The following is a 57,671-nucleotide window of genomic DNA, read 5'->3' as shown; positions in this document are numbered from 1 at the left end:
TTTTGAAAATCCTTGACTGTCATTTCTGGAGTCATATAGTTGTAGTCTTCTCGTCTAGTATAGACTTGAGCGACTGTTTTGATATCTGTCTTAATACGAACATTCGAAAGCGCCTGGTTAATCATAGTCGCCACAGTAAATGTGTCGTAAGTAGTGACCATGACTGGAAATTGCTTCAAACGAGAAAGCTCTTTTACCCTATCAGAAACCTGAAAGCCTCCGGTTACCAGAATAGCATTATTGTGTTCTAGGGCTAATAACTGGATATCTTCCCGGTCTCCCACAATGAGAAGGTCGCCTTTTGTTAGATAACGGGTGATATTCTCAATGGTCATGGCTCCAATATAAAACTTACTGAAGACACGTTCCAAACCTTCATGACCCGAAATCACCTCAGACTCTGTAATCTCTGCAATCTCCGCAAAGGTCAGTTTGTCAAGGCGTACCTGGACTTTCTTTTCAATTCGAACTGTTCCACTTCGAGGACGCGTTTCAACCAGTCCGCGATTTTCAGCTTCTTTAATGGCTCGGTAAGCAGTGCCATCAGAAACCTGCAAGTGGTTAGAAATACTACGCACACTAACTCGTTTACCGATGGGTAAAGCCTCTAGATAATCCAGAATTTCTTGATGTTTACTCACAGTTCTCCTCCTTCTCAAAGCGGAGATAATCTCGCATAGTACGGGTGTATCGGTCTGCTCCTTTGAAACGAGACACCAGTTTAAAACCAGATTTTTCTGCCACACGAATCGATGCCTTATTTTCCAAATGAGCAATAAGGATAATGCGTTCCATTCCCATAGCTGTCAAAGCCAAATCTGACAGACAAGTAACTGCCTCAGTCATTAGACCTCTACCCCAATAAGAAGCATTCAAAAAATAACCGAGCTCTGCAGTCCTTTTCTGGACATCTATCTTTTCAAAACGAATGACCCCAACTAACTTATTAGACTCTCGATCTACAATTGCCCAAATACCCAAAGGCTCCTTCATGAAATAATGAACCAAGAGGCAATCTGTTTCATACTGCGTTTGGGTAGCAGGAAAGAAAAATTGTAGATTCTCTGGATTTGACACAATCTCATGTAAGTCAAAACGATCTAAAAAGACGAGTGGTCTAAAAGAAAGGCGCTCCGACTCAAAAAAGGCAAAAGCACCCAGACTAGTCCAAATATCCATGATAGTATTATAACACAGTTTTAGAAATGGAAAAAGGTTCAACCACTAGCGGTTGAACCTTAGACTTAATCTTCAATCAAACGAATATCTGCACCAAGATCAGAAAGTTTCTCAATGATATTTGAATACCCTCGAAGGATAAATTCAATATTTGTTATTTCAGTCTGACCATCTGCCATAAGTCCTGCAGTAACGAGTGCAGCACCCGCACGCAAATCACTGGCTTTCACAGGTGCACCAGAGAGTTGCGTTGGACCATTATAGATAATCTGACCACCAAGTACTTGAATATCAGCACCCATACGAGCTAGTTCAGGAACGTGATTTACACGCTTCTCATAGATAGTATCAATGATTTTTCCTCGGCCACTCGCTTTCAGCAGCAATGGTGTCATTGGTTGTTGTAAATCCGTCGCAAAACCAGGATAAGGTGATGTCTTAATGTCAACAGGTTTTAAATCACCCTGTTCTTCCACAAAGATTGCATCCTCTTCAACGGTCATGCGAACACCCATTGCTTCAAGCTTAGCAATAAAACTTTCAAGGTGTTCATAAAGAACATTTTTAATTTTAATTCCCTTACCAATAGCTGCTGCCATAGCAATGTAGGATCCCGCTTCAATACGGTCTGGAATAACCTGATGGCGAGTCCCATGTAGGCTCTCTACACCATCAATCGTGATGACTTCTGTACCAGCGCCACGTACACGCGCACCCATATTGTTGAGAAGCGTTGCCACATCAATAATTTCAGGTTCACGAGCAGCATTTTCAATAACAGTACGACCGTCAGCCTTAGCCGCTGCCAACATGGTATTGATAGTCGCCCCCACACTAACCGTATCCATATAGATGTGAGCACCCTTGATGCGTTGACCAGCATCCGTAGCAATACGCATAGCTTTCTCTTCATAGAAAATGCTAGCACCCATAGCTTCAAAGGCCTTTAGGTGAAGGTCAATAGGACGTGGTCCTAAATCACAGCCCCCAGGCAAACCTACTGTAGCTTGACCATAACGCCCAAGCAAACTACCATAGAAATAATAAGAAGCACGAAGGCTGTTAATCTTGCCAAATGGCATTGGCATATCTTTAACGCCTCGAGGGTCGATTTCAAGTGTTTCGCCATCACGCTTAACAGAACCACCCATTACTTCAATAATCTCAATTAGATTATCGACGTCGCTGATTGCTGGTACCCCGTCAAGAGTAACCACTCCATCAGATAAAATGATGGCTGGAATCAAAGCAACAACTGAATTTTTAGCTCCTGATACTGTAACTTCTCCTTGAAGTTTCTTACCACCATTGATGATAATTTTACGCATACTGTTCAATCTTTCTTATACTGGAATATTAGCCTTTACATTCTACCATAGATTGAGGTGCATGACAAATTAAGAAATCCAACAATTATCGGACAGTTTCACTAGTTAGTTTGGACCACCCCTTAAACCGAATAGCACCGTCCTGGTCTGTGCGTAAAACTTTAATATGACGTTCTTTGAAACGCTCTAATGTTTCAACATTTGGATGCTTATAACGATTATTTTCACCAGCTGAAACAAGAGCAAGTGATGGTTCTAACTGATCCAAAAATGCTTCTGATGAAGAGCCTTTAGAGCCGTGATGTCCCGCTTTGAGGACACTTACTTTTAAATTTGGATAGCTGGTCATCAATTCTTCCTCTCCTTCTTTTTCCAAATCACCAGTAAACAGAAAACTGGTCCCAAATAACTTTCCATAGAGAACAAGTGAATCATTGTTACCACCATCACCAACTTTATTGGGATAAAGAACCTGTAGCTTACTTCCCATCATAGGCAGTTTATCGCCAGCCTTTAAAGTGCGAACGGGACGTTTAAGAAATCGAAGACGTTTGACAAAACTAGGTTTAGTCAAAGCCCCCTGACTGACACAAATTTCCTTAATCTTAAACCGTTTAGCCACTTCCTCCAAATCACCAATATGGTCTGCATCCGTATGAGTCAGGACCAGATGGTCAATTTGAGACACTCCCCTTGCCTGTAGATAGGGAATCAAGGTTTTCTCCGCATTACTCGTCTGACTTCCCTCTTGCCATTTTTCCTTGGAGCCGAAAGTCACCTTGCCCCCTACATCTATCAGGATAGTCTCACCTTTCATACTCCTTAAAAAAATACTGTCTCCTTGACCAACGTCAACCACTGTTACCTCATTGATCATAGGATGTTTGACCCAGACCATCAAAAGACTAAAAATCATCAAGAGGCATACTCTAAACTGAGGCTTTTTCCAAAAATCAAAGAGCAAAACCAATACAACTATCATCAAGGTGAACTGAAACAAGCTAGGTTTTCCTAAAATCAATGGCTGGCCTCCCCAAGATTGTACCCAAGTCAAAAAGGACTCCATCCATTCAAAAAGTAGGTTAAATTGAGAAAAGATTACCAGTCTTGAAAGTGTAAAAAACACTGTTAAGGCAGGCAAGAGAAAGCTATCAAAAACTAGAGAGAAGATTGCCGTCAGAATCAAACTCAATGGTTGAAAAGTTCCAAAATAGTAGGTCAAAAAAGGCAAAATCCCAAGACTCAATACCAAACTCATATAGATTGACTTTTTAAAGGACGGCATCTCCTCAAAATCAAATAAACACAACAAGAAGGCATAAGAACAACTTAAAACACCTCCTACCGTTAAAAGAAAATGAGGCAAAACTAGAAATAATAGAAGCAACGTTATGCCCATATTGTTAAGTTTTTTAATGCCACACTCAGCCAACAGGCTTTGAATCAAAGAACGTAAGACCGAAGCCGTCCAACCAGTCATTAAGCCATAGAAAATCGAAAAAGGCAATAAGATAGCAAGGAGATAATTTTTGGGAAGACCCAAACGAAGAAGCCCATAGCGAAACCAGCCAAGAAAAAAGCCAACCTGCATACCCGAAAGCGCAAATAGATGAATAATCCCCAAACTGGTGTAGAGTTGACTCTGCTCATCAAACTCCTTATCCAAATATCCAAAGAGCAGTCCTGTCATATAGTGTCTCATCGGATTAGGAAAATGCGTCTGAATATGAACTAAAGCCCTCCTCCTTAGTTGATGGAAAAAAGCTATCGGAGATATAGATTTTGGGCTTACGACATGATCCAGACGCTCAATCTGAGCAATCCTATAGATGCCCTGACTAGCTAGATAAGACTGATAATTAAAGCCTTGAAAATTACGTTGACCAGTTACCGAGGACAACTTTATTTTTCCTTTTAAAACAAGCGTTTGACTAGTAGTCTTAAAAAAATGCTGCTCCTTCTCAGATTTTAACCGGTAAAAGACCTGATAGGTTTGACCATTTGACTTGCCGATTGCTGATAATTGCTCACCATTAACTGAGAGCGTATCTGCAACCAGTGTCACCTGACGAATTTCAGCAGGAGCTTGCTTATCTTGCATGGTGGCTCTATGGTATAAAAATAAAAAGTAGACCAAAAAGAAAGCACCTACAAATCCCACCAACTTTAGAGCTGCTCTATTCTTCCAATGATGCTTCAAAAAACAGACCATCAGAAAGACAAAAGTCCCAATAGCATAGAAATTAGATACAAAAATAGTAAAATAAAGAGCAGCTATTAAAAGCGCTAGGGAAAAGAGATTGATTGGAGCTTTTTTAAGCCACATAGATGGACTCTCTGATTTTATCTAAAGTCTTATCTCCGATTCCTGAGACATTTTTCAAATCATCCACAGATTGAAAGCCACCATGACTTTCACGATAAGCGATAATATCCTCTGCCCTCTTAGCTCCAATTCCAGAAATAGTTTGTAACTCCTCTGAGGTTGCTGTATTTAAGTTAATTTTGCCATCCTTAGATAAAGCCTGCCCTCCTTTCTCAGAGACCTGACCAGTACCTGATTGACCAAGGACAGAAACATTTTCATCTTTATTGGCTACATAAATAACCTCTTCATCTGATAAGCTTGCCGCTAAATTAACACTCTTAGCATCCGCATCCTCTGTCATTCCTCCAGCTTCCTGAATGGCATCTGTCACCCTAGCGCTTGCTTTTAACGTATAGACACCTGGCTTGACCACAGCCCCTTTAACATCTACCGTTACTTTTGACTTATCTTTTTCACTTCTTTCAGTTTGTGACTGAGAAGACGCTTCCGTAAGTGATTTTGAGCTTTGTTTAGATGAGGAGGTAGACAAGGTGGTCACATCTGTATAAGACGTCTCTGCCTCCATGCTGTTTCCTGCACCACAAGTCATCCATAGAAAGAAGCAGAAAATCACCATCAGCACACCAATGATACTCACAAATAGACGATTATCCTTAACATAGGCTAGAATCTTTTCCTTCACGCTATTCTCCTTAATTGATATATTTTCTTTCTTATTCGTAAAAAACTTGAAAAATATATCAAAAAGAAAAAAACTCCATCAGATCTATGTCTGACAGAGTTATTAGCTTATTTCTGTGTTTCTTTGGCACGGTGTTTTTCAGGATTCCAAACAAAGCTAGCTACATATGAGAAAGCCATCGTCAAAATCACTGCAATGATAGCCACAAGACCAAGAGGTACACGATAAATATAAGTCAATGGATTTGGTTTCTTACCTGTTTGATAGCTCAAAGCTTCCTCATCAAGGCGATCAAATTCAGACTGGATACGACGAGCAACCTCTTGAATATTCTCGTCATTCAAACGCTTCAAATCTGAAATATCGATAGGATTACCATAGTTCATATCCACACGTTCACCTGTCAAGAGCCCCTTGAGTTCACGAGGTCCTTGATAGACAACTGGCATAATCTTAACCTTAGCCATCTTAGCGATAACCGCAACCCCACCTTTAACATCAGAAGAATGACGACTACCACTTGGGAACATAATCAAACTACGATTACTCTTCTTAAGCATATTGACAGGATACTTGATAGCCTCCTGACCAGGATTTTCACGGTCAATCGGGAAGGCACCACACATACGTATCCACCAACCAAAGATACGATTCTTGAAAAGTTCTTTCTTAGCCATGAAAATAAACTGCTTAGGACGAGCTGAGAAAGCCATATAAACAGGGTCCCACCAAGTTCGGTGTGGAGCCACCAAGATATAGTTCTCGTCCTTACTCAATAACTTGTCACGATTATGATAATGGGTATTGCCATTAATAATCCAAAGAAGGAAGACAACAAGCCCTCGTAAATAAGCGTAAAACACGTTTTTACCTCTTTTTCTACAATTTTTTAACTATTATACCAAAAAAAGGAGCGCTTTTTCATCAAATTTCTTTGTAAAACAATTGAAAATGTTGTGGCACTTTCTAATAGTTTAAGCTATAATGTAACTATGAAAAGAAGTATCGAGATTAAAGGTAAAAACAGGAAGGCACTTAATCTATTGAAAAGAAGTATCGAAATTAAAAGTAAAAACAGGAAGGCACTTAATCTATGCCTCATTATTGCTAACTTGGCCGTACTGGCTATTCTAGGCCTTGTCTTGTCACAACGTCACAGCTCTAAAGCTGAACAAGTAGCTCAGACTGAAAAAACCGAACAAGTAGCTAACGAAGTAGATTCTTCTTCAGAACAAGCTAACGAAGTAGATTCTTCTTCAGAACAAGCTAAAGAAGTCGATAAAACACAACTCAAAAAAGGTAGTAACCATAGCATTGAAGCCTCTGATTATGCCTACGACGTTACTGCTGTTAATAACACTATCCGAGGTGTCTCTCAAGATGTTGACGATAAGGTTGTCTTTTTAACCTTCGATGACGGGATTGATCCTACATTGACACCAAAAGTCATGGATATCTTGAAAGAATACGGTGTTCATGCCACATTCTTCCACATTGGGAATACTATTAGTCAAGAAAATGCGGACATCCTCAAACGCCAAATTACAGAAGGACACGCTATTGCTAACCATAGCCTTAGCCACAACTTTAACCTACTTTATCCTGGGCGTGTTCCAAATCAAAGTCAAATTATTTCTGAAGTTAACCAAACCAACGCCAATTTCCAAGCCATCCTAGGTAAGGACTTCAAAACAAGAGTTTTCCGTTATCCTGGTGGTCATATGTCATGGCAAGGATTGGAGGCAACTGACCAAGCTCTCGCCAATCAGGGTATCCAGTGGATTGATTGGAACATGCTTAGTGGGGATGCGGAACCACTCTCTGTTCGTCCAACCACATCTGAAAGCATGATGGCTTATATGGATGGTTCACAGAAATATTTCCCTGAAACTACCGTTAAAGTTGTATTAATGCACGATACAGCTGGTAAGGAGCTGACTGTTCAGACCCTTCCACAAATTATCGAATATTTCAAAAATCAAGGATATACCTTCGGTGTCCTAGAGTAATCACTCGCAACAGTTCCTTTGGGAGCTGTTTTTTGTTACAATTAAAACTATGACAAATCCAATTTTAAAAGATGGAGAACGCATTGATCAACTCTTCTCCACAGATGTAAAAATCATTCAAAATAAGGAAGTCTTCAGCTATTCTATTGACAGCGTCCTCCTCTCTCGGTTCCCAAAAATTCCAAAGAAGGGATTAATCGTCGACCTCTGTTCGGGAAATGGTGCCGTTGGTCTCTTTGCCAGCACACGCACCGAGGCACCGATTACCTTGGTTGAGTTGCAAGAACGCCTGGCTGATATGGCCAAGCGTTCCGTAACTCTTAACCAACTAGAGGACCAGGTGACTGTTGTCAATGACGACCTGAAAAATTTGCTTGACCATGCGCCACGATCTCAGGTGGACCTTATCCTCTGTAACCCTCCCTACTTTAAGGCGACAGAAACGTCTAAGAAAAATCTGTCAGAGCACTACCTCTTGGCTCGTCACGAAATCACGACTAATTTGGAAGAAATTTGCCAGGTCGCTCGTCATGCCCTCAAATCTAATGGACGCATTGCCATGGTGCATCGCCCTGACCGCTTTTTGGATATCATCGACACCATGCGCCAGTATAATCTAGCGCCTAAACGCATTCAGTTTATCTATCCTAAGATGGGACGTGAGGCAAATATGCTCCTGATTGAAGCCATTAAAGATGGATCGACAGATGGACTGAAAATCCTTCCTCCCCTCTTTGTTCACAAAGAAAATGGCGACTATACTGACGACATCTTTGAGATTTACTTTGGAAAAAAGGCTGAGGGTGAGTCCTAAACGATGGCAGAAAAGGAAACCAAGGCCTACATGTATGTGGTCGAGTGTGTCGATGGCACCCTCTATACAGGCTACACCACAGACGTCGAACGCCGCCTCAAAACCCATAACTCAGGCAAAGGCGCCAAGTATACCAGAGCCCGCTTACCAGTTAAACTCCTCTACTCAGAAGCCTTTGACAGCAAACCAGAAGCCATGAGCGCCGAAGCACGCTTTAAGAAAAAAAGCCGAGAAAAAAAACTAGCTTATATCAAAGAACACACGGAAAAATAACCGTGTGTTTTTTGACTTTACTTGAGACTACTTCTACTTTCTCATAATAACTATTTTACACTCATAATGTTTGCGCTTTCATAAAAAAAACACTATAATGTAGATGAAAATAGAAATATAAATTGAAAATTTTATGTTTCTTAATGGCATGTTTTCACGAGCCTTGAAAATACTTACTTATCTTCAATAAACTAGAAAAGAGGAAATAATATGAAAAACAAGATTTCTCACAAATTTCTACTTTCCATAATCACCATGTCTTCATTGGTATTACTTGGAGCATGTTCAACTTCTAGTCAGAAACAGGCTAGCAACACAAAATCAACAGCAGAAAGCAGTAAAGTTAGGAGCTCATCTAGTGAGGTTAAGTCGTCGACAAAAGATAGTAGTAAATCTTCAAGTTCAAGTAAACAAGCGAAAGAACCTTCAAATAACGCATCTTCTTACTCAAACTCATCACAAAATAATAATGATACATCTTCCTCAGTTGCTTCAAACAATAATCAGCCATCGTCACCATCAACCTCACAATCTGCAAGTAACTCACCATCCACTCAAGAACAACCTACCAAAGATAGTGCAACAACTACCCCAATAGATAGTGGTATCTCAATATCTGGTAGCTATCAAACAACTCAACAAACTCCGGTGAAAAATTCACCTAGTACAAATGCACCTGTTGAATTCTATCTTGATGCCGGTTCTAATGTTAACTATGATATGAAAGTTGTTCAAGATGGTCATGAATGGTTGTCTTACATTAGTACTAGTGGTATTAGACGCTATGTCCAAGCTGATAACAATTCAGTAACAACTCCAGTAGATAGTGGTATCTCAGTATCCGGTAGTTATCAAACTGTACAACAAACTCCAGTGAAAAATTCACCTAGTGTAAATGCACCTATTGAATTCTACCTCGATCCTGGCTCTAACGTTAACTATGACATGAAAGTCACAGAAGATGGACACGAATGGTTGTCTTACATTAGTTCAAGTGGCATTAGAAGATATGTTCAGGTGAATTGATTTAAATTTTAGACATTTAGACTACCTTATCATCATTTAAACATTGTGCTAATAACCTAAACATAAAGTTGTTCTGTTTTTTCAAGCGCATTGGTAACTAAAAGGGAGACTTACCGCTGTGAGAAAAGTAGCTGACGTCCGCACTCACCTAAGGAAAGTCTAAAAAAATAGGTTTATGAAAAAACGCTCTAAAAAATAGAGCGTTTTAATTCTTACTTATCACCCTTGTTACGGATAACAAAGCCGTTTTTCTTTTCGCTTGAGGTACGGTGTGGGCGTTTGTTGCCACGATTTTCGAAGTCACGGCTGTTTTTCTTAGACTTGCGTTTGAAGTCACGACGGCCACCGTCTCGATCATCACGGTTACGGTCGCCACGGTATCCACCACGACGGTTGTTATCGCGACCACGGTTACCACGGCCACCTTTACCACCAAAGCCACCACCTGATGGTTTAAATGGCAATGGTTTTTCACGCGCAATTTCCACTTCTGGCATTGTCTCTGGATCTTGAACGGTCAAGCTCAAGATGTAAAGCGCCAATTCTTCAGGTGTGAATTCTTGAGCCAATTTAACCGCATCACCCTTAAACTTGTCAAAGTTAGCACGGATAGCTTCATCCGCAAAGTCACGTTCAATTTTCTTAAGGGCAACTTTCTTCTTAGCTTGGAAGGCTTCTTGAGCTGTTGGTGGCTTGAGGCCTTTCATGCGTTTCTTAGTCAAGTTTTCGATGATTCCCAAGTAACCCATTTCGTTTGGCGCTACAAAAGTAATCGATTGACCTGATTGGCCTGCACGGCCTGTACGTCCAATACGGTGAACGTAGCTTTCTGGGTCTTGTGGAATATCGTAGTTGTAGACGTGAGTAACACCTGAGATGTCAAGACCACGCGCCGCAACGTCTGTTGCAACCAAGATATCGATTTGGTCGTTCTTGAAGTCACGGATAACACGAAGACGTTTGTTTTGGTCAAGGTCACCGTGGATACCTTCTGCACGGAAACCACGAAGTTTCAAACCACGTGTCAACTCGTCCACACGACGTTTGGTACGTCCAAAGACGATTGACAATTCAGGTTGGTCAACATCCATAAGACGAGTCATGGTATCAAACTTCTCTTGTTCCTTCACTCGGATAAAGTATTGGTCAACGTTAACATTGGTCAATTCTTTAGCCTTGATTTTCACATGCTCAGGATCTTTCATGAACTGAACACCAATACGTTTGATGGCATCAGGCATAGTTGCTGAGAAGAGAAGGGTTTGACGTTCCTCTGGTACTCGGCTGATGATCGCTTCAATGTCTTCAAGGAAGCCCATGTTAAGCATTTCATCAGCTTCATCCAAAATCAAAGTCTCGATATTGTTGAGTTTAAGAGCTTTACGTTTGATAAGGTCAAGGAGACGACCTGGTGTCCCTACTACAATGTGGGCACCTGAACGGAGGGCCTTGATTTGTTTCTCAATGCTCGAACCCCCGTAGACTGAGCGAACCTTAACGCCCTTATCACGGCCAAAACGGAAAAGCTCTTCTTGAGATTGCACTGCCAACTCACGTGTTGGGGCAATAACAAGGGCTTGAATTGTATTTTCTTCTGTACGAATTTTATCTAGGGTAGGCAAACCAAAGGCAGCTGTTTTACCAGTACCAGTTTGGGCCTGACCGATGACATCCTTACCTTCAAGAGCCAGTGGAATTGTCAACTCTTGGATAGGTGATGGTTGTTCAAAACCGGCAGCTACAACAGCTGATTGGATGTCTTCTGATAGGTTTAAATCTGTAAATTTCAAAGTATTCTTCTTTCTATTGAAGGTAGTGCGAAGCTACCTTATGAGACTTGGGTGAGCAGATAAAGCATCTGCTTGTATTTTACAGTCGTTAATTTAACAACTCATCTAGTCTATCATATTTAAGGATAAAAAGACAGAGAATAACGTTTTAAAACCGCCTCCAATTTGAGAAGACGGTTTCACTCACTGATTATTTTTTATGAACCAACCAACGCAGATAGCGGGCCAAGACCAAACAAAGAATCACACTACCAACAATGATGAAAATCCAGGCTGGACTGGCAGTCATAAAAGGCAGAGGAACATTCATCCCAAAGAAACCGGTAATAACCGCAAGAACCCCCAAGAGTACCTCGATAATAGTCAAATTACTCAAGTTGTTGTTCAGATTGTTGTTTAGGATATTATTATAAGAACCTGATAATTGCTGTAAGACATTTGAAATAAGATCTGTCATGGCAACCAACTGCCTGGCTTCAATCATGGCATCATCAAACTGCTCTTTTTCGACCTCATTGAGACGACGATAAATGGCATGCCCCTTAATGTGTTCCAAAAGGAGACGGTTTTGTGTAGCTGCAGCCACCAAATAGACCATGCCTGTTTCCAAATCTGAAAGCTCGTAAAGATTCTTACTTGTCGTGGTCTGTCTTAGGCGTCGACTAACTTCATCTTTTTGCTGATCCAAGCGTTCAATAACGGGATAATAGGCATTTGAAATCATCTCAAGTCCTGCAAAGAGCAACTTGTAGATGGACAAATCCTCATGGTTATCCACATAGTCTTGCATCTTGCTTATCACATAAGCATTATCCTCGTTACTAATGGTCACCAAACGCGTATCTTGTACAATAAAGGTCAGAGGAATGGTTTCATAGTATTCCTTGTCCTTTTCAAGTGCCAGAACATTATAGATAAAGGTGATTGTCCCATTCTCACGGTTGTAATCCATGTGGGCTCGTTCATTTTTATCCAAGGCGTACTCTATGGTTTCTTGGTCAATATCATACTTGGTATAAAGGTAGGATTGCTCAGAAATAATGTCTGAGTCAATATTAATCCAGTGACGCTTGTAACCTAGTTCCTTTTCAATAAACATTTTTCGTCCTCATTACTCTAGCACTGCTGCTGCCAAGGCTTGTTGGATTTCAAAGACATTATTATCACTCTTAAATTGAAGCACTTCTGCAGGCTCAAGTGCTGATGAAATCCAAATCTTAAGTTCAGCATCTAGGTCAAAGTGGCCCGAGCTTTCTACAGTGAAACGAGAGATTGAGTGATAAGGGATAGATTTGTAAGATGTCTTCTTCCCTGTAACACCTTGCTTGTCAACTAAAATCAAGCGTTTCTCTGTAAAGACAATCAAGTCACGAACAAGGACATAGGCTAACTCCACTTGTTCACCTGGAATCAAGATGCCTTCCAATTGACGCTCAACCTTATCATTATCTTTCTTAGACGCATTGCCAAGCAATCCTGAAAAAATTCCCATAGTTGTTTCTCCTTTTTTTACTTTAAAGATAGTTCTTGCTTTAACTATACCACATTTTAAGATTTGAGACACTTGCAGAAATTAGTTTCTGGTAGTACAATGAAAGAGTCACAAGAGGAGCAATTGCTGAGAATGACTAGCTTGATTTTTTTCAAGACCTGCCTAAACTCTTACCACCTGATCAGGTTAGGACCTGCGTAGGGATGTGTCTCAAAATAGATTGAAATAGAGGAACTTCTATGACGTCGTTTTGATGTGGCAAAAAATAGCCAATCAAGACGATTGGTATAGGAGGTTTTTTTATGTCGAAAACAAATATTCGACCAATGATTGAGGTTGCACTTTTGACGACCATTGCTTATATTCTCGACTTGGTTACTCAACCCATGTCCATAGGCCCTTGGATTTCCCTTTCCTTTAAAATGGTCCCTATCTTTCTCCTTAGTTTTCGCTGGGGAGTTGGAGCTGGTGCTATGGGCGGTCTCATCTGGGGACTGCTTCAAGTGGTGACAGGACAAGCAGCCGGCGGTTGGCTGACCTTAACACAAGGTTTTCTGGAATATTTTGTTGCCTTTACCCTTATTGGGATTAGTGGTGTGGTCAAACCAGCCCTCGATAAAGCCATTAAACAAGGCCATAAACTTAAGTCTCTCATGTATATCACTGGGGGAATTCTGCTTGGTAGCTTTGCTCGTTACCTCATTCACTTTATAGCCGGTGTCATCTTTTGGGGAAGCTATGCTCCTAAAGGACAAAGCCCTTATCTCTACTCATTCATTGTCAATAGCTCATCTTTCCTAGGAGAAACTTTGGCCAGCCTCATCGTTTTCTTCACCCTGCAACGATTCCTAGGCAGATTACTCAATACGGAAAAATAAAAGAAACCATAGGACAGTCTTATTTGGCAGTCCTATGGTTTTTCTTGTTTTTATGAGATGTTACGACACGAAGTCAGACGAATCGATATTATTCGTCTGACGCAGTTAGTGAGACGGCTAGCTAGACACCTAATAGGGGCTAGCGCCAAAAGATGAACGATTTGCATAAACTAGATAGACATAGTGTTACGACATGAGAAAACGGAAACGATGCTTTTTCCGTTTTCGACTTAGTAAGGGACTTAGCCACGGTCCTATAGGACGTGGCGTAGATTGCTTAGGCTATGAAATAGCCAAGCAATCTTAGTACATTACATCTTCTCTTCCAATGTTACATCTGGATATTTGTCCGCAAACCAACGAAGGGCAAAGTCATTTTCAAAGAGGAAGACTGGTTGGTCAAAGCGGTCTTTGGCCAAGATGTTTCGACTTGATGACATACGTTCATCAAGGTCCTCAGGTTGGATCCAACGCACGGTCTTTTTACCCATTGGTGTCATAACGACTTCGGCATTGTATTCATTTTCCATACGGTGCTTGAAGACTTCAAACTGAAGTTGACCAACGGCACCAAGCATGTATTCACCTGTTTGGTAGTTGGTGTAGAGCTGGATGGCTCCTTCTTGCACCAATTGTTCAATTCCCTTGTGGAAGGACTTCTGTTTCATGACGTTTTTAGCAGAAACTTTCATGAACAACTCTGGCGTAAAGGTTGGTAGTGGCTCAAATTCGAATTTGTTTTTACCTACAGTAAGGGTATCACCAACCTGGTAAGTTCCTGTATCGTAAACCCCTATAATATCTCCAGCTACGGCATTTTCGACATTTTCACGGGACTCGGCCATAAACTGAGTGACGTTAGAGAGCTTAGCTCCTTTACCTGTACGGGTTAGGTTAACGCTCATACCACGCTCAAATTCACCAGACACGATACGAACAAAGGCAATACGGTCACGGTGACGTGGATCCATGTTGGCTTGAATTTTGAAAACAAAACCAGAGAAATCCTTGTTAAGAGGATCAATCTCATCACCATCCACTGTCTTGTGGCCATGTGGTTCTGGCGCGAATTTGAGGAAGGTATCGAGGAAGGTTTGAACCCCAAAGTTTGTAAGGGCAGAACCGAAGAAGACAGGTGTTAATTCACCAGCTAAAATAGCTTCTTCAGAGAATTCATTTCCTGCTTCTGTCAAGAGTTCGATATCTTCTTTAGCTTGCTCATAGAATGGGTTGTTAGCAAATAGAGTATCACCATCTTCAATCTTGGCAAAGCGCTCGTCACCCTTGTAAAGCTCTAAGCGTTCATTATAAAGGTCATAAAGTCCTTCGAAGGCTTTACCCATACCGATAGGCCAGTTCATTGGGTAGCTGGCAATACCAAGCACTTCTTCCAACTCTTCCAAGAGGTCAAGTGGCTCACGTCCATCACGGTCCAATTTGTTCATGAAGGTGAAGACAGGAATACCACGGTGTTTGACAACTTCGAAAAGTTTTTTGGTTTGAGCCTCAATACCTTTGGCTGAGTCAACGACCATGACGGCAGCATCAACCGCCATAAGGGTACGGTAGGTATCTTCTGAGAAGTCCTCGTGTCCTGGGGTATCAAGGATATTGACACGTTTGCCGGCATAATCAAACTGCATCACAGATGAGGTTACTGAGATACCACGTTGTTTCTCAATATCCATCCAGTCTGATTTGGCAAAGTTTCCGGTCTTCTTACCTTTTACGGTACCAGCTTCACGGATTTCACCCCCAAAGTAAAGCAATTGTTCAGTGATTGTTGTTTTACCAGCATCGGGGTGAGAGATGATGGCAAAAGTACGGCGTTTTTTGATTTCGTCTTGAATACTCATAGTTTTCTTTCTTCTTTTTAAATAATCTTTTTGATACTTTTCCTTAGTGGTATGGATGTCAGCAGCCTCCTTAGGAAACGCAAAACTTCCACGTTCCATAGCTACTGACAGCAATAGGTTTTAACCAGATTGAAAAGCAAGATAATTGTAGCTCTTCTTTCAGAAAATTTCTATCTTTTTAGGACTGCATTTGTTGTCAAGGCTTGCGATAATTCTCGCAGGCACAGCTCTTTTATTATATCCAAATTACAGTGTGAAAGCAATTCTGAAAGCGTTTTGTGTTAGAATAAAACAAATAAAATCACAAAGCACGCTATCAACTCTCTGATAGCGTGCTTCTTCATTTATTTAATATTTCTCGTCAAAATATTCCAGACCCTTTTTCATAATTATCATAAGAATAATCAGTGTTACTGAAACGGCAAGGTATTTGATAGGTAGCCAGGCATCTGTGATAAAGGGGGTGTGTCTTAATAAGCCATAATTGCCGCTGACAAAATGATTAACAACTACAAGTCCTAGATTCAATAATAGGGTAAGCGTCACAATCATATTCTTCGAGATAGGGTGAGTCTTATAGGTCCTCAAAAGATAATTAAGGCTGTTGACCAATAAGGCATAATGCCCAATGATAAAAGAAATACTGGAGATATGTGGAAAATTATAAGGATCAAATACTGGATAAATAATAGCACAACAGCCTCCAACCAAGCCCATAAGTGCAAAATAAGTTTTGACCTTACTATCTTTTAGGAGCAGGAGGGCGAGCATGGTCATACGACAATGGTAAAGAGGGAGACTACCGTCTAAAGGGAATCCCTGCCAAATATACCAAATGTAAAGGCTAATCAGTTGAATGGCTTGGAGAGTGATAAAGGTCCAACGCCATATATTATTGTTATGCCAAAGCCAACTCAAGTAACTAAAGAGCACCATCCCCAAGAGCATAAGCAAATAATAGGGCAAAGGTATATGGGGTGGATGAGTTTGGGTCGTTGTCAAAAAATCCTTCATTCTCTTCTCCTGATGAAATTGCTATTTTGGGTATTATATCAAATTTCAGGGTAAATCAAAAACCTGCTTTAGAGAGCAGGTTAGATAACTTAATCCTTAGCTTGGAGTTCTTCTACGACCTTGGCTAGGTTCATTGAGTTAGAACCCTTAAGCAAGATTTGATCGTGCTCGCCTAGGCTTTCTTTGATTTGTTTGACCATAGCGTCAAATTGGTCTTCATCAGCTGTTTTCTTGAAATAATAAACATGACCAAGTGGGAACATTTGACTGGCAAGTTGTGACAATTCTGCAATGTCTTCACCGTAGAAAATCACCGTATCAATAGCATCTGGTGTCAGGCTTAAAATCATCTGTGTATGAAGTTGCACAGACTGTTCACCGAGTTCTTTCATATCAGCTAGGACAGCGATTTTCTTGCCTCCTTCATTCTTCGGAATGGCTGAGAAGGTCTCTAAAATGAGCTTCATGGCTGTTGGATTGGCATTGTAGACGTCAGAAAGAATATCCGCACCATTGGCTGCTTTTTTCCATTCGGTACGGTTTTTTGTGAGTTGCAAGTTAGCAAGAGCTGAGAGGATATTTTCCTCAGTTACACCCAAGTGTTTTGCGATATAGGCAGCAACCATGGCATTTGTGGCATTGTATTTTCCAGTGACTGGCAAGGTAACTTGTCCGTCTAGGAAGTTTGCTGAAAAGGTAAGATGATCCTTGTATTCCGTCAACTCAGAGACTGTAAGCTCTGCACCATCTCCAAAGCGTACCACTTCAAGATTGCTTGGCAAGAAAGGATCTACGATAAGATCACTTGGCACAAGCAAGAGACTACCATCAGGCATACCGTCTTGCATTTGCATTTTACCTTGAGCAATCTTATCACGGCTACCGAAGAATTCCAAGTGAGCCTCTCCGATTAAGGTAACAACGGCTGTTTTTGGCTTAGCCAAGGTTGACAAGAGATGAATATCTCCCATGTGGTCTTGCCCCATCTCAAGGACGATTTTCTCCGTATCATCAGGCATGTGGAGGGCTGTATAAGGAAGACCAATCTCATTGTTGTAATTGCCTTGCGTTTTGTAAGTACGATAGGTCGTTGCCAAAATATCATGAATCATGTCCTTGGTGGTTGTCTTACCGTTAGAACCAGTCACAGCAATAACGTCAACACCAGTCTTTTCAAGATAGTAGGCAGCTAGTTTTTGGAAGGCTTCAAGAGCGTCATCGACTAGGATGTGGGCTTGATCAGCCGGTAATTCTTTTTCTGTGAATGTCGCTAGAGCACCGTTGTCAAAGGCTGTTTGGATAAAATCATGCCCATCACGCGCACCTTTGAGCGGTAAAAAGAGGTCCCCTGCTGTAATCTTACGGCTATCAAACTCAATCTGGTTAATGGCGACATCTTCATAGGCAGTGACATCATTTTTAGCGCCAACAACCTTGGCAATTTCATGGAGTGTCAGTTTCATCTTAAAATCCTCTATTTATATTTTTTTACAGGTCCGACAAAAAACGCTTTCTTGTCTCTGAATACTCTCCAATTATATCACAAATCGGACTAGCTTTTGCTTGGGAGATGAATTTGTTACAATGGTTGAAGAAAGGATTAGGCATGACAAAGAAAAAATCAATCAGTCCTTCTAACAAAGCGAAAGACAGAAAAAGTGACTGCCAAAGTATTGAAGAACCCAAAAGCTGGCGCTTTAATTGGAGAAAGATAATTCTACTGGAGCCAACATCTGAATTGATTATCTTATTAATACTAGCACTGCTGTATGGTGGTTCTTATTATTACGATCATTATACAGTCAACAAAGATAACATTTATGGTCTCTGGCAGTCTGATCATCATAAGTTAGCGATTTCCTATAAGCATATTCGGAAACGGGGAAATATCGACTGGGAAGTCGTACAGGATGGTAAGTATATTATCTATGCTGCTAGAACTCGCCCGGTCAAGCGGCTTAATGACGGGACTCTTCACATGGAGCTCTACACTGTGGAAGGCTACCTGACAGACCTCCCCACCAAGGACGGCTTCAGCTATATGGATTTCTATCTTCGTAAAAACAATTACCTTACCTATGATGGCGAGTCCTACAAACGAATAGACTCCAGAAACAAGTCTATCACTTGGAAAGATGGTTCTAGCAGCCCTTATGGTGAACGGAAAACTACTATAGATGAGGTTTTTGAAGCCTTCTATTTGATACTTATGGGTATTTGCTTATTGCTTACCATTATAGAAGCTCGGAAAAAGAGGTTAGAAAAACTCAATGAGACACCAAACAAAAAGAAAATACGCTGACCGAAAGAAACTCAACCGAAAGTATCATTCACAAAAAGCATATCGGAAACAACAGAAACGCAAAACTGGATGGCGAGCACACTGGGAAAAATTTACAGACCGTTTAGCCAACATTTTTGGGATATGTTTCCTAATCCTCTTACCTGTAGTCATTATCTATGGTATTTTCTTTGGTCATGACGTTTATAAAGACGATATCTACGGTCTTTGGCAATCTGAAAGTCATCAGCTTGCCATATCCTACGAAGAAGGTCACAAGTCAAGTAAGCGCAATTGGGAGATTGTTCAAGACGGAAATGTCCTCATCAAAAATGCACGCATTGACGAGATTAAACGCTTTAATGACGGTACTCTCTACATTGAAGTTTATGCCGAGGAAGGCTTGCTTTCAGACCTTCCCGCTAAGAATGGCTACAACTATTTGAATATGTATGTTCGTAAAGACAATTACCTGACCTACAATGGCGAATCATACAAACGGATTGATGATGAAGACAAGAACATTACCTGGAAAGACGGTTCAAAATCCCTTTATGGTCAACGAATAACCTTGTTTGATCGTCTGGAACCCTATATCCTATTTGGAATGTGGGGAGGCATTTTTATATATGTACTTTTCGTTGAATGGAAAATCAAAAGAAAGTATAAAAACAAATAAAACCACTCCTACTTCTAGCTAGACTAGATATAAGCAGGAGTGGTTGTTTATTCTTATTAAGCAAGACTTACCTCTTTAAGAGGATGACAGTCTTATTTCACTTTAGTTTATTTGGATAATATGTATTTTTTATCGAGGTGATAAAGAAAAGATATAAATACAATCTGGATTTCTGTAAAGAAAAAAACACCTCAGTCTCAGAGATTTCTCCGAGACTAAGATGTCTGTCTTATAAATCGTAGTTCTTAAATCAAATGGCTTTCACGTTTGTCGAACATTTCTTGTCCCAAGGCTACCAATTCCTTGATAAGGTCTGAGTAAGAAAGTCCCATATTTTCCCAAAGTAGTGGGTACATTGACCATTGAGTGAAACCTGGCATGGTGTTGAGCTCATTTAGGTAGATGGCTCCATCCTCTGTCAGGAAGAAATCACAGCGAGCAAGACCACAACCACCAAGAGCACGGAAGGCCTTGGCCGCATAGGCACGCATTTGCGTCATGACTTCTGCAGGCACGTGAGCTGGGATGTCCATGGTAATCTTATTGTCAATGTATTTAGCTTGGTAATCATAGAAAGCCACGTCTTTGACCACTTCACCTGGATCTGTCGTTTTGACAGTTGTATTTCCAAGGATACCAACCTCGATTTCTCGGGCAACCACACCTTGCTCAATCAAGATACGGCTATCATATTTGAGAGCCAGATCAATCGCTGCACGAAGCTCCGCTTCGTTTTCAGCTTTCGAAATCCCAACAGATGACCCCATGTTAGCAGGTTTTACGAAAACTGGGAAGGTCAATTTTTCAAGCGTCTCTGCTACTGCTGCTTCCAAATCTTCACCCTCGATGTAGACTGTGTAGGCAACCTGAGGGACACCTGCAACTTCAAGAATATGCTTGGTCATAATCTTGTCCATAGCTACACTTGATGAAAGAACATTGGTACCCACGTATGGCAACTTGAGGGTTTCGAGGAAACCTTGGATAGACCCATCCTCACCCATAGGTCCATGAAGGACTGGGAAGACCACAGCACCTTCTTCGTAGATGTCACTTGGTTTGATAGCCTGACTAGCCTCAACTGTGTCATTAGTCATGAGCTTCTCATCATCACTTGGAGTTTCTGTAAATTCTTGTGTTTTGATAAAATCACCAGACTGAGTGATAAAGTAGGTTTTAACCTCAAATGCGCTGTAATCTACCGCACGCATAACACTCTCAGCTGAGAGCACAGACACTTCACGTTCTGCCGAACGTCCACCATAGAGAAGGATAAGGGTTTGTTTAGACATAGGTATACCGTTTTCTTTTTTTGATTTTCAAGTCTCAGTTTAAAGAGAGACTAGTCTCCTTTTTGAGAACATAATTATTTTAATCATATCACAAAAGGAAGAGTTTTTCAAAAAGATTATGGGCAAAAAAACAGCCTAATAGCTGTTTCATTCCTGTCTTAAATTTCGTCGCCAAGCTCGAACTTAGTACCTTTAAGGGCACGTTTGAGAGACCATTTCCAAGGTTTCCCTTCGATAGTGACTTGTTTGTTTTCAAGGTCAACTTGAACCTTGTCCACACCTTTGACGGCGGAGAGTTTTTCAGTAACGGTGTTAACACAGCCTTGGCATTTCATTCCTGTAACCTTATAAGTTTTTGTCATTTTTCTTTCTTCCTTTTCTTTAATTATTTTTCAATACACAGATTAAGTGGCGGGAGTTGTAAGCAATCGACACTTAGACTTTACGGCGTTTGAGTCGCAGAGCATTAAGGACAACCGAAACAGAGCTAAAGCTCATGGCAAGTCCTGCTATCATTGGGTCAAGAAGGGGACCTCCAAAGAGGTGGAGGACACCCATAGCTACTGGGATAGACAAGATATTGTAGATAAAAGCCCAAAAGAGGTTTTCTTTAATCGTTGTGATAGTCGCCTGACTAATTTTCAAAGCCTTAACCACATCCATAAGGTTGGGTTTCATAAGGACCATATCAGCACTTTCCATGGCAATATCTGTCCCTGATCCCATGGCAATACCGATATCGGCAGTCGCAAGGGCTGGGGCATCATTGATACCATCACCAACCATGATGACTGATTTTCCTTCTGCCTGAAGATCACTAATCACCCTAGATTTTTCTTGCGGAAGCACCTGACTGATAACACGTTTGATGCCAACCTTTTGAGCGATGGCTTGAGCTGTTTGGTCATTATCCCCAGTCAACATGATAACTTCCTTGCCCATTTGATGAAGAGCTGCCACCATATCTGCACTATCTGCTTTAACCTGATCAGCTACACCAAAGAGTCCGATTAAGTTGCCATCTTCAGCCAAGAAAATAGGGGTTTGACCATCAGCCGTCAAGCTTTGGAAATCAGCTTGTGCTGAAGCCAAGTCGACTTTTTCCTCTGTCATAAGTGTTTGATTCCCAGCTATATAAGTCTTACCTGCATAGCTGGCAGTAAGGCCTCGTCCAGTCAAACTTGAGAAATTGTCCATCTCTAACAAGTCCAAGTTAGCATTTTCTGCTGCCACAAGAATTGCTTGACCCAAGGGGTGCTCAGACTTGGCTTCCAAAGATGCCAAAAGCTGCAGGGCTGCTCCATTATTGCCATAGGTATAGCTAGAGACCAACTGAGGTTTACCCTGAGTAATGGTTCCTGTCTTATCAAAAACGAGGACATCAGCCTTGTGAGCTAGCTCGAGCACATCCCCACGCTTGTAGAGAATACCGTGTTCAGCACCAAGTCCTGTACCAACCATGATGGCTGTTGGTGTCGCAAGACCCAAAGCACACGGACAAGCAATGACCAAAACACTAACTGCTACAGTCATGGCAAAAGTAAAGGTTTGTCCCATGACGAAGTACCAGAAGAGGCCTGAAACAAGGGCTATAGCCATGACGATGGGAACAAAGACCGCTGACACCTGATCGGCTATCTTGGCAATAGGGGCCTTGGTTTGTTGGGCATCTTCAACCAGTTTAATGATTTGAGAAAGCAAGGTATCTTTACCAATCTTTTCAGCCTCATAAATCAAGCTACCTTGACCATTAATAGAACCTGCAAATACGGGTTTACCAACAGATTTTTCAATAGGAAGCGACTCACCTGTAAGCATACTCTCATCAATCGCAGAGCTACCTGAAATCACCTGACCATCCACGGCTATCTTTTCCCCAGGTTTGACCACAATATGGTCACCAAGAACAACCTTATCCACAGGAATCTTGACTTCCTTACCATCCCGAAGAACGGTTGCCTCCTTAGCTGACAAGTGCATGAGTTTCTTGATAGCGTCTGAAGTCCGACCTTTAGAGAGGGTTTCAAAGTACTTACCTAGAGTAATCAAGGTCAAGATAACAGCGACTGACTCAAAATAAAGTTGGTGGGCGTGATGGGTATGCCCCAAAGAAATGTGATAAGTACCATAGAGACTATAAAGAAAGGCCGCCGATGTTGCCAAGGCTACCAAGGCATCCATATTTGGGTGACCCTTGGCCAAGGTACGAAAACCGTTACTATAGAAAGAACGGCCCAACCACATGACGGGAACTGTCAAAATCAAAAGCACCAAGGCATAGGTCAAGGCTGCATGGTGAGGAGACAAGAAGTTTGGCACAGGCAAACCGACCATTGGCCCCATAGCTAGATAAAAGAGAGGAATAGTGAAGACCGATGACCAAATAAGACGATCACGCACCTTGTGAATCTTGTCTTCTTCACGTTCTTCCTGACTTTTAGCTGTATCTGGATTGTAGACTTCGGCTTCATAACCAGCGTCAGCCACAGCTTTTTCAATAGCTTCTGGACTAACCTTATCCCCAGCATAATCCACAGACATTTTTTCCGTGGTCAGATTAACCACAGCCTTGTCCACACCATCCAACTTATTAACAGCATTTTCAACATTGGCCACACAAGACGCACAAGTCATCCCATTAACCACAAAAGTTTCTTTTGCCATTCTCTAATTCACCTCCATATGATGCCCACAGGCGCATTGGCCAAGCACACAGTCACAAACCACTTGATCCACAGGTGCTTTTGCTAAAAGCAAGGCCTGCAACTTATCCACATCAGCTTGCGTCATCGGTGTCTTTGCAATGAGTTGACCCAATAAGTCGCTATGTTTGGTCAAACAAATCTTGTCAAAAACAGCCTCTAAAGCCTGAAAATTCGCTTCATCTTCACCCAAGCTAGCTTGATAGATAAACCCTCGTCCTTGACGCTGACTGGTTAGGTAACCCTTGTCCGCCAAACGTCCAAGCAAGGTCTTAACTGTCGAAGCCGACCAGTCTAGCTTCTTAGCTAGAATCGCTATAATCTCTGAAGAAGTCGCCTGCCCCTTAGCCCAGAGCACTCGCATGACTTCCCATTCCGCAGATGAAATTGTCAGCATGATAACTCCTTTCTGAATCTTGTTATTCGTTTACGTTTATAGATTTATTTTAACGCTATGCTGGGGACATGTCAAGAGTTTTGTTTACATTTGTAGATTTATTTTTAAAAAAACAAACACCTCCTAAGAGGTGTCACACTTTACTAAGATAAAATCGGCTCTATAATTTCTGTAGTGGGTAAAACCACTGTAGAGATTATAGAGCTTTTTGAATGCAGACAAAAAGTCCCATAAGAACTATAATGAAAAGCAACCAAACCCTCATTAGAAAGAATCTTATGGAACAATTAAATTTTATCACAAACATACTCGGAATTAAAGACAAGAACATCATAATCTTGGATTATCTGGATGCTGGAACTCATAAAGAAATCATCGCTAAGCTAGATTATCCTGCTCCTAAGTGTCTCGATTGTCAAGGACAAATGGCTAAATATGACTTCCAAAAAGAATCTAAAATTCCCTATCTAGAGTGTGCGGGCTACAAAACTCTTATTCGATTAAGAAAACGCCGTTTTCGCTGTAAAGTATGCGGAAAAATGGCTGTCGCAGAAACTTCCTTAGTCAAAAAGAACCACCAAATCTCAACGATCGTCAACCAGAAAATCACTCAAAAATTAATCGAGAAAGTCCCTATGACTGCTATTGCCGAAAGTTTATCGGTCTCTACTTCGACAGTCATCCGTAAATTGAAAGAGTTCGAGTTCAAATCTGATCTTAACCACCTTCCAGAACACATGAGCTGGGATGAGTACAGCTTCAAGAAAGGTAAGATGAGCTTTATTGCACAGGACTACGATACAAGAAAGATCGTAGCTATCCTAGATGGACGGACTCAAGCAACTATTCGCAATCATTTCCTTCGTTATTCTAGACAGGTGAGAAGTCGTGTGAAAGTCATTACCATGGACATGTTTAGTCCCTACTACGATATTGCTAGAAAACTTTTTCCAAATGCAAAAATCGTTCTCGACCGCTTTCACATTGTCCAGCATCTCAGTCGAGCAATGAATCGCGTACGCATCCAAATTATGAATCAGTTTGATCGGAGATCGCACGAATATAAAGCACTGAAACGTTACTGGAAACTCATCCAACAGGATAGCCGTAAACTCAGTGATAAACGATTTTATCGACCAACTTTTCGGTCACACTTGACCAATAAAGAGGTTCTAGAAAAGCTGCTTTCATACTCTCAAGAACTTAGACAGCACTATAATCTCTATCAACTCCTACTCTTTCATTTTCAAGAGAAACAAACAGAACATTTCTTTAGTCTTATTGAAGAAACAATTTCTTCTGTAAATCCTATTTTTCAAACTGTTTTTAAGACCTTTTTGAAAGATAAGGACAAGATCATGAATGCACTGGAACTTCCCTACTCAAACGCAAAACTAGAGGCTACCAATAACCTCATCAAAGTCATCAAGCGAAATGCTTTTGGCTTCCGGAACTTTGACAACTTTAAAACTAGAATTCTCATTGCTTTGAACATCAAAAAGGAGAGAACCAATTTGGTCCTCTCCAGGTTGTAACTTTTCATCAACCCACTACAGTTGACAAGGAGCCATAAAATCGAGTTAACAAGGCTACAGCCAAAATCTCTTCCTTCAACATACAAAAATTTAAATACGCCAGGGTAAATAAAAGCCAACCAAATAATAATAAAGGTTACTGTAATAGCTTTATTATTTGATACAAAGAATGAAAAAATGTGATCAATCATTTTCAGTGGTGTCCTCTCTTCCTTTCTTTTTATCTCCAGACAAGCTATGAAAATCATTCTAAAACTTTCGAAAGGAAAAAAATAGTGACATAGATGTCACTAAAAAGGCTTATTCCGTCAATAATACTCATATCTGAAAACTGATGACGATGATATAACTTCTCTCTTGCTATTGCCGACAGAGATTTAACCCTCAGCTCAAGCCCTTGTATAGATACAAGGCACCAACCAGAAGGAAAATCAGTGCATAGTGATTCTCTCCACGAAAGAAAAATAGTAATGCTCCTATTAAGAAACAAATCCCTAGTATTACTCTTAATGATACTTTCATTTGTCTGCCTTCTTTCTATAAGTAAGATGAAAATAAGAACAAGAGATAAATGTCATTGCCACTACTCACTCATAGTATAACACTTGAAAATAAGAAAATCAACTTATCCCAAAGAATGATTTTGATGCCAAAATACTCCACATTTCTGGAGAGTATCATCTTCTATTTTTCAAAATGTGAACCGAATGTAACAAATTCAGCGACTTCTTCTTCCTTACCATCGTGAAGGTCACGAACAATTTTTGATCCCACGATAACACCATCTGACACAGCGTTAAAACGTTTAATGTCTTCCTCTGTTGACACACCGAAACCTGTGAGGACTGGAATGTCTGCATGAGCAGTCAAGTTAGCCAAGTGTTTGTCAAGGTCATCACGGTAATTACCAGTCTTACCAGTAACACCATTAATGGCAACAGCGTAGATAAAGCCTTCTGCACCATCAATCAACTGTTTCTGACGGTCAAGTCCTGTGGTCAAGCTGACCAAAGGTACGAGAGCAATGTCACTGTCTTTCAAGTAAGGAGTGATAAAGTCAGCGTGTTCATCTGGCAAATCAGGAATAATGAGCCCCTTGACAGATGTCTCTGCAAGGTCCTTAACGAAGGCTTCAATACCATATTGATAAACTGGGTTGATGTAGGTCATGATAACCAAAGGGACCTCTGTCTTTTTCTCTTGAAGCTTCTTGATGATAGCTGTCAAAGTCACGTCTTTAGCCAAACTACGTTGTCCTGCTAATTCAATAACGGGACCATCGGCCACAGGGTCTGACCATGGAATACCGACCTCAATAGCTGAGACACCACTATTTTCTAAGAGAGCAATCGTCTCAAAAAGTCCGTCTAGGCCTTTAGCGTGATCACCAGCCATGATATAGGGTACGAAAATACCGTGTTTACTGTCTTTGATAGCTTGTAGGTGTTTTGTTAGTGTTTTTGTCATGGTTTATTTCCCTTCTGCTTCAGCTTCAAAACGTTCTTTAACCTGCATAACGTCCTTGTCCCCACGACCTGAGAGGCAGACGATGAGGCTTTGGTCTGGCGACATCTTAGCTGCCACTTTTTGTGCAAGCGCAATGGCATGGCTAGACTCAAGAGCTGGGATAATACCTTCCAAACGTGACAGAAGTTTGAAACCTTCAAGCGCTTCTTCATCTGTGATAGAGTCGTAAGTCGCACGTCCAATTTCGTTGAAATAACAGTGTTCAGGACCAACCCCTGGGTAGTCCAGACCAGCTGAGATAGAGAAGGCTTCCATGATTTGACCATGAGCATCTTGGAGGACATCCATAAGCGCTCCATGAAGGATACCTGGGCGACCTTTGGCAAAGGTTGCGGCGTGTTTTTCAGTATCAAGCCCCAAACCAGAAGCTTCAGCACCATACATAGCTACTGATTTATCATTAACAAATGGGTAGAACATACCGATAGCATTTGAGCCGCCACCGATACAAGCCATTACAGCATCAGGCAGTTTACCACCAGAAATCTCTGCATATTGGCGTTTGGCTTCACGACCGATAACAGATTGGAAGTCACGAACAATTTCTGGGAATGGTGCCGGACCAAGGGCAGACCCCATGATGTAGTGAGTATCCTCGATACCTGCAACCCAAGCACGAAGAGCAGCATTTACAGCGTCCTTAAGCACGCGCGAGCCATCTGTTACGCTAAATACCTTGGCACCAAGCAATTCCATACGGAAAACGTTAAGCGCCTGACGTTTAACGTCTTCCTCACCCATATAGATAGTGCAGTCCATGTCGAAAAGAGCAGCGGCTGTCGCTGTTGCAACACCGTGTTGACCTGCACCAGTTTCGGCGATGATTTTCTTCTTGCCCATACGTTTGGCAAGCAAGACTTGACCAAGGGCATTGTTAATCTTGTGGGCCCCTGTGTGATTAAGGTCTTCACGTTTAAGATAAATTTGCGCTCCACCGATATGATCAGTCAAACGTTTGGCGTGGTAAAGAGGCGTCTCACGGCCCACATAGTTTTTAAGGAGGTCATCCAATTCCGCTTGGAAACTTGGATCTTCCTTGGCTTCACGATAGGCCTTATCCAATTCAATAACGGCTGTCATCAGCGTTTCGGGAACGAACTGACCACCGAATTTTCCGTAAAATCCTTTTGCATCAGGTTGTTGATATGTCATGCTTTCACTCTTTCTATAAATGCTTTAATCTTGTCTAAATCTTTGTGGCCATCTGTCTCTACACCTGAGGACACATCCAAGGCATAGGGATGGAAGGTTTTCTTGGCCTCTGCCACATTGTCCACAGTCAAGCCACCAGCGATAAAGTAGTCTTGCTTAATCTGCTTGTCAGCCAAGAGTTGCCAGTCGAAGGTCTGACCACTGCCGGCAATAGGAGCATCAAAAAGAAGATAATCCGCCTGGCTCTTGACTTGAGAATCACTATCCGAAATCTGAATAGCTCGAATAACTGGTACTGATATCTTTGGAATCAGAACTTCATCAAAAGTTCCATGAATCTGAACAATATCTAAGGGAACCTGATTAATCGCTTCTTCCAGTTCTTCAAGACTTGGTGAGACAAAGACACCGACGATTTTTGTCTGGCCTGTCACCCCTTTAGCCAGCTCGTGAGCTTGTTCAAGACTCACTTGACGCCTGCTTTTGGCGAACACAAAGCCAATGTAGTCAGCACCTGCTTCAACTGCAGTTGCTACCGCTTCTGGTGTTGACAGTCCACAAATTTTAACCTTTGTCAATTTGCAACTCCTTGACCTTTTCAGCCACATTGTCAGCCGTCATAAGGGCAGTTCCTACCAGAATCCCATTAAAATATGGGGCAACTAGGGCAGCATCCTGACCTGTAAAAATAGCCGACTCAGAAATATAAACCTGCTTGTCCTTAAAATGCGTCGATAACTCAAGACTGGTATTGATATCTGTCTCAAATGTCACCAAATTACGGTTGTTAACGCCGATAATTTCAGCACCAATACGATGAGCCACTTCCAATTCTGGCAGATTATGCGTTTCAACCAAGACTTCCAAGCCAAGGCTTGTCGCAAAATCATAGAGCTCCTTAAGACGAGCTTCTGGCAAGGCCGCTACAATCAAGAGAATGACTGTCGCACCCGCATTACGGCTACGCACAATCTGTTTCTCATCAATAATAAAGTCCTTAGCCAAGGTGGGAATAGCTACCTGGGACGAAATTTCTTTCAAATAGGAAATATCACCTTTGAAGAAGACTTCGTCAGTCAAAACAGAAATCATGGCTGCCCCATTTTCCTCATAGGTCTTGGCCTGAGCCACAATATCCACATCTAGGTTAATATCACCCATACTTGGACTGGCTTTTTTCACTTCAGAAATAATCTGCAGCTTGTTTTGATTTGACTTGAGAAAATCATAAAGGCGATAGGTCTGACGCAAAGGCTGCAAATCTTCCATGACCAACTGGGCCACTTCTTTTTCTTTTTGTTCTAAGATTGTTGGGAGAAAGGCTTTACTCATACTTGTACCTCTTGGAGTTGGCGAAGTTTCTCTAGGGCTGAGCCGTCCGCAATTAATTGACGAGCAAGCTCAACACCTTCTTTAATGGTCGCAACCTTACCATTGGCAAAGAAACCAAGACCCGCATTAAGCACTGTTGTTTCAAGATAAGGACTCGCTTCATTTTTCAAGACACTAAGGAGAATCTCTGCATTTTCCTTGGCATCACCACCTGTGATATCAGACAACTCAACCTTTTCCATACCCAAATCTTCATAAGTGAAAGTGTGCTGGCTGATATGACCATCTTCCAAAAGGGTGTAAGTGTTAGTGCCATAGAGAGCAGCTTCGTCCATATTGTCAGGACCAGTGATAATAACCGCACGTTTACGTCCCAACTGTTGAATCGCATTAGCAACAATCTCCTGCAATTCCACACGATAGAGCCCCATGAGTTGTGTCTCAAGGTCAAGCGGATTAGCCAGTGGCCCAACCAAGTTCATAATCGTTGGAATCCCAAGAGCTTGACGAGCTGGACCGATAAAACGCATAGCTGGGTGCATGGTTTGGGCAAAGATAAAGGCCAAACCAACCTCGTCAAGTGCTTTAGATAGGGTTTCTGGTGATGCCGCAACGTTGATTCCAAGGGCTTCAAGGACATCTGCCGAACCAGATTTAGAGGAAATCGAACGGTTACCTGCCTTGGCCATACGAATACCGCCTGCTGCTAGGACAAAGCAAACCGTTGTTGAAATGTTGAAGCTATAAGACTGGTCCCCACCAGTTCCACAGTTACACATAGCATCTGTGAAGGTCTCAGGCAAGACCGTCGCATGTGATTTGAGGGCACGCACGATACCTGTGATTTCATCTGCTGTTTCTCCCTTAGTTTTAAGCCCCATAAGGAAGGCAGCGATTTGGCTTTCTGAGACTTCATTTTTGAGAATGCGGTCAAAGACTGCTTGGACTTGGTCTTGAGACAAGTCTTGTCGGTTTGAGATTTGTAGGAATATTTCTTTCATATTTGTTTTCCTTTTAAAAACGGTTCAATATTTTCCGATGTACGAGGAGATGTTTTGAGTGTAGACCAATCTAGTCAAAAGACCGACCAACTAGCTTGCAACGATTTTCACAAAATTTTCAACCATCTTGAGTCCATCTGGACTTCCGATGCTCTCTGGGTGATATTGCAAACCGTAAATTGGTAGCTCCTTATGCTGGATGGCCATGATTTCTTGGTCATCAGTTGTGATAGCTGTCACATCAAAGCCATCTGGCATTTGGTCAACAACAATGGAATGGTAACGCATGATTGGGACATCATTATCGATGCCCTTGAAAATTGGCGATGGCGTTTCAAAGGTAATATTGCTTTGCTTGCCATGCATGACATTTTTAGCCAAGCCGAGTTTACCACCAAAAGTTTCCGCAATAGCCTGATGCCCCAAGCAAATTCCCATCATCGGTTTTTTACCAGTGAAATCCTTAATCAAGGCTTCCATTTTACCCGCATCAGCTGGCCAACCCGGACCTGGTGAAAAGACAAGCCCGTCAGCTTTTTCCGCCTCTTCATAGAGCTTCTCATCATCGTTACGCAAGACCTTTACCTCTGTAAATGTACCTAGGTATTGTGCCAAATTATAGGTAAAAGAATCATAGTTATCCACTAATAAAATCATTGGGCATCTCCTATTCTTGTCATAGCTTTCGCCTTGTTAATCGTTTCGTAAAATTCATTTTCAGGAACACTGTCATAAACAACACCTGCACCTGCTTGAACATAGGCTTTTTGATTTTTAAGAATCATGGTACGGATAGCAATGGCGAAGTCCATATCTCCTGTCGCAGACAGATAACCAATAGCTCCCGCATAAATACCACGTTTTTCCTTCTCAAGCTCATAGATACGACGCATAGCACGAATCTTAGGTGCCCCTGACACAGTTCCAGCTGGTAGGGTTGATTTTAGAGCATCAAGAGCCGTCAATTCCGGCAAGAGTTGCCCCTTAACCACACTGGTAAGGTGCATGACATAGCGGAAATATTCAACATCCATATACTTGGTCACCTTGACCGTACCATTTTGGGCAATCTTACCGATATCATTACGTCCCAAGTCAACCAACATACGGTGTTCCGCAGTTTCTTTAATATCATGTGAGAGTTCATCCGCAAGAGCAGCGTCCTCAGACTCATTGGCACCACGGGGGCGTGTTCCAGCAATCGGATTAGTTACCACCTCTCCATTTTTCACTGAAACCAAGCTTTCTGGGCTAGCACCAATCACCTGATAATCTCCAAAATCATAGAAATAAAGGTAGTTTGATGGATTGGTCACGCGCAAATTACGGTAGTAATCCAAAGGATCTCCCTCAAAGTCCGCTGAAAAGCGTTGGCTAAGCACACATTGGAACATATCTCCTTCACGGATAAGCTTTTTAGCCTTAGCCACCATATCCATGAAGACCTCTTTTTCGATATGATTTGAAAATTGCAAGGCCTGCAAGGCTTGAGGTGTAAACTCGTTTGGTGCCTGAGTCTGGAGGTTCGTTACCACCTGCCCCAGAGCTTGACGCACCGCATCGTTGTCACGACCAGAGTAGATATTATCCTCAACCACATAAACCTTTTCCTTCTTGTGGTCAAAAATCAAATAAGACTCATAGATGAAGAAATGCATATCAGGTGTCCCAATCGTATCTTCAGGAATCTCCCCGATATTTTCATAGAGACCAATCATGTCATAACCTGCAAACCCGATGGCTCCACCTGCGAAAGGGAGGTCAGACTTGATGCCTTTGACGGTTACTTGGTCCAAGTATTCGAAAGGATCCTGATCTATCGCCTTACCATTTTCATAAAGAACACCATCCTTGAAGGTTACTTCAAAGACAGGATTGTAGGCAACAATAGAAAAACGCGCATTTTCCTTCTCACGAGGAATAGATTCAAGGATAACCTTGTGTTCCCCTTGAACACGCATATAAGCCAAGATTGGTGTTAAGGTATCGGCTGGTAAAATTTTTCTCATAATATTTCCTTTCATACTGGTTTATCGAGAGTCATAAGACTGATACAAGACTCCTTTATAGGATGTACCAGCACCATTAGTATTCTTTGTTCACTTTCTCCTCCAAAGCTATAAAGGCTTTAATCATGCTTCGCCAAACACTTTCAGCCACATCTGGCGATAAGCCAAGCTCTAGTGCCTCCTTACGACGGTTAGCTATGACTTGAGCGACACGATCACTAGCCTGGACAGCAACCTTGTCTCCCTTGGGCTTAAGCCGTCCTGCCTTTTCCACAAGTATTTGACGTTGGGCCAGAAGTCGGATTAACTGACTATCAATATGATCAATATCACTTCGAATATCGTTTAATGCATCCATAAATCCCCAACCTCTCATGAATAATGAAATAACACTTCTTTAAGGTAAATAGACCTTTAAAGATAAAAGTAAACAAAAAACCTCACAGAGAAAAACTCTGTGAGGGCATTAAATCTAGTTTAACACGGTACCACCTCAGTTAATGGTCTACGAAATACGACCATCATCTCTATCTCCTCTAACAAGGAGTCGCACGGTAAGGGGTGCCAACCGAGAAGAATATGTGTTACCTTCTCATTATCATCCAATCAGCCCAATGTTCGCTCATCTCGATTACCTACTCACAATCACCGCAGGCTCCCTGAAAATCTAAGACCAGTTACTTTCCGATTTACTAACTATTGTACTCCTTTTTAAAAAGATGTCAAGAATTTTCTGTTAATTTTGACAATTTCGACGACCCAACTGACCTTATTTCTTACATTTATATGGTATTTGCATCTCCTCGGGATATCTTATGAGAATAAATCAAAATAACTCTTGAACTAGGTTCTCAAACAAAAGTGATATTTAAACTAACTAATATCGTCGTTAAAGTTGTTATATCGAATCTTATTTAATCGAATTACTTGATCTGCTTGTTCCCAAATACTTGGATTATGGGTAGCAATAATAATGATACGATTTGGACTTTTTAGTGATCGAATTAAGTCCATAATTTCTTGAGCATTATCGGGATCCAAGGAAGCTGTTGGTTCATCGGCTAGTATGATAGGAGGATTTTTCAAAAAAAGTTTAGCCAGAGCAACACGTTGTGCTTCTCCGCCAGATAATTCATATATTTTTTGATTAATATTTAAATGTTCCAAATGAACATCTTTCATCACTTTTTCTTTGCATTCTTGAATATCATTCTTTCTGAGTTTCTTTCCTACCAACCCCAAATCCAGGTTATAACTTATACTATCATTTTCAATAAGCCCAAAGTTTTGGAACAAATACCCCAAATAATCACGATAATAGACTTGAGATTTAATCTCTTTCAAGTCTGTATCATCATAAGTGACAGAACCACTATCATAAGTCTCTAGTTTTGCCAGAATATTTAAAAGAGTCGTTTTCCCAGAGCCACTTTCTCCGATAAGCGCATAGATCTTTCCTTTATCAAAAGATAAATTTAAATCATCAAAAATAACTCGCTTACCAAAATATTTGCTTAGTTTCTTAATTGCAATCATATTACTTTCCTTTCAAAACACTGACTGAAGTTCTACTCTCAGTAAGCGTCTGTTTGTATAAAATGGTAAACATGTTGATAATAAACAAGGAAACTATAAGTAAACTCATAATCAAATGATGAGTCAAGAAAATCAAAAACACAAGTGCAACACCTAAAACACAGATTTGTGAAAAAAGATAGTTAAAATGCACTTCTTCAAACCTCATACCAGATAATCGTTTGATAAAGATTTCTTTTCTAAATTGCTCAAAGTAAAGGAGGTTCATACTGTCAAATAATAGGATAGAAGTCAACAAACCTAATAAAACACCAATTAATAGAAAAGCAAGGCGACTGCGACTCTCTGAAAGAATCTTATAGTAGCTATTACGGTTATTAGTCAAATAAGAAACCCACTGATAAACACCACCTTGTTTAAGTAAATCAATGCTATCCTTATAGCCTGTCATGTGTAGCCCCGAACCTACTTCTGTCCCCCAAAACAACTGACTACTTGGTGTGTCTCCCATTGCTTCAGGAGTAGTCACAACAATAATAGGATCATTAAGGAATTGCGTAGGTATGTCACCATCTGTATTATACAAAAAACGCTTTTTCTTATCTTTTACGAATTCGGTAGAGACCGATACCTTAAATAAGTGATGACTATGAGGATTTAGACTACGACTTGAGAAACCTGACATATATTCTGAATATATACTCTCTAACTCTTTCCTACTACTCTTCAACTTCTCTGGAATTATTAATCCAAATTCACCACGCTTAAGTTTTTTCATTTGTGCTAAAAATTCATCGGAGACACCAACATTTTGCTTTTCCAAGTAATTAGGTGAAACATAAATGGTATTCCCATTTGGCACATAGTCTGTTATTTTAACCCCATTAGCTATATTTGATACTAAGAACTGACGTAAATTTGTTTTTACAAATAGCCCTTTATCATCCTTTAGAGTACGATTTGCGAAGTCATACCAAGACTTATTCTGCTTTTCTTCTTCCTTACCTTGTGTAAAGGCAGAGCTATAACTATAAGATAGCTGGTAGTAATTTCTATTTATAGACCACTCTTCTTTAGCACTATTTAATTGCACAAAATCTTGATAACTATTCAACAACGTACCTACAGTAATACCAACAACTACAATTGCAACGAATTGTCCTAAGAACATCACTCCTAGAAGTCTTCTTAAGGGGAGGCGCCCTCTCATAACTTCAACTAAAGAAGTTGCTTTTAACCCTAGTAGATATATTAAACTTAACCCAAGAGAAATAAAACATAGCGCAAAAAAATATAAAGTTACTCCTGTAAAATAAAGTAATATAGGCAAAGATTGCAAAATCCGAAAATGCCACAAACCTACTCCCCCAATAAGAATAGATAAACAATATGCAATCAATAACTGCCTAGCATCAACGATAAATGATGATAACATTACTTTCATCATGCTTTGCCCCGAAACAAGCTTGATTCCCGCATCCCTTAAATCCTTTATTCGGTAAATCAACACTAGTGAAGCAAAGGTCAACAGAAATAATGCGAAACTAATAAGTGAAACCTCATTCAATAATATTGTTAAAAGCAAAGACAGTATTGAATAAGAAGAAAAATCAACCGCATTATAGCCAAGCTGACTGAATGTCGAGATAAGTTCTGCTCCCTTTAAATCACCTGAGACAATTAGATAGTTACTAACTATATCACTGCCTTCAGCACTCTCCTGAGAAGCCCTTTTTAAATTAGAGGGTGGAGAAACGTGTCCGTAAAACTGATAACGAAAATCTATTTCACCCTTTTCATTTGGTTGAACAATCCGTCTAGCAATTAAGCTATTATGCTCATTAGCTAAATTAGTTAAAGCATCTGTTACTTCCTTACGATTAGATACCTTATGATCAGTCAAAGCCTGACCAGTCACATCTACAGCATTATAACTCGAAAAAGATATTTGCTGATTTTGTTGAACAATCATTGTGACTAAGTAGCAAGAAAACAGGATAGTCGAGATGAATATAAAAACACGTTTCATACAAACCTCCTAAACGGAACAATTATATATCTTTGTATTGAAATAAAGTTTACGGTCGAAAATGGAACCATTACAAGGAAACAAAAACTAGGTTGACATATTACATCCAACCTAGTCACCGTTACTTAATTAATTATAGTTATAGTAAAAGGCAGCCTGCTCGCCAAAAGACGTTTTTATAAAAGCATACGAAGTCTGACCGGCATAAGCATAGGCCTTACTAGATTTAGAAGTCCAACGACTAACTACAGTTGAGCTATGATATTTCGAACCATGATAGTAATTCGAAAAAGCACCACCGTTAGAAGCCCCGTAAGTCCACACACCGCCACCTGGATACTGCGTAGCTGCAGCAACTCCAGACAAAGTCCCAAAAGAAGTCACAGCAAGAGCCAAAACCATTAACGATTTCATATTTTTTCTCATAAGTATTCTCCTTAAAGTAATTGCGATGAAGGAAATAAAATGAAATAAACTGGCTCTTTGTCAACTGTTCCATTAAGTAAGCGCTTACTTTTAAAGCTATTATATACAGTTTTTTTGTTTTTTGTCAATACACTTTAGATATTTTTGTAAGAATTAATACCTTTCTTTTGCTACACAAAAAAGCCCCCAAAGGGACTTCTTGGTTTGATAAACAACGGCAGGGTGACAGTCCTGCATCTCTTTCAGACCCGAAGGTGCGGCGGCTGCCTCTTCCGCCCTCGTTGTTATTCCTTACCTACATTATATCACATTTTCTTGGCTCTACCAGCATTTAGATAGTTTTTCAGCTTAGAATCTTTAATTACAAACATGGTACGGACATTAAGTTTATCACATAATCTGACCGCTACCAAAACATTACCATCAATCCGTTTGATGTATTCCAAGGACTGGCCATTAGGATGGCGACCGATATAGTCTGGTTGAGCAATAATCTCTGGAATACGTTCATAGGTGGCATCAAAATCACTGAATTCCTGGCGATGTTTTTCCATATGCTTCTTACGTTGTGTAGACAGCGTGATGTCTTCACCAGGCTTGTAGTCCAAATCAAAAGCTTTAATGACTTTTGGCGTCAAGTGCCCTACTATTTTCATGCCTCTATTGTACCATACCTAGCACTCATCAAGGTTTTTCCTACTGTTCAGCCATCAAAAAACTCAAGCCTATTAAGAAGCTTGAGTTCTAGCTTATGCTTTTTGGAAAGCACCTTGTTTATAGCTGATCCAGAAGAAAAGCGGTGTACAGATAGCCATTGCAACCAGATAAATTGGCAAAGTATAGCTATTAAGTGTTGAGATTTCAATCACATCTCGAAGATAGTAGGAGCTGATTAAGAAACCAAAGACTGAGTAGATAATCAAGGCCACGCGCCCCTTATTCAAGGGGATACAAGCACGAATAACGGCAAGAACACCCAGTGATCCCATCATATAATAAGACAGCGTCAGCATGTCCGTATTGCTCATGCCAAGATAGACCTGAGACAGATGGAAAATAAGAACACAGATAACCAGCATCAAGGCATTAGGAATAGACAACTGGAGCGAACGTCTGAGGAAATGTTTCTCAACAGGACGAATATTACGTTCGAAGGTTAGAATAAATGGTGGAAAACCTTCGATAAATTGACCCGCCAAAGTCATCTGAACTTGAATGAAAGGGAAGACCAAGAGGTACTCTGCCTTACCAAAAACAATACTGGCTATACAGATAAGCCCCAAAAGGAAGGAATAAACAGTCTTAATGAGGAAAATCGGTGCAATGTGGGCAATATTATTAACCACACGGCGTCCCTCAAATAGAATTTCAGGAATATCCTTAAACTCAGAATCCATAAGCACCAAGTTAGCAATCTGACGTGTTGCAGGATCTCCCTCTGCCATAACAATCGAACAATCCGCTTCACGCAGTGCCAAGATATCATTGACACCATCACCAGTCATAGCTGTGGTATGCCCATTGGCATTAAGGGTTTGGATTAACAACTTCTTCTGATGTGGAGATACACGACCAAAAATCGCAGTATCCTCAGCCAAAGCCTCCAACTCCTCATCGCTGACCTTAGAACAGTCAATATAGCTTTGATAGTCGGCAAAACCAGCTTGATGAGCAATATGAGAAACCGTCACTGGATTGTCACCAGAGATAATCTTAAGGGTAACCTCCTGCGATCGCAGGTATTCCAGAGTTTCTGCTGCATCCTCACGAATAGGATCGGCAATTTCAAGTAAGGTCAAAGCTTCGACATCATTCGGCAAAATCATGGTCTCTGTAGCAACACCTGACTGACTCCAAGCCAAAATCAAAACACGAGACCCTCGTGCCTGAGCCTTATCGACTGCTTTGGGATTTTCCTTAAGAAGCATCTCAGGTGCTCCCAAAAAGAGAGTTCCAAGCCCATTAATGCTCACAGCACCCCATTTGCGATCACTTGAAAATGGAATAATGTCACCTACCTGATAATGATGTTCCAGACCCTCATAAGCATTTCGAATAGCCTGAGCTGTTGCGTTTTTATCCTTGTTATGTTGCATATAAGCCGCAAGCAAACGCTCCAACTCCTCTTTTGTAAAACGCTCTGACAGTAGTTCCAGACCTTTAACTGTCATCTTTCCTTGTGTAATCGTCCCTGTCTTATCTAAACAAAGCACGTCTACACGGGCCAAGGTTTCAACAGAGTACATCTCTTGCACTAGGATATTTTTCATCCCAAGCTTAACGACAGCTGTCAAAAGAGATGTAATGGTCAAAAGGGCAATTCCCTTAGGCAACATTCCCAGAAGGGCTGTCGAACTGGTAACTACCGACTCTTGAAGAGAGAGCTGTTTAATCAAGTAAGCCTGAAAAAAGAGCGCAAGCCCAAACGGTATGGCAATCTTTCCCGTAAACTTAGCAATCTTGTCCATATTATAAAGGATACGAGACACGATTGGCTTATGAGTCTTGGCCTCTAACATGAGCTTGTTGGCGTAATTATCCTCGGCTACGTTAATGACCTTAGCATAGACCTGACCACTCACAAGATAAGACCCCGAGAGCAACTCCTTCCCATCTTTCTTTAGAATGTGATCACTCTCACCAGTCAGCATAGCCTCGTTAAGCTCAGCCATCCCATCAACAACCACGGCATCACTAGGAACCTGCTCACCCGCAGACAAGAGCATGATATCATCCAAGACAATATCCTTAGGATCGATAGAAACAAGCTGTCCATCACGCACCACACGAATCTGATCCTTATTCATGAGATTGAGCTTATCAATCATGCGACGGGCACGCAACTCCGTCATCATACCCGTAAAGGCATTAAGCACAATAATCCCAAAGAAAAAAAGATTAGACCAAGCCTGAACAGCAATCAAGGCCACAAAGATTGCAAAATTGAGCACATTAAAGGAATTGAAGACGTTACGCCTGAAAATCTCCCAATTGCTGGAGCCAGTTTTTGCTTTAAAATGATTTGTTTTACCCGCATCTATCCGTCGCTTGACCTCCAACTGAGTCAAGCCTTGTAACTGTTTTTTCATAACTTTCATAGTAGCATAAAAACGAGGTGTTTTCAAAGGTTAGCCATCATGAATAATGAGGAAATAAACCTATTAATCCTTATGCTTTTTTCACCCTGTCATCCAGACTGATAAACCCAACAAAAATATTCTCTAATTAAACCTACTTTGATAAATTAAATTAAACAACCATTGAAGATTGATAAAGGGTTTTGTTTGAACCTTCATAATTGGGGAAAAATCTTCCCTAATCTCTCGTTTAATTTTCGATTCATTAACTTGAATTCTTTTTGCTTCTTCTGAAAAATAACTGACGTGATCAAATCTAAACGTACTGTCAAAACCGATAGTCATATTATCCTTATCATATAAAAAGTATCCTAAGGATTTTGTTAGAAAAGATTTACTTTTAGTATTTATAATAGCGTTTGTTCCATCATCATCATATCTAATATTGTCAATTTTAGGAGTATAAATCCATCCCATATTCTCTATCAACATAACTAAATCCGGTTCTGTTCTCTCCTTATGAGGCATATGCTGAGCATAATAGACAGAGTTAAATTTTAAATTACAATAAGTATAAAGACTCATACACAAGACTGTAAATAGTCCCACAAAAATCCCTAAAATAATTCTTTTTTGCATTGTCATCTTCTCTTTCCTCTTCTACGACCAAACAATCTTTTGACTGGATTAACATTTAACCATTGTACACTATTTTTAACAAGTCTTGAAATTTAAGGATTTGTGGCTTCTGTAATTGCTCTAACATTTTTTTGAGTAAGAAAAAATCGTGTCTGTTAATAGTTGAAGCAAGTATAAAGCAAGCCTTAGCAAATTTCTCCAACTCCTCTCCCCGCTTTTTCATTCAAACCAAACGTGGTATAATAGTTAAGATTTTATACTACTCATTTCTGGGCAGAAGTGGGCAGTAAAATTTAAGAAACAAGGGCTAAACCCTTGGTATGAAAGGAATCTAGAAAATATTATGATGAACATGCAAAACATGATGAAGCAAGCGCAAAAGCTTCAGAAACAAATGGAAAAAAGCCAGGCTGAATTGGCTGCTACAACCTTCACTGGAAAATCAGCCCAAGACTTGGTCGTTGCTGAATTAACAGGTGACAAAAAAGTGGTTAACATTACTTTTGCTGATGCTGTTGTGGATCCTGATGATGTGGAAACACTTCAAGATATGACTGTTCAAGCACTTAACGATGCTCTCGGGCAAATCGATGATGCTACTAAAAAATCAATGGGTGCCTTTGCAGGTAAATTGCCATTCTAAAAAATGAAAAGGAATCTCGCGGTTCCTTTTTCTATACACTCATTTTGCCACTCAGCCGTAACATACAAGAAAAGACTTGGACAAGAAATCCAAGTCTTTTTGTGATAGTCCTATAAAGTTTTTAGTCTTCAACCAAAGCAAGTCCTGACTGATCATCCTCTTCGTTTGCTAATTTAGAGCGATTCTTTTGACCTAGATAAATGCTAGCTGAATTCAAGGAGCTTTCTAAAGTAGGATAGTTCACATCCTCATTAACCGTTTTTGAAGGTACAGGTCCTGAGATTAAGAGTTCATTATCATTCTTTACATAAATCTGATATTCACCAACCTCACTAGTCTGTGCCAAAATCTCATTCAACAAGTCTGGAGCAATCGTTTGAGCGTCCCCATCAACAGCCTGATTAGTGTCCTGCTTGTGTTCAGATGAGTCTACAACTTCTGTGATAACAATGTAGTCAGGAGCTTCATCATTTGAGCCCTTATCACCTTCAGTTTCTTGCTGTTTTTGGTCAGATATTTCTGGCTTCTTGGTATCTTGAGCCGACTCCTCATGATCCTTCAATTCCTCGTCGCTAACTGTTCGAATTTTAGCCTGATTGGCATCTAAATCAATTTGGGGAGCTTCTTTAACATCGGCAGATACCCCAGTAGTCCCCATGAATAAAGCCAAAGTTCCAAGCGTAGCAATCACGCTGATTATCGCTTTGCTGATAAAACCATTATCTTTGTTCATAATCATAAATCCCTCACTTTTATTTGGTTAGCTCTAACAGAGCTAACAACGCGTCCAATTTACTGCTGTAGTTAGGTAAAAGATCGGTTGAGCTGTTTGACCAACCCTTCACCCAGGTAACAATCTTAGCATGCAAAATCCTTGATTTCAAGCATTTCTTTAATTTTTAAGCATTTTAAAGAAATGACAACTTCATGTCTTAAAATTGATGGTAATCTATTATCAGATTAGCTTTTTTAAGCTATGCAAATGGTAATTTCTTTAAGCAGTACTTAGCAAAATAATAGTTGTTTTTTAGACAGATTCTTCAGAAAACACTTTTGGTAACTTATCTCCGAAAAAATTTTATCGGATAGCAAAATTGTGTCCAAACACTTTAAAAGCAAATATAAAAAATAATTCTTCAAGTAGGAAGTCAGATTCTCAACATCCTAAGATAGGATTAGAAAACAGACTACCTAAATAACTTTCAAAAAAGCGCACAACAAAAGGATTTTCTAGCTATTTCACAAAACTCTTCCAACAAATACCTAATCCTAAAGATAACTTACCCTCATTTATATATTGAATTTTAAGGTTTTTGCAACTTCTTTAAAAATAACTCAAACACACAAATTCATTACTAAAAATGCGTTATTTCCTCTAAACAAATTAAGTCATATGGAAAATGCATATCTCGATTTCAAAAAAATATCAGCATCCCATATGCTAGAAATTATAAAAAGCTCCTTTATATAGCATCAATTCTGACCAAAAAAACAAACCCACTTTTGCTAGATGATTATGAAGCATTTACCGCCCTAAGCTCTCCGATAAATATGGAAACTTGGAAAAATAACAAATCCACTCAGTAAAAGACTAAAAATAGCCTAACTTTATAATCAAATTACCAAATATTCACCTCACTCAAGACTCATCTGGAAAAGTATTTTCTCATATGTAAACGCTTCATCCACATTTCTGTCACATGTAAGAAATCCTTATCTCCTTTTAAACCTTTTTTGCCCCAAAAGCTAGATATTCCAAGGAAAATCCGTTACAATAGAGTACGGAAAGATAGGTAATTAACAGCATCATTATTTTCATATGAAAGGGAAATTCATGGCTTATATTCAAATGAAGCATAGCTATAAACGCTATAAAACCGGTGATCTGGAAATTATCGCAAACAATGACGTAAGCTTTGACATTGAAAAAGGGGAGCTTGTCGTCATCCTAGGTGCCTCTGGCGCTGGGAAATCAACCGTTCTTAACATCTTAGGTGGTATGGACACCAATGACGAAGGCCGCGTCATTATTGATGGTAAGGATATCTCCGAATACTCAGCTAGGGAACTCACGACTTATCGTCGTGAGGACGTTGGTTTTGTATTCCAATTTTACAACTTAGTTTCAAACCTTACGGCCAGGGAAAACGTCGAACTAGCATCTGAAATCGTTCCAGACGCTAAAGATGCTACCCAAACACTCGTCGAAGTCGGACTAGGTGACCGCTTAGACAACTTCCCATCACAACTCTCTGGTGGGGAACAACAACGTGTTGCCATTGCACGTGCCGTTGCAAAGAATCCAAAGATTCTTCTTTGTGATGAACCCACGGGGGCTCTGGATTATCAAACAGGGAAACAAATCCTAACCCTCCTTCAAGATATGGCTCGCAAACAGGGAACAACTGTTATCATTGTTACCCATAATGCTTCTCTAGCTCCAATTGCCGATCGTGTGATTCGCATGCACGATGCCAAGATTAAGAGTGTGGAACTTAATCCTAATCCACAAAAAATCGAGGACTTGGAATACTAGAAAGGAGCAACGTCATGAAAAAAACAACTTATTGGAAAGACGTTTGGCGAACCTTTGTAGCTTCTAAGGGGCGTATGCTCTCTATTGCCTTGCTTATGGCACTGGGATCCTTTGCCTTGATTGGCCTTAAAGTAACCTCTCCTAATATGAAAAAAACTGGAGAACACTTTTTCAAGACCCATCAAACAGCTGACTTGAGCTTAATCAGCACATACAGCATCAACCAATCCGATCAGGACCTTCTTAATACTATTAAAGATAATAATGTGAGCATCGAGTATGGTTATTTCAAAGATGCTGTTATCAAGGGGACGAATACGACATTTCGTATCTTCTCAAAACCTGAAAAAATCTCCACCTACGACCTTGTTGAGGGAGAACTGCCTAATAAGGAGGGGGAAATTGCTCTTTCTTCAAATTATAAGGAAGAATATAGCATAGGAGAAAAGATTAACTTTTCTGAGCCAGTAGATAGCTCAGGGCAAAAACAGTTAAAGGAACAAACATATACCATTACTGGTTTCGTTAATTCCTCTGAACTCCTATCGAGGAACCGCCTTGGTGATGCTAGCGCAGGTACCGGAAAACTGGATGGTTATGCCATTGTTCCGGAGACAGATTTTACCTCTAATGATTACATGATTGCCCGTATCCGCTACAAGGATTTGGAAAATGTTAGTCCTTTTAGTAAGGAATATGCTGATAAGATCTCAGAGAGAAAGGCAGAGCTCAAGAATCTCTTTAAGGATGAGCCTGAAAAACGTCTAGCTGAAATCAAGAATCAGTCTCAAGCTCAAATCACTCAAGCTAAACAAGAACTTGAAACAGCACTCGCACAGACTCAACAAATGACAACAGCAACCCCTGCTGAAGCTGCTAGTGTAAAAGAAGCTACTACTAAGATTGAAGCCAAACAAAAAGAACTCGAAGAAAGTCAAGCAATGCTTGATAATTTACCAGTACCTAGCTACAAGTTCTACTCTCGTCGAGAGATTCCGGGTTCTGAGGGTTATGTTGCTTATGAAAGTAATATCAACATCATCCACGATGTTAGTAACATCTTCCCTGTCGCTCTCTACTTTATGGCAGCTTTGGTTACCTTTGTAACCATGGGACGCTTTGTGGAGGAAGAACGCGGTAAAGCTGGTATTTTCAATGCCCTCGGATACAGTAATTCACGAATTATCCACAAATTCGTCATTTATGGATTGGTTACGAGTATTACTGGTACAACCGCTGGGGTTATTACGGGTCACACACTACTTCCAATACTCATCCACAACACTTATAAGAGCGATTTGCAGCTTCCTGCTTTCGAATTGCACTTCTACCTTGAACTTACCCTCGTGGCCTTCCTTTTAGGTCTCTTATCTGCTGTACTACCTGCCTTTGCGGTCGCCAAGAAAGAGCTCTGGGAAAAACCTTCCCAACTCCTCCTTCCAAAACCGCCTCGGGCAGGAGCTAAGATTGTCCTAGAACGAATTAGACCTCTTTGGAAACGTCTCAGTTTCACGGAAAAAGTTACCATGCGTAATATTTTCCGCTATAAGCAACGGATGTTTATGACCCTATTTGGTGTCGCAGGTTCTATCGCCCTGCTCTTTGCAGGTTTAGGGATTAGATCTTCTGTATCTAACCTTAATCAGCAACAGTTTGAAGACATCATTCACTATGATATGATTGTTGTCAAACAGCCAAATACGTCAAAAGCTTTAGATGAGGAACTCACTAAGCTTCTCGATAGCAAAGATGTGAAAGAATACTTGAATGTTCATTTTGAAACCTTGCAAAAAACCGCTGGTAGTAATAAGGACACTCAAGAAATCTCAACACTTGTCTTTAATGATCGTGATGAAAAAATCATCGATAGTTATATTAGCTTGCATGACCGAGAAAATAACAAGAACCTCAAGCTATCAAATGACGGAGCTATTATCTCTGAAAAAATGGCAAAACTCCTAAACCTCAAGGTTGGAGATACCATTACTGTGCAAAACAGTCAGGAAGAGCCTGTCAAGATTAAGATTGCTGGTATAACAGAAATGTACATGGGACATTTCCTCTTTATGAATGCTAGCTACTATCAAAAAGCCTTTGGTACACCTTCGGTGAATAATGCCAACCTCGTTAGTCTTACTGAGCCAACCAAGCAAAATGTTGAAAATATGGCGGCCAAATTCATTAACTTGCCAAATGTTTACGGTGTGGTTCAAAACAACAACCTCAAGTTGCAAATCAGCACTATGGTCAATTCATTAACGCAAGTTATCGGAATTTTGATTACGGTTTCCATTCTCCTTGCTGTGGTTGTTCTCTATAACCTAACTAATATCAACGTTTCAGAACGTATCCATGAGCTCTCAACCGTCAAGGTCCTTGGTTTCTACAATAATGAAGTATCCCTCTACATCTATCGTGAAACCATTTACCTTTCTATTATCGGTATCTTCGTCGGATTCGGACTGGGACAGGCACTCCACCAATATATGGTAAGCATCATTCCACCAGATCGTATCATGTTTGATCCATCTATCGGATTGACTACTTACCTTCTACCAGCTGTCCTTATCGGCTTCATTCTTATTATCCTTGGCTTCATTGTCAACAAACGTCTTGCCAAACTAAATATGCTTGAAGCCCTGAGCTCAGTTGAATAAGCTAAAAACGCCTGAGAAATCATTCTCAAGCGTTTTTTATGTTCGAAAACTCATTTTGTTTGACTCTTAGCCAACTGCAGACAGTAGCTCTTCACATGACAATGAGGGCAAGTCAGTTTACGAGTTCTTGGTGTATGACTAGCAAGAAAAGCCTCTTTAAAACTAGGATCAAAGGTCTTATGACAGTTGGGACAGAGGTATTCAAACTGCTTTACATAATGAAATACCCATAGATTTATTACTATAACAAAAGCAGGGCAGACAATAAACAACCCTCTAGGGTCCTTAAAATAATAAATAACAATCAGCAAACCTACCACATAAAGAAGGATGAATAGAACGAGGCTCCCAAACGTTCTCCACTGCAAATGACGCCATGATTTTTGATTTTCCATAAGACGTGAGATGTCTGACAAATCATCTAGAGAAAGTTGACGACGTTTAGCAGTTGCTTTTTGCAAATGACGAGCACGTTTTAGTTTGACCTCTATCTCCTTGGAAGACTTTTCCAAGCTCTCAATTTGGTCTGTTAATAAAAGCTCCAAAACCTGTTCCCTGTTCTCTTCTTGCAAGAGTTTTTGGATTTGATTGAGTGAGAAATCCAAATCCCTTAAGAAACAAATGACTTGCAAACGTTCCAAATCTGATTCGTGGTAGATTCTCCGACCACCCTCTGTGACTTCAGATGGCGTCAAGATACCTCGTTGATCATAGTACTGAACAGTCCTAACAGACACTTCTGCTGCTTTAGCCAACTCTCCCGTTGAAAACTGCGACATCTCAGTCACCTCCTTTTATAATTTTCTATCAAAGGAGGACCTTCGCCACCCTTGATACCTAGATTCTACCTTATAACGCAAGGTAATATGCAAGACATAACCCTAGAGGATTTTCACTTCTTACAGAAAAAAGTTAGCCAGCACTCTTTACAGCCTTTACAGCTCCTGTAAAGCTTTAGTCGAAGAGGCCACCTAAACCTAAGGCAGCAAAAGGATTGTTACTGACTTCTTCCTGTTGCTCCAGAAGCTTGGCATTCTCATCTAATTCGAGAAACTTCTCGTAAATTTGAGCAGTCATCCGTGCATCCTCCAAACTGTTATGACCATGTCCCTTAATTCCAAAGAAATCTGCCACACTAGTCAACTTAAGGTTCACAATACCATTCAAATCAGAAGCACGACGGTTAAAAGCCTCATCAAAAACATCTAAAGCATATTGCTCTTCCAAGTCTAAACCATTTTCAGCTAGAATAGGCAAATCCGACTTAAGTGCATTGTAGCCGATAAGTGGTGTATTCCCAACAAATGCCTTAAACTCTGCTAGAACTGACTCTAACTTTGGAGCCTTGGCAATCTTATCTGCTGTAATCCCCGTCAAACCATTGATAAAGGACTGCAAAGGAACATCCGAATAGACAAAAGAATCAAACTGATCCACTTCCTTATGCTGATCCACCTTAACCGCCGACACTTGGATGATATGGCTAACGTCATCCACTGTATTGAACTCCAAATCAAAGGCAATATATGTTTCTAAATTTTCCATCTTAATCTCCTACAATAGTTAAAGCTGAGACTGAGTCTCAGCTTCTTTTTTATTTTCCAAATAGACGTCCAAAGAAACCTTTTTTAGAAGCTTCTTCTTGTTTAATCTGGATTTCTTCCACTTGGGCTTTGGCTTCATCAGCCTCTACCTTAGCCTCATCAAGCTCCAGTTTAAGCTCTTCTTTGTCCTTCATAGCAGTCAAGGTCAATTGCTGCTGTTGATCGATCTGCTTGTCTTTTTCAGCAATTTGCACGTCTTTGACTCGCAATTGATCATCCATGTTAGACAACTGCTCATCCTTAGCCTTTAACTGGGCATAGAGACGAGCAATCTCAGAGTTTTTCTCGTCTACAAGAATCTCTAACAACTCACGTTGTTTTGTTTCTTCATCAATTGGCTCATCGTCAAAGATGGTTTTCTTGTAGATTTCCTCCAACTTAATCAAGCCACTGCGTTTAACGACAGTAACTCCTTTAGCATTTTTTTCTAGATCTTCTTCTGGAAGTTGTTTGACACGATTATTGACTGCTTGACGACTAACGCCAAGGATTTCAGCAATCTCGCTGACGGTCTTTTCAATACTCATAATAGCCTCATATTCTCTTGAAATGTCTTACTATGAGAATATCACAATCACACCTTTCTGTCAATTTGACAAGTCATTCAGGACATTTGAAGAATTACTTCCGAATCCATTTTTCCTTTCACACTTCAAACAATTTACTTGAAAGGAAGCTAAGCTTTTGATAAACTATTTCTGGGTATAAATACATTATAGAAGGAAAATCTTTGGCTTGACTGATTGGTACTTCCATACTAAGTGTGGTTGTTACCGGATCTGCCTATTCAGGAATGGTGGAACAATTCTACATGGTTTGGGATTTTCATTCTTGCTCCAATTATTAACAGTGTTCGCGTAACTCTCGTTACAGAACTGCTTATTATTGAAGCACATTAGCTTCAACGGTCTTACTGTTGGAGTTTTTTTGTTGTCACTTCAAAGCTCACTATAGCCTCATATTATCAAGCCAGATTGAAAAAAGTCCTAAATTATGCCATAATAAACAAAAGCAAAATAGAAAGAATGAGTCCTATGAAAAACTTCCGTGATGATATCAAAGTCAATGATTTGGCCCAGCCCTTCTTGGAGCAAATCGTTGAACAGATGACTACTGTATTCGACCCTGAAATTGAGCTAGATATCTACAATCTTGGTTTGATTTATGAAATCACCGTCGATGAAAATGGTCACTGCTACTTCCTTATGACCTTTACCGATACTGGCTGTGGCTGTGAAGAGACTATGCCATATGAAATCGCTGAAAAACTAAAAGCAATTGATGGCATTAATTCTGTCAAAGTGGAAACCACTTACTCACCAGTCTGGAAGATGACCCGCATTAGTCGTTATGGACGTATTGCCCTCGGTATCTCACCTCGAGGCGGAAAATAAAACCAAAACCGATTGGACATTTCCAATCGGTTTTTTATTAGGCTGACAATAGATAAACATTACTAGCTCACACTACACCCTAAACTTTAGCATCCTAGATTGTCAAATTAAGTTAGACTTTTCAAGTAACTCAGAAAAACTTGGTATGGTGTTTGATAATTCAAAGACTTCCTAGGAATTCTATTTCTTTTATCAGCTATAGCTGATAAATAATTTTGAGAAATATTCGTAAAATCCATTTGTTTCGGTAGTCCATTTCGTCTTAATAAGCCATTAGAATGTTCATTGAGACCTCGTTGCCCAGGACATCCTGGATCCGCAAAGAAAATATCAATGTCATGTGCATTCGAAATAGATTTCCAATTAGAAAATTCTTTCCCACAATCAAAAGTGATCGACTTAAAGAGATGGCTAGGGACTTGAGATAACCATTGATTAATGGAAACCTCAATATCACTTGCTTTCCGTCCGTTGGTTTTCAGTGTGATGATGGCTTTTGAGAGGCGTTCTACTAAAGTAATAACCGCACTTTTGTGTTTCTCACCAACAATGGTATCTCCTTCTAGGTGTCCGAACTCTGTATGAAAATCAGGATAGATATCAGCTCTCTCACGTAAATCTCTGCGAAACGCTTGTTTTCCTCGTTTTTCGCTATGACCATTTGGTTTTCTTTTGCCTTTCCAAGGGAGATCCTCTTTCTTTAAAATACCACGGTCTGCTAGTCGATAGAGAGTTCTCATAGAACAAGAAACCTTATCTGGATAAGTTCCTTTAATGACATCAAGGCTCCAATTTTGTTCTAAATGAGTTTGGATAAAATCTTTTTCTGATTGCGTAAGACTTGTTTTATTCCGACCACAACGTTTCTTATTGACCTTATAACGGTTATAGTAATCATATGCAGAGTGCCCCTCTTTCAGATAGTTGATGACATTGTAGATTGTCTGTTTTGATCTGCCAAGTGAAGTCACAATATCTGAAACTTTTGTGTTTTCTTGATAGTAAGCCTCTATCATTACGAGTTCGTTTGTGGTAAGATGAGTATAGGTCATTTATGTTAGTTCCTTTCAGACAAATGTGGTGTTTATCTGAGCCTAACATAGATGGCTTTTTCTGTCTAGCTTAATTTTACAAATTGGGCATCATAAAAATCACATCGCACAAATATACGATGTGATTTTGTTTTATATCATATAATTAGGCTTTGCCTGATTTATCCATGTTCCAGAAGTCAGTAACGGCACCACGTGATGCAGATGAAACGATGTGAGCATACTTACCGAGGACACCACGACTATAAAGTGGTGGTAACTCAGTTTCTGCTTTACGTTTCGCCAACTCTTCGTCTGAGACGTGCATAGTGATTTCCTTGGTATCTTGGTCAACTGTAACCATATCACCTGTACGGAGGTAGGCAATCGGTCCACCAACTTGAGCCTCAGGCGCAATATGACCAACGACGAGACCGTAAGTACCACCTGAGAAACGTCCATCTGTCAAGAGGGCAACCTTGTCTCCTTGTCCTTTACCAACGATCATTGATGACAATGACAACATTTCTGGCATACCAGGACCACCCTTAGGACCTACAAAACGTACAACAACTACATCGCCGTCAACGATTTCGTCAGAAAGAACTGCTTCGATGGCATCTTCTTCTGAGTCAAATACTTTAGCAGGACCAGTAATGTTACGCACTTTAACACCTGATACTTTGGCAACAGCACCTTCTGGGGCCAAGTTACCTTTCAAGATAATCAATGGACCATCGGCACGTTTAGGATTTTCAAGTGGCATGATAACTTTTTGACCTGGTGTCAAATCATCGAAAGCTTCCAAGTTTTCTGCAACAGTCTTACCAGTACATGTGATACGATCACCGTGAAGAAAACCATTCTTAAGAAGGTATTTCATAACGGCTGGCACACCACCAACATTGTAAAGGTCTTGGAAGACATATTGACCTGAAGGTTTCAAGTCAGCCAAGTGAGGCACGCGCTCTTGGAAATCGTTGAAGTCTTCAAGAGTCAAGTCAACGTTAGCTGCATGAGCAATAGCAAGCAAGTGAAGAGTGGCATTTGTTGAACCACCAAGCGCCATTGTAACTGTGATGGCATCTTCAAAGGCTTCACGTGTCAAGATATCTGAAGGTTTAAGCCCCATTTCAAGCATCTTGACAACTGCACGACCTGCTTCTTCGATATCAGCCTTTTTATCAGCTGACTCAGCAGGGTGAGATGATGATCCTGGAAGGCTCATCCCCATAACTTCAATTGCTGTTGCCATTGTGTTAGCAGTATACATACCACCACAACCACCAGGGCCAGGGCAGGCATTACATTCAAGATCTTTAACCTCTTCGGCAGTCATATCACCGTGGTTCCATTTACCGATACCTTCGAAAACAGAAACCAAATCGATATCCTTACCGTTAAGATTACCTGGTGCAATCGTACCACCGTAAGCAAAAATAGCTGGGATATCCATGTTGGCAATGGCAATCATTGAACCTGGCATGTTCTTATCACATCCACCAATAGCAACAAAGGCATCGACATTGTGACCACCCATTGCAGCTTCGATTGAGTCAGCAATAATATCACGAGATGTCAATGAGAAACGCATCCCTGGTGTCCCCATGGCAATACCATCCGCAACGGTAATTGTACCAAATTGAACTGGCCAAGCACCCGCGTCTTTGACACCCTCTTTGGCAATTTGACCAAAACCGTGCAAGTGGATATTACATGGCGTGTTCTCAGCCCAAGTTGAGATAACCCCAACAATAGGCTTTTCAAAACTATCATCCGTCATCCCAGTCGCACGAAGCATGGCACGGTTAGGTGATTTAACCATGCTATCGTAGACAGAAGAACGGTGTTTCATGTTATTTTCAGACACGATATTTTCCTCCATAGTTAGTAACTATTCTAATTTAAACTTCTACTCCTATTTTAACATAAATTATCTAAAAAATCTGACCATTTACCAACTATTCTCTCTTTTTAAATTATGCTAAAATAAAGGCATGAAACATTTTGATACTATCGTTATTGGTGGGGGACCTGCTGGCATGATGGCGACCATCGCCTCAGCCTTTTATGGCCAACAAACCCTTCTGATTGAAAAAAATAAACGCCTCGGTAAGAAACTAGCTGGTACTGGTGGTGGACGTTGTAACGTCACAAACAATGGAACTCTTGACGATCTCTTAGCAGGTATTCCAGGTAATGGACGTTTCCTCTATAGCGTCTTTTCTCAATTTGATAATCACGATATCATTGCTTTTTTCGAGGACAATGGTGTCAAACTCAAGGTTGAGGACCACGGACGTGTCTTTCCTAAAACAGATAAATCACGTACTATTATCCAAGCTCTGGAAAATAAAATCCAAGAACTAGGCGCTACTACTCTCACTAATACAGAAGTTGTCTCTGTCAAAAAAGTTGATGACCAATTTCAAGTTAAGTCTGCAGACCAGATTTTTACCAGTGATAAACTCATCGTCACAACTGGGGGAAAATCTTATCCATCAACAGGTTCAACTGGTTTTGGTCACGATATCGCTCGACATTTCAAACTCCATGTTACTGATTTTGAAGCTGCAGAAAGTCCACTCCTAACCGACTTTCCACATAAGGCTTTACAGGGAATTTCTCTTGATGATGTCACGCTGTCTTATGGAAAACACAAGATTACTCATGACCTTCTTTTCACCCATTTTGGCCTATCTGGACCGGCTGCCCTACGCTTATCTAGCTTTGTCAAAGGCGGTGAAATAGCCCATCTAGATTTTCTTCCTAACCAAAGCCAAGAAAATCTCAAAACCTACTTTGAGGAAAATCGCGAGAAATCTGTTAAAAACACCCTCAAAGGTCTAGTGCCTGAGCGTGTCGCTGAATTTCTAGCAGGAGATAAGACAGATAGTAAGATTAAACAACTCCATCCCAAAGATTTGGAAAATCTTATCAGCCAACTCAAGGGGTTGGAAATTCCCATTACGGGCAAAATGTCACTTGCCAAGTCCTTTGTAACCAAAGGCGGCGTAGACCTCAAGGAGATTAATCCTAAGACCCTAGAAAGTAAAAAAGTCCCTCACCTACACTTTGCAGGAGAGGTCCTTGACATCAATGCCCATACCGGTGGCTTTAATATTACTAGCGCCCTCTGTACTGGTTGGGTAGCAGGAATTCAGAGCCCTTGGGACTAAGACACTTTTTCGAATTACTATACCTAAAAAATGTCCCTTCTATGACGGAAGGGACACTTTGTTTATTTCTCAAAGGAGAGGAGGGGATTCGAACCCCCGAGCCCCGTTAAGGACTACACGCTTTCCAAGCGTGCGCACTCGGCCTCTATGCGACCTCTCCATATGAAACGATTAGTCTATTTGTGGCTAATCGCTATTTTTCATCAGATTTACCAAAGAATTAGTCTTTAAACTGAGCCTCTACTCGGTAGATAACCTGACCTTTTTCTGAAAACTTTCGCTCGTACTCAGTCATAACATTACCTTCGTAATCACTAGCATGAAGGTCCAACCAAACTTTATTGAGAACCATTCCATACTGTGAGAAGCTCGCCAAACTGTATTCGAAAAGTCCTCGATTGTCTGTCTTAAAGTGAATCTCTCCATTTTTAGGCAAAATCTGCTTATAAGTATCTAGGAAGGTCTTGTAGGTCAGACGACGTTTCTCGTGACGGCTCTTAGGCCATGGATCTGAGAAGTTGAGATACATCATGTCCACTTCACCATCTTCAAAATAGTTGGTCAAGGCAGATCCATCCACACGCAAGAGTTTGACATTTTCAGCACCAGAGGCCAAAACCTTATCCAAGGCGTAACTCAAAACAGACAACTGGATATCAATACCGATGTAGTTGATATCAGGGTTTTGTTGGGCCATTCCAGTAATGAAGGCTCCCTTACCAGACCCCACCTCAATATGGATAGGATTGTCATTGCCAAAAAGCTGGTGCCACTTACCTTTAGCAGCTTCCGGCTCAAGGATAACATACTGAGGATGGTTGGCTAGGTGTTCCTCTGCACCTTTACGTTTTCTAACTCGCATGTCTACTTTCTAATATCTGTGCAAGGTCTCTCTGAACTTACGCAGCTCATAAATTTCTCGATTGGCATGTTCCATATCACGGCTATCAAAGAATTTTGAAATTTGTGTCAAATATGAAAATTGTCCATACCAGTAAATCTTATCCAAAACAAGATCGTTGTTCTTGTAACCATAATATGACAACCACTGTGGCCAATGGGCCAATGGAATGTAATGGCTAAGAATCTGCGCCACATCATACATACGGTCAGTTAGTCGTACAGAATCCCAATCAACCAAATAAATCAATCCTGAGGTTGTAATAACAAAGTTACTATGACGAGCATCACCATGAACAATGGTCGCAATCTCTGCACGAAACTCTGGAAGATGACGTTTCAAATCTCTAACAACATCTTGAAGGAAACTATTCTCACGTAATTGATAGGCAGCATTTTCCTCCCACTCGTGCAGAAGGTCAAAAGGATTTTCAATATGATAATCCAACTGCAAGAGCTGATTAACCAAGTGTTTAGAGCGGTGCAGATTACCAAGAATTTGGATAATCTGTTTACTGTTCATGTCATGTTTGGTCAAAATACGACCATCAAGCCACTCCTGCGCACTCATCATGTCACCATTTCCCAGACGTTTAGCCCACAAGAGCTGGGGCGCAATTTGTTCCTTGGCAAGAGCTGCCAAGATTGGTGTTGTATTCATCTTCACAAAGACGCGATCTCCGTTTGGGTAAGTCCCCATATAGGCCTTACCACTATTTCCTTTGAGAGGAGTCAGGCTCAAATCTTTATCTGTTGATGTCACCTAGGCATCTCCTTTTTCTTTAGTCATTCGCTTCTATTTTAACTTATTTAATAGGTGTTAGTCAATCATCTTCTTAAGCTTGGCTGGTAGGTAAACAAGGCTCAAAACGAGCATCACTCCAACCAAAATCAGGCTAAATTTAAGGTCGAAGAGACAAAGAGCCTGAACCATTGTCAGTACAAGTACAATCTGGCTAATCAAACGCTTAAGATTGCTCACCTGCATGTCTTTTCCAATCGGCATAAGATTGGCCATACTCTGGTAAGCAAAGTGCGATTTAAGCGCTGTGAGCTGGAAGAGCAAGAGATAGTCAAATACAATCACAAGTACCATAGCCAGCCATTTTTCAGGAACCAAAAAGATAACCAAAAGTGTTAAAGTAAAAAGGCGTAAGCTAAGGGCAAAGTAATCTCCTGAACGCAAGAAGGCCCTTAGGTACAGGTTGTACCACGTATGTTCCTTGTCTTTCTTTGTACGCTTGAGAATGCCATCCAAATAGCCACGGCGTTTAACACTCGACGTAATCCCTTTAACATTGGTAAAGAGTGAAAAGAACTTCAAAATCGATTGTTGACGCTTATTCTCCGACTCAATAGCCTTAGTCCAATTAAGTCCAGACTGCTTATAAAAAGGCTGTGCCTTCTTTTGGAAAATAAAATACTTAAGAACAGCCATAGCCACAGCAATGAGAACAATTCCCCAAACTGGAAGACCCAAGGCTAAGAAAAGGGGGACAACCAAGATAAAAATCAAGGTCTGTATGAGCACCCAAAATCTAAAAGCACGCCCTGTTGCCTTCTTAATATGACCTAGCACCTCTTCTTCCTTAACCAACAAGTAATGCTTGTCCGCAGGCTCTAAATAAGTCGCAATATTGCCCCCAAAAGGCAATAAAAAGCAAAGTACAAGTAAGCCAAGAATAATTGCCCATGGATTTTTTGGAAAATGTCGAAGCAACTGGCTATACTGAACCAGGATAAAACCTAACAAAAATAGGAGAACCAAGATAAAGTGATCATTAAAGACGTAGCGACTATACTTGGCACAACGGGTAGTGAATCGTCTGCTACGCTCCTTAAAAAGCTCAGCTATCATGACAAATCTCCCTTAGTCAACTGCATATAGATATCGTTAAGACTAGCACTAGTGTCACCAAAGGTCTGACGAAGCTCCTGAAGTGTTCCCTGTGCCAAGACCTGGCCATGGTGCAAAATCACAAAGCGATCACACATTTTTTCAGCTGAATCCAAAACGTGGGTAGACATGAGAATAGCCTTACCATTGGCTTTTTCCTCAGCCAAAAGCTGGATTAAATCCGAGATAGCCAAGGGATCCAATCCCAAGAAGGGCTCATCAACAATGAAAAGACTTGGATTCACAATAAAGGCACAGATAATCATGACCTTCTGCTTCATCCCTTTTGAAAACTGAGTCGGGAACCAGTCCAACTTTTCATCTAAGCGAAAAAGCTTAAGATACTTGTCCGCACCTGCCATTCCCTCTGTCACATCAAGGCCATATGCCATAAGCACCGTTTCCAAATGTTCACGAAGCGTCAATTCTTCATAAAGACTTGGCGTTTCTGGAATGTAGCCTATCTTCTGACGATAGCTAGCCGAATCTTGCTGTATGGTCAAACCATCAATAGCAATCTGTCCCCCATAGGGTGTTAAGAGACCAATAATCTCGTTAATTGTTGTTGATTTTCCGGCACCATTCAGACCAATGAGACCAACCAATTCACCATCAGCCACCTCAAAAGCCACATCTTTCAGGACGGGAATATTGGCATAACCACCCGTCACCTTTTCTAATTTAAGCATTATCTTTTCTCTCTTTGGTATGATATAATCTATTATAACAAAAACTCATGGAAAGGTCGTTATTATGGATAATTGTATTTTCTGTAAAATTATAGCTGGGGAAATCCCATCATCAAAAGTCTACGAGGACGACAAGGTCTTAGCCTTCCTCGATATTTCACAAGCCACAAAAGGTCATACCTTGGTCATTCCTAAAGAACACGTCCGCAACATCTTAGAAATGTCTGCCGCTACTGCTGAAACTGTCTTTAGTCGTGTTCCCAAAATTGCTCGTGCCGTGCAAAAAGCAACTGGAGCTATTGGAATGAATATCCTTAATAACAACGAAGAAGTTGCTGGACAGACTGTCTTCCATGCCCATATCCACCTAGTACCTCGTTACGGTACAGACGATGGTATCCATATGAGCTTTGATGAGCATGAGCCTGACTTCGCTGCTCTAGCAAACCTTGCTGACAGCATCGCTAAAGAGGTAACAGAATGAAAATCGGACGCTTCCTAGCTCTTGGAGCCCTCGCCTATGGTGCCTACTACGCATACACACGACGTGAAGACATCAAGGAAGAACTCCTAGACCTTAACCAATCACGAGAAAATATCTCCTACGATTTAGACAATATCAAACGTAACCTTGACATCATTAGGGAACAAAACCTTGTACTTGCTGACATCAAACAAGACCTCAACTATAAAACACGCGTCTTCCAAAAAGACCTCGAACCCCGACTCAGCATCATCCAAGAACGCTTGAAAAAGTATCAAAGTAAAGAATAAAAGGTAGGTAGCTTGTGCTACTTACCTTTCAGATTGAAGACAAAGTCCTTGGAACACAAGTTTCCAAGGGCTTTTCTTTATGT

General features: G+C 40.7%; 55 protein-coding genes, 1 tRNA gene and 1 riboswitch (1 of these 57 running past the window's edge). Of the genes, 15 read left to right on the top strand and 41 right to left on the bottom strand.

Annotated elements, in window-relative coordinates; all coding sequences use genetic code 11:
- The 6 genes from spxR to RWZ99_RS02655 all read right to left on the bottom strand — a co-directional run.
- A protein-coding gene (spxR, locus tag RWZ99_RS02680; protein WP_314676198.1) for a CBS-HotDog domain-containing transcription factor SpxR crosses the window boundary here: on the bottom strand, positions 1-641 show its 5' portion. Its footprint begins 640 nt before the window's first position; 641 of the gene's 1,281 nt are visible here — the first part of the coding sequence; it begins with the start codon at positions 639-641; its stop codon lies beyond the left edge, outside the window.
- The gene (locus RWZ99_RS02675) at positions 634-1,179 is read right to left on the bottom strand and encodes a GNAT family N-acetyltransferase (protein ID WP_314676197.1); all 546 of its coding nucleotides are present in this window, start codon (positions 1,177-1,179) and stop codon (positions 634-636) included. Before RWZ99_RS02675 ends, spxR begins: the two co-directional genes overlap by 8 nt.
- A 65-nt stretch (positions 1,180-1,244) precedes the next feature.
- Positions 1,245-2,507, bottom strand: a complete 1,263-nt coding sequence (locus RWZ99_RS02670; RefSeq protein ID WP_314676195.1) for a UDP-N-acetylglucosamine 1-carboxyvinyltransferase — start codon at positions 2,505-2,507, stop codon at positions 1,245-1,247.
- A gap of 85 nt (positions 2,508-2,592) precedes the next feature.
- Positions 2,593-4,833, bottom strand: a complete 2,241-nt coding sequence (locus RWZ99_RS02665; protein ID WP_314676194.1) for a DNA internalization-related competence protein ComEC/Rec2 — start codon at positions 4,831-4,833, stop codon at positions 2,593-2,595.
- The gene (locus RWZ99_RS02660) at positions 4,823-5,518 is read right to left on the bottom strand and encodes a helix-hairpin-helix domain-containing protein (RefSeq protein WP_314676193.1); all 696 of its coding nucleotides are present in this window, start codon (positions 5,516-5,518) and stop codon (positions 4,823-4,825) included. Before RWZ99_RS02660 ends, RWZ99_RS02665 begins: the two co-directional genes overlap by 11 nt.
- A 107-nt stretch (positions 5,519-5,625) precedes the next feature.
- Positions 5,626-6,381, bottom strand: coding sequence for a 1-acyl-sn-glycerol-3-phosphate acyltransferase (locus RWZ99_RS02655; RefSeq protein WP_314676192.1), 756 nt, complete (start codon positions 6,379-6,381; stop codon positions 5,626-5,628).
- A gap of 93 nt (positions 6,382-6,474) precedes the next feature.
- Here RWZ99_RS02655 and RWZ99_RS02650 point away from each other — a divergent pair, with 93 nt between their 5' ends.
- The 4 genes from RWZ99_RS02650 (at position 6,475) to RWZ99_RS02635 (ending at position 9,640) form a co-directional block, all read left to right on the top strand.
- Entirely contained in the window at positions 6,475-7,527 is a 1,053-nt protein-coding gene (locus RWZ99_RS02650; RefSeq protein WP_314676191.1) for a polysaccharide deacetylase family protein, read from the top strand.
- Positions 7,528-7,576: 49 nt separating this feature from the next.
- On the top strand, positions 7,577-8,341 hold the full coding sequence (locus RWZ99_RS02645; RefSeq protein WP_314676190.1) for a tRNA1(Val) (adenine(37)-N6)-methyltransferase: 765 nt from the start codon (positions 7,577-7,579) through the stop codon (positions 8,339-8,341).
- A gap of 3 nt (positions 8,342-8,344) precedes the next feature.
- Positions 8,345-8,614 carry a GIY-YIG nuclease family protein gene (locus tag RWZ99_RS02640; protein WP_314676189.1) on the top strand — a complete coding sequence of 90 codons (270 nt, stop codon included), beginning with the start codon at positions 8,345-8,347 and terminating at the stop codon, positions 8,612-8,614.
- Positions 8,615-8,824: 210 nt separating this feature from the next.
- Positions 8,825-9,640, top strand: a complete 816-nt coding sequence (locus RWZ99_RS02635; RefSeq protein WP_314676188.1) for an SH3 domain-containing protein — start codon at positions 8,825-8,827, stop codon at positions 9,638-9,640.
- 212 nt (positions 9,641-9,852) lie between these two features.
- On the opposite strand, the gene RWZ99_RS02630 is transcribed toward RWZ99_RS02635, so the two are convergent.
- From RWZ99_RS02630 to RWZ99_RS02620, 3 genes are all read right to left on the bottom strand, one after another.
- Positions 9,853-11,430, bottom strand: a complete 1,578-nt coding sequence (locus tag RWZ99_RS02630) for a DEAD/DEAH box helicase (RefSeq protein WP_314676187.1) — start codon at positions 11,428-11,430, stop codon at positions 9,853-9,855.
- Positions 11,431-11,620: 190 nt separating this feature from the next.
- The gene (locus tag RWZ99_RS02625; RefSeq protein WP_314676186.1) at positions 11,621-12,529 is read right to left on the bottom strand and encodes a magnesium transporter CorA family protein; all 909 of its coding nucleotides are present in this window, start codon (positions 12,527-12,529) and stop codon (positions 11,621-11,623) included.
- A 12-nt stretch (positions 12,530-12,541) separates the two neighbouring features.
- Positions 12,542-12,922, bottom strand: coding sequence for a PH domain-containing protein (locus RWZ99_RS02620; protein ID WP_073686131.1), 381 nt, complete (start codon positions 12,920-12,922; stop codon positions 12,542-12,544).
- A 103-nt stretch (positions 12,923-13,025) separates the two neighbouring features.
- Positions 13,026-13,143: riboswitch (TPP riboswitch) on the top strand.
- 81 nt (positions 13,144-13,224) lie between these two features.
- Between RWZ99_RS02620 and thiT the strand changes: the two genes are divergently transcribed.
- Positions 13,225-13,800 carry an energy-coupled thiamine transporter ThiT gene (gene thiT, locus RWZ99_RS02615; protein WP_314676185.1) on the top strand — a complete coding sequence of 192 codons (576 nt, stop codon included), beginning with the start codon at positions 13,225-13,227 and terminating at the stop codon, positions 13,798-13,800.
- Positions 13,801-14,111: 311 nt separating this feature from the next.
- On the opposite strand, the gene RWZ99_RS02610 is transcribed toward thiT, so the two are convergent.
- The 3 genes from RWZ99_RS02610 to murF all read right to left on the bottom strand — a co-directional run bounded on the left by RWZ99_RS02610 (position 14,112) and on the right by murF (position 18,133).
- The gene (locus RWZ99_RS02610) at positions 14,112-15,656 is read right to left on the bottom strand and encodes a peptide chain release factor 3 (protein WP_002884210.1); all 1,545 of its coding nucleotides are present in this window, start codon (positions 15,654-15,656) and stop codon (positions 14,112-14,114) included.
- Positions 15,657-16,004: 348 nt separating this feature from the next.
- Positions 16,005-16,670 carry a TIGR02206 family membrane protein gene (locus tag RWZ99_RS02605; protein ID WP_314676183.1) on the bottom strand — a complete coding sequence of 222 codons (666 nt, stop codon included), beginning with the start codon at positions 16,668-16,670 and terminating at the stop codon, positions 16,005-16,007.
- A gap of 89 nt (positions 16,671-16,759) precedes the next feature.
- A complete protein-coding gene (gene murF / locus RWZ99_RS02600) occupies positions 16,760-18,133 on the bottom strand; it encodes a UDP-N-acetylmuramoyl-tripeptide--D-alanyl-D-alanine ligase (RefSeq protein ID WP_314676180.1) in 1,374 nt (457 codons plus the stop codon).
- Between the two features lie 143 nt (positions 18,134-18,276).
- On the opposite strand from murF, the gene RWZ99_RS02595 reads away from it, so the two are divergent.
- Positions 18,277-18,972, top strand: a complete 696-nt coding sequence (locus RWZ99_RS02595) for a hypothetical protein (RefSeq protein ID WP_314676177.1) — start codon at positions 18,277-18,279, stop codon at positions 18,970-18,972.
- Complete coding sequence (locus RWZ99_RS02590) at positions 18,941-19,630, top strand: hypothetical protein (RefSeq protein ID WP_314676176.1); 690 nt, start codon at positions 18,941-18,943, stop codon at positions 19,628-19,630. The genes RWZ99_RS02595 and RWZ99_RS02590 overlap by 32 nt, the downstream gene beginning before the upstream one ends.
- A gap of 245 nt (positions 19,631-19,875) precedes the next feature.
- On the opposite strand, the gene RWZ99_RS02585 is transcribed toward RWZ99_RS02590, so the two are convergent.
- From RWZ99_RS02585 to RWZ99_RS02570, 4 genes are all read right to left on the bottom strand, one after another.
- Positions 19,876-20,922 carry a D-alanine--D-alanine ligase gene (locus tag RWZ99_RS02585; RefSeq protein ID WP_314676172.1) on the bottom strand — a complete coding sequence of 349 codons (1,047 nt, stop codon included), beginning with the start codon at positions 20,920-20,922 and terminating at the stop codon, positions 19,876-19,878.
- Positions 20,923-21,080: 158 nt separating this feature from the next.
- Positions 21,081-21,284 carry a copper chaperone CopZ gene (copZ, locus tag RWZ99_RS02580; protein ID WP_314676171.1) on the bottom strand — a complete coding sequence of 68 codons (204 nt, stop codon included), beginning with the start codon at positions 21,282-21,284 and terminating at the stop codon, positions 21,081-21,083.
- 73 nt (positions 21,285-21,357) lie between these two features.
- Positions 21,358-23,586 (bottom strand): heavy metal translocating P-type ATPase, encoded by a 2,229-nt coding sequence (locus RWZ99_RS02575; protein WP_314676170.1) that lies wholly within the window; start codon positions 23,584-23,586, stop codon positions 21,358-21,360.
- Positions 23,587-23,589: 3 nt separating this feature from the next.
- Positions 23,590-24,021, bottom strand: a complete 432-nt coding sequence (locus RWZ99_RS02570) for a CopY/TcrY family copper transport repressor (protein ID WP_314676168.1) — start codon at positions 24,019-24,021, stop codon at positions 23,590-23,592.
- Between the two features lie 278 nt (positions 24,022-24,299).
- Between RWZ99_RS02570 and RWZ99_RS02565 the strand changes: the two genes are divergently transcribed.
- Complete coding sequence (locus RWZ99_RS02565; protein ID WP_314676167.1) at positions 24,300-25,556, top strand: ISL3 family transposase; 1,257 nt, start codon at positions 24,300-24,302, stop codon at positions 25,554-25,556.
- A gap of 684 nt (positions 25,557-26,240) precedes the next feature.
- Here the strand turns inward: RWZ99_RS02565 and trpA are convergent.
- From trpA to RWZ99_RS02495, 14 genes are all read right to left on the bottom strand, one after another.
- On the bottom strand, positions 26,241-27,023 hold the full coding sequence (trpA, locus tag RWZ99_RS02560) for a tryptophan synthase subunit alpha (RefSeq protein WP_314676165.1): 783 nt from the start codon (positions 27,021-27,023) through the stop codon (positions 26,241-26,243).
- A 3-nt stretch (positions 27,024-27,026) separates the two neighbouring features.
- On the bottom strand, positions 27,027-28,235 hold the full coding sequence (gene trpB / locus RWZ99_RS02555) for a tryptophan synthase subunit beta (RefSeq protein ID WP_002891598.1): 1,209 nt from the start codon (positions 28,233-28,235) through the stop codon (positions 27,027-27,029).
- Positions 28,232-28,813: a phosphoribosylanthranilate isomerase gene (locus RWZ99_RS02550; RefSeq protein WP_314676162.1), complete on the bottom strand. Its 582-nt coding sequence runs from the start codon at positions 28,811-28,813 to the stop codon at positions 28,232-28,234. The genes trpB and RWZ99_RS02550 overlap by 4 nt, the downstream gene beginning before the upstream one ends.
- The gene (gene trpC, locus RWZ99_RS02545; RefSeq protein ID WP_314676161.1) at positions 28,800-29,567 is read right to left on the bottom strand and encodes an indole-3-glycerol phosphate synthase TrpC; all 768 of its coding nucleotides are present in this window, start codon (positions 29,565-29,567) and stop codon (positions 28,800-28,802) included. The genes RWZ99_RS02550 and trpC overlap by 14 nt, the downstream gene beginning before the upstream one ends.
- A complete protein-coding gene (gene trpD / locus RWZ99_RS02540; protein WP_003094346.1) occupies positions 29,564-30,568 on the bottom strand; it encodes an anthranilate phosphoribosyltransferase in 1,005 nt (334 codons plus the stop codon). Before trpD ends, trpC begins: the two co-directional genes overlap by 4 nt.
- A gap of 90 nt (positions 30,569-30,658) precedes the next feature.
- The gene (locus RWZ99_RS02535) at positions 30,659-31,225 is read right to left on the bottom strand and encodes an aminodeoxychorismate/anthranilate synthase component II (RefSeq protein ID WP_314676160.1); all 567 of its coding nucleotides are present in this window, start codon (positions 31,223-31,225) and stop codon (positions 30,659-30,661) included.
- Positions 31,222-32,577 carry an anthranilate synthase component I gene (trpE, locus tag RWZ99_RS02530; protein WP_314676157.1) on the bottom strand — a complete coding sequence of 452 codons (1,356 nt, stop codon included), beginning with the start codon at positions 32,575-32,577 and terminating at the stop codon, positions 31,222-31,224. The genes RWZ99_RS02535 and trpE overlap by 4 nt, the downstream gene beginning before the upstream one ends.
- Positions 32,578-32,653: 76 nt before the next feature.
- Positions 32,654-32,935 (bottom strand): chorismate mutase, encoded by a 282-nt coding sequence (locus tag RWZ99_RS02525; protein WP_314676156.1) that lies wholly within the window; start codon positions 32,933-32,935, stop codon positions 32,654-32,656.
- A gap of 515 nt (positions 32,936-33,450) precedes the next feature.
- Positions 33,451-34,113, bottom strand: coding sequence for an ABC transporter ATP-binding protein (locus RWZ99_RS02520; RefSeq protein WP_314676155.1), 663 nt, complete (start codon positions 34,111-34,113; stop codon positions 33,451-33,453).
- Between the two features lies 1 nt (position 34,114).
- Entirely contained in the window at positions 34,115-36,142 is a 2,028-nt protein-coding gene (locus RWZ99_RS02515) for a DUF1430 domain-containing protein (RefSeq protein WP_314676154.1), read from the bottom strand.
- Positions 36,143-36,271: 129 nt separating this feature from the next.
- A complete protein-coding gene (locus RWZ99_RS02510; protein ID WP_004183233.1) occupies positions 36,272-36,568 on the bottom strand; it encodes a lactococcin 972 family bacteriocin in 297 nt (98 codons plus the stop codon).
- 305 nt (positions 36,569-36,873) lie between these two features.
- Positions 36,874-37,224: a PBECR2 nuclease fold domain-containing protein gene (locus RWZ99_RS02505; protein WP_314676152.1), complete on the bottom strand. Its 351-nt coding sequence runs from the start codon at positions 37,222-37,224 to the stop codon at positions 36,874-36,876.
- Positions 37,225-37,317: 93 nt separating this feature from the next.
- The gene (locus tag RWZ99_RS02500) at positions 37,318-39,666 is read right to left on the bottom strand and encodes a cation-translocating P-type ATPase (RefSeq protein ID WP_314676151.1); all 2,349 of its coding nucleotides are present in this window, start codon (positions 39,664-39,666) and stop codon (positions 37,318-37,320) included.
- Between the two features lie 123 nt (positions 39,667-39,789).
- Positions 39,790-40,290 (bottom strand): hypothetical protein, encoded by a 501-nt coding sequence (locus RWZ99_RS02495; RefSeq protein WP_314676149.1) that lies wholly within the window; start codon positions 40,288-40,290, stop codon positions 39,790-39,792.
- Between the two features lie 337 nt (positions 40,291-40,627).
- Here RWZ99_RS02495 and RWZ99_RS02490 point away from each other — a divergent pair, with 337 nt between their 5' ends.
- The gene (locus RWZ99_RS02490; protein ID WP_048674700.1) at positions 40,628-40,927 is read left to right on the top strand and encodes a YbaB/EbfC family nucleoid-associated protein; all 300 of its coding nucleotides are present in this window, start codon (positions 40,628-40,630) and stop codon (positions 40,925-40,927) included.
- 121 nt (positions 40,928-41,048) lie between these two features.
- Here RWZ99_RS02490 and RWZ99_RS02485 read toward each other — a convergent pair whose 3' ends face one another.
- Positions 41,049-41,666: a signal peptide protein gene (locus RWZ99_RS02485; protein WP_314676147.1), complete on the bottom strand. Its 618-nt coding sequence runs from the start codon at positions 41,664-41,666 to the stop codon at positions 41,049-41,051.
- Between the two features lie 1,095 nt (positions 41,667-42,761).
- Here RWZ99_RS02485 and RWZ99_RS02480 point away from each other — a divergent pair.
- Both RWZ99_RS02480 and RWZ99_RS02475 read left to right on the top strand, forming a co-directional pair.
- A complete protein-coding gene (locus RWZ99_RS02480; RefSeq protein ID WP_314676146.1) occupies positions 42,762-43,463 on the top strand; it encodes an ABC transporter ATP-binding protein in 702 nt (233 codons plus the stop codon).
- 14 nt (positions 43,464-43,477) lie between these two features.
- Positions 43,478-46,120: an FtsX-like permease family protein gene (locus RWZ99_RS02475; protein ID WP_314676145.1), complete on the top strand. Its 2,643-nt coding sequence runs from the start codon at positions 43,478-43,480 to the stop codon at positions 46,118-46,120.
- A gap of 50 nt (positions 46,121-46,170) precedes the next feature.
- Here the strand turns inward: RWZ99_RS02475 and RWZ99_RS02470 are convergent, their stop codons facing one another.
- From RWZ99_RS02470 to RWZ99_RS02460, 3 genes are all read right to left on the bottom strand, one after another.
- Positions 46,171-46,899, bottom strand: coding sequence for a MerR family transcriptional regulator (locus RWZ99_RS02470; RefSeq protein ID WP_314676143.1), 729 nt, complete (start codon positions 46,897-46,899; stop codon positions 46,171-46,173).
- Positions 46,900-47,074: 175 nt separating this feature from the next.
- Positions 47,075-47,665 (bottom strand): 3'-5' exonuclease, encoded by a 591-nt coding sequence (locus RWZ99_RS02465; RefSeq protein ID WP_314676142.1) that lies wholly within the window; start codon positions 47,663-47,665, stop codon positions 47,075-47,077.
- A 49-nt stretch (positions 47,666-47,714) separates the two neighbouring features.
- The gene (locus tag RWZ99_RS02460) at positions 47,715-48,251 is read right to left on the bottom strand and encodes a DUF536 domain-containing protein (protein ID WP_314676140.1); all 537 of its coding nucleotides are present in this window, start codon (positions 48,249-48,251) and stop codon (positions 47,715-47,717) included.
- Between the two features lie 507 nt (positions 48,252-48,758).
- Between RWZ99_RS02460 and RWZ99_RS02455 the strand changes: the two genes are divergently transcribed.
- Positions 48,759-49,118 (top strand): metal-sulfur cluster assembly factor, encoded by a 360-nt coding sequence (locus RWZ99_RS02455; protein ID WP_037604699.1) that lies wholly within the window; start codon positions 48,759-48,761, stop codon positions 49,116-49,118.
- Between the two features lie 107 nt (positions 49,119-49,225).
- Here the strand turns inward: RWZ99_RS02455 and RWZ99_RS02450 are convergent, their stop codons facing one another.
- Together RWZ99_RS02450 and ilvD are read right to left on the bottom strand one after the other, a co-directional pair.
- Complete coding sequence (locus RWZ99_RS02450; protein ID WP_314676138.1) at positions 49,226-50,170, bottom strand: IS30 family transposase; 945 nt, start codon at positions 50,168-50,170, stop codon at positions 49,226-49,228.
- Positions 50,171-50,315: 145 nt separating this feature from the next.
- The gene (ilvD, locus tag RWZ99_RS02445) at positions 50,316-52,034 is read right to left on the bottom strand and encodes a dihydroxy-acid dehydratase (protein WP_399556016.1); all 1,719 of its coding nucleotides are present in this window, start codon (positions 52,032-52,034) and stop codon (positions 50,316-50,318) included.
- A 112-nt stretch (positions 52,035-52,146) separates the two neighbouring features.
- Here ilvD and RWZ99_RS02440 point away from each other — a divergent pair, with 112 nt between their 5' ends.
- Positions 52,147-53,328 carry an NAD(P)/FAD-dependent oxidoreductase gene (locus RWZ99_RS02440; protein ID WP_314676135.1) on the top strand — a complete coding sequence of 394 codons (1,182 nt, stop codon included), beginning with the start codon at positions 52,147-52,149 and terminating at the stop codon, positions 53,326-53,328.
- Between the two features lie 73 nt (positions 53,329-53,401).
- On the opposite strand, the gene RWZ99_RS02435 is transcribed toward RWZ99_RS02440, so the two are convergent.
- The 5 genes from RWZ99_RS02435 to RWZ99_RS02415 all read right to left on the bottom strand — a co-directional run bounded on the left by RWZ99_RS02435 (position 53,402) and on the right by RWZ99_RS02415 (position 56,814).
- Positions 53,402-53,488: transfer RNA gene (locus RWZ99_RS02435), tRNA-Ser, on the bottom strand.
- Positions 53,489-53,548: 60 nt separating this feature from the next.
- Entirely contained in the window at positions 53,549-54,190 is a 642-nt protein-coding gene (gene trmB, locus RWZ99_RS02430; RefSeq protein WP_314676134.1) for a tRNA (guanosine(46)-N7)-methyltransferase TrmB, read from the bottom strand.
- Between the two features lie 9 nt (positions 54,191-54,199).
- Positions 54,200-54,991, bottom strand: a complete 792-nt coding sequence (gene ccrZ, locus RWZ99_RS02425) for a cell cycle regulator CcrZ (RefSeq protein ID WP_314676133.1) — start codon at positions 54,989-54,991, stop codon at positions 54,200-54,202.
- Between the two features lie 57 nt (positions 54,992-55,048).
- Complete coding sequence (locus RWZ99_RS02420) at positions 55,049-56,083, bottom strand: ABC transporter permease (RefSeq protein WP_399556027.1); 1,035 nt, start codon at positions 56,081-56,083, stop codon at positions 55,049-55,051.
- A complete protein-coding gene (locus tag RWZ99_RS02415) occupies positions 56,083-56,814 on the bottom strand; it encodes an ABC transporter ATP-binding protein (RefSeq protein WP_314676131.1) in 732 nt (243 codons plus the stop codon). Before RWZ99_RS02415 ends, RWZ99_RS02420 begins: the two co-directional genes overlap by 1 nt.
- A gap of 64 nt (positions 56,815-56,878) precedes the next feature.
- Between RWZ99_RS02415 and RWZ99_RS02410 the strand changes: the two genes are divergently transcribed.
- The gene (locus tag RWZ99_RS02410) at positions 56,879-57,298 is read left to right on the top strand and encodes an HIT family protein (protein ID WP_314676130.1); all 420 of its coding nucleotides are present in this window, start codon (positions 56,879-56,881) and stop codon (positions 57,296-57,298) included.
- Complete coding sequence (locus tag RWZ99_RS02405; protein ID WP_314676128.1) at positions 57,295-57,588, top strand: hypothetical protein; 294 nt, start codon at positions 57,295-57,297, stop codon at positions 57,586-57,588. Before RWZ99_RS02410 ends, RWZ99_RS02405 begins: the two co-directional genes overlap by 4 nt.
- Positions 57,589-57,671 lie beyond the last annotated feature (83 nt).

It is taken from the genome of uncultured Streptococcus sp., from assembly GCF_963545685.1.
Lineage (GTDB): Bacteria > Bacillota > Bacilli > Lactobacillales > Streptococcaceae > Streptococcus.
Note: the sequence above shows the minus strand (reverse complement) of the source record. Positions and strands in the feature narration are given on the sequence as shown.

What these genes read in the sequence shown, in the direction of transcription:
- RWZ99_RS02510 (WP_004183233.1), bottom strand. Translation starts at nt 36,568, where the DNA reads ATGAGAAAAAATATGAAATCGTTAATGGTTTTGGCTCTTGCTGTGACT.
- RWZ99_RS02565 (WP_314676167.1), top strand. Translation starts at nt 24,300, where the DNA reads ATGGAACAATTAAATTTTATCACAAACATACTCGGAATTAAAGACAAG.
- RWZ99_RS02645 (WP_314676190.1), top strand. Translation starts at nt 7,577, where the DNA reads ATGACAAATCCAATTTTAAAAGATGGAGAACGCATTGATCAACTCTTC.
- RWZ99_RS02410 (WP_314676130.1), top strand. Translation starts at nt 56,879, where the DNA reads ATGGATAATTGTATTTTCTGTAAAATTATAGCTGGGGAAATCCCATCA.
- RWZ99_RS02495 (WP_314676149.1), bottom strand. Translation starts at nt 40,290, where the DNA reads ATGACAATGCAAAAAAGAATTATTTTAGGGATTTTTGTGGGACTATTT.
- RWZ99_RS02475 (WP_314676145.1), top strand. Translation starts at nt 43,478, where the DNA reads ATGAAAAAAACAACTTATTGGAAAGACGTTTGGCGAACCTTTGTAGCT.
- RWZ99_RS02605 (WP_314676183.1), bottom strand. Translation starts at nt 16,670, where the DNA reads ATGAAGGATTTTTTGACAACGACCCAAACTCATCCACCCCATATACCT.
- RWZ99_RS02635 (WP_314676188.1), top strand. Translation starts at nt 8,825, where the DNA reads ATGAAAAACAAGATTTCTCACAAATTTCTACTTTCCATAATCACCATG.
- copZ (WP_314676171.1), bottom strand. Translation starts at nt 21,284, where the DNA reads ATGACAAAAACTTATAAGGTTACAGGAATGAAATGCCAAGGCTGTGTT.
- RWZ99_RS02665 (WP_314676194.1), bottom strand. Translation starts at nt 4,833, where the DNA reads ATGTGGCTTAAAAAAGCTCCAATCAATCTCTTTTCCCTAGCGCTTTTA.
- RWZ99_RS02585 (WP_314676172.1), bottom strand. Translation starts at nt 20,922, where the DNA reads ATGTCTAAACAAACCCTTATCCTTCTCTATGGTGGACGTTCGGCAGAA.
- RWZ99_RS02405 (WP_314676128.1), top strand. Translation starts at nt 57,295, where the DNA reads ATGAAAATCGGACGCTTCCTAGCTCTTGGAGCCCTCGCCTATGGTGCC.
- RWZ99_RS02455 (WP_037604699.1), top strand. Translation starts at nt 48,759, where the DNA reads ATGAAAAACTTCCGTGATGATATCAAAGTCAATGATTTGGCCCAGCCC.
- trpD (WP_003094346.1), bottom strand. Translation starts at nt 30,568, where the DNA reads ATGAAAGAAATATTCCTACAAATCTCAAACCGACAAGACTTGTCTCAA.
- murF (WP_314676180.1), bottom strand. Translation starts at nt 18,133, where the DNA reads ATGAAACTGACACTCCATGAAATTGCCAAGGTTGTTGGCGCTAAAAAT.
- RWZ99_RS02480 (WP_314676146.1), top strand. Translation starts at nt 42,762, where the DNA reads ATGGCTTATATTCAAATGAAGCATAGCTATAAACGCTATAAAACCGGT.
- RWZ99_RS02500 (WP_314676151.1), bottom strand. Translation starts at nt 39,666, where the DNA reads ATGAAAGTTATGAAAAAACAGTTACAAGGCTTGACTCAGTTGGAGGTC.
- RWZ99_RS02525 (WP_314676156.1), bottom strand. Translation starts at nt 32,935, where the DNA reads ATGGATGCATTAAACGATATTCGAAGTGATATTGATCATATTGATAGT.
- trpE (WP_314676157.1), bottom strand. Translation starts at nt 32,577, where the DNA reads ATGAGAAAAATTTTACCAGCCGATACCTTAACACCAATCTTGGCTTAT.
- RWZ99_RS02535 (WP_314676160.1), bottom strand. Translation starts at nt 31,225, where the DNA reads ATGATTTTATTAGTGGATAACTATGATTCTTTTACCTATAATTTGGCA.
- RWZ99_RS02485 (WP_314676147.1), bottom strand. Translation starts at nt 41,666, where the DNA reads ATGATTATGAACAAAGATAATGGTTTTATCAGCAAAGCGATAATCAGC.
- RWZ99_RS02675 (WP_314676197.1), bottom strand. Translation starts at nt 1,179, where the DNA reads ATGGATATTTGGACTAGTCTGGGTGCTTTTGCCTTTTTTGAGTCGGAG.
- RWZ99_RS02465 (WP_314676142.1), bottom strand. Translation starts at nt 47,665, where the DNA reads ATGGAAAATTTAGAAACATATATTGCCTTTGATTTGGAGTTCAATACA.
- RWZ99_RS02470 (WP_314676143.1), bottom strand. Translation starts at nt 46,899, where the DNA reads ATGTCGCAGTTTTCAACGGGAGAGTTGGCTAAAGCAGCAGAAGTGTCT.
- trmB (WP_314676134.1), bottom strand. Translation starts at nt 54,190, where the DNA reads ATGCGAGTTAGAAAACGTAAAGGTGCAGAGGAACACCTAGCCAACCAT.
- RWZ99_RS02515 (WP_314676154.1), bottom strand. Translation starts at nt 36,142, where the DNA reads ATGAAACGTGTTTTTATATTCATCTCGACTATCCTGTTTTCTTGCTAC.
- RWZ99_RS02575 (WP_314676170.1), bottom strand. Translation starts at nt 23,586, where the DNA reads ATGGCAAAAGAAACTTTTGTGGTTAATGGGATGACTTGTGCGTCTTGT.
- RWZ99_RS02610 (WP_002884210.1), bottom strand. Translation starts at nt 15,656, where the DNA reads ATGAGTATTCAAGACGAAATCAAAAAACGCCGTACTTTTGCCATCATC.
- trpC (WP_314676161.1), bottom strand. Translation starts at nt 29,567, where the DNA reads ATGAGTAAAGCCTTTCTCCCAACAATCTTAGAACAAAAAGAAAAAGAA.
- RWZ99_RS02595 (WP_314676177.1), top strand. Translation starts at nt 18,277, where the DNA reads ATGACAAAGAAAAAATCAATCAGTCCTTCTAACAAAGCGAAAGACAGA.
- RWZ99_RS02440 (WP_314676135.1), top strand. Translation starts at nt 52,147, where the DNA reads ATGAAACATTTTGATACTATCGTTATTGGTGGGGGACCTGCTGGCATG.
- RWZ99_RS02490 (WP_048674700.1), top strand. Translation starts at nt 40,628, where the DNA reads ATGATGAACATGCAAAACATGATGAAGCAAGCGCAAAAGCTTCAGAAA.
- thiT (WP_314676185.1), top strand. Translation starts at nt 13,225, where the DNA reads ATGTCGAAAACAAATATTCGACCAATGATTGAGGTTGCACTTTTGACG.
- trpB (WP_002891598.1), bottom strand. Translation starts at nt 28,235, where the DNA reads ATGACATATCAACAACCTGATGCAAAAGGATTTTACGGAAAATTCGGT.
- RWZ99_RS02590 (WP_314676176.1), top strand. Translation starts at nt 18,941, where the DNA reads ATGAGACACCAAACAAAAAGAAAATACGCTGACCGAAAGAAACTCAAC.
- RWZ99_RS02670 (WP_314676195.1), bottom strand. Translation starts at nt 2,507, where the DNA reads ATGCGTAAAATTATCATCAATGGTGGTAAGAAACTTCAAGGAGAAGTT.
- RWZ99_RS02460 (WP_314676140.1), bottom strand. Translation starts at nt 48,251, where the DNA reads ATGAGTATTGAAAAGACCGTCAGCGAGATTGCTGAAATCCTTGGCGTT.
- ilvD (WP_399556016.1), bottom strand. Translation starts at nt 52,034, where the DNA reads ATGGAGGAAAATATCGTGTCTGAAAATAACATGAAACACCGTTCTTCT.
- RWZ99_RS02570 (WP_314676168.1), bottom strand. Translation starts at nt 24,021, where the DNA reads ATGCTGACAATTTCATCTGCGGAATGGGAAGTCATGCGAGTGCTCTGG.
- RWZ99_RS02450 (WP_314676138.1), bottom strand. Translation starts at nt 50,170, where the DNA reads ATGACCTATACTCATCTTACCACAAACGAACTCGTAATGATAGAGGCT.
- trpA (WP_314676165.1), bottom strand. Translation starts at nt 27,023, where the DNA reads ATGACAAAAACACTAACAAAACACCTACAAGCTATCAAAGACAGTAAA.
- RWZ99_RS02640 (WP_314676189.1), top strand. Translation starts at nt 8,345, where the DNA reads ATGGCAGAAAAGGAAACCAAGGCCTACATGTATGTGGTCGAGTGTGTC.
- RWZ99_RS02415 (WP_314676131.1), bottom strand. Translation starts at nt 56,814, where the DNA reads ATGCTTAAATTAGAAAAGGTGACGGGTGGTTATGCCAATATTCCCGTC.
- RWZ99_RS02520 (WP_314676155.1), bottom strand. Translation starts at nt 34,113, where the DNA reads ATGATTGCAATTAAGAAACTAAGCAAATATTTTGGTAAGCGAGTTATT.
- RWZ99_RS02620 (WP_073686131.1), bottom strand. Translation starts at nt 12,922, where the DNA reads ATGGGAATTTTTTCAGGATTGCTTGGCAATGCGTCTAAGAAAGATAAT.
- RWZ99_RS02625 (WP_314676186.1), bottom strand. Translation starts at nt 12,529, where the DNA reads ATGTTTATTGAAAAGGAACTAGGTTACAAGCGTCACTGGATTAATATT.
- RWZ99_RS02505 (WP_314676152.1), bottom strand. Translation starts at nt 37,224, where the DNA reads ATGAAAATAGTAGGGCACTTGACGCCAAAAGTCATTAAAGCTTTTGAT.